Source organism: Actinomadura sp. NPDC048394, assembly GCF_040651755.1.
In the GTDB taxonomy this organism is placed as follows: Bacteria; Actinomycetota; Actinomycetes; order Streptosporangiales; family Streptosporangiaceae; genus Spirillospora; species Spirillospora montaniterrae.
Genome location: NZ_JBEZJL010000031.1, coordinates 57672 through 114193 on the forward strand (window position 1 = coordinate 57672; position 56522 = coordinate 114193).

The window sequence follows — 56522 nt, forward strand, 5'->3', positions numbered from 1 at the left end:
CTGGCCGCGCTCGGCGCTGCGGCAGGCCAGCACGACGGCGGCGCCGTGCCGGGCGAGCTGCAGCGCCGTGTGGTAGCCGATGCCGCTGTTGGCCCCGGTGACGATCGCCCGCCGGCCCTGCAGATCGGGAATGTCGGCCGCCGTCCACCCGCTCATGGCACCTCCACGTCCTAGCCGACCTCAAAAGTTAGACGTGTAATTCAATAGCGACAAGCCGTGTGGTGCGATTCACAATGCCGGAGGGCCGGCCGCGGGGTTCGCGCGCCCGCGTCCGGCGCCCTTCCGGGGGCCTTTTCTCAGGCCGGAAGGTTCTTCTCGATGGCGGCGACGACGTCGGCGGACTCCGGCTCGGCCTGCGGCGCGAACCGGGCGGCGACCGCGCCGTCCGGGGCGATCAGGAACTTCTCGAAGTTCCACCGGATGTCGCCGGTGTGGCCCTCGGCGTCGGGGGTGCCGACGAGGCCCTCGTACAGCGCGTGCCGGCCGTCGCCGTTGACCTCGATCTTCTCGGTCATCGGGAACGTGACCCCGTAGGTCGCCGAGCAGAACTGCGCGATCTCCTCGGCGCTGCCGGGCTCCTGGCCCATGAACTGGTTGCAGGGGACGCCGAGGACGGTGAAGCCGCGCCCGGCGAACCGCTCCTGCAGCCGCTCCAGGCCGGCGTACTGCGGGGTCAGGCCGCACTTGGAGGCGACGTTGACGACGAGCACGGCCTTGCCCCGGTACTGCCCGAGGTCCGCGGGACCGCCCTGCAGACCCTCGATCTCCACGTCATAGAAGGACATGCGGCCGATCCTAGGCGATCACCCCCGGCCCGCACCGCCCGGACCGCATCCGGAGGCGGAGGGTCACGGCGACAGGTCCAGGCTGCTCACGAACGAGGAGACCTGATCACCGGCCCTGCCCAGCTGGGTGAACGCGTTGTTGACGAAGCCGGCCGCGTCCCGGGGTGAGCTCAGCAGGTAGAAGATGACGAAGGCGATGGCCACATAGCGGAGGTTCTTCTTCATCCGTACGCCGTCCCTGTTGTAGCGCAGCGACACATTGACCCGATCCAATGATGCCCAGCCGCGTCTGCTCGCAAAGCGGGATTTTACTGTGACGCGGGGGAGAGCGCTTGCTTGCCGCGCGCGAAAAAGCCCCGCACCCGCGGCGGGTACGGGGCCTGGAAGCGGCGCCTAGCTGGGGATCGCGCTCATGAACTGCGACAACGACTCGGCCGCGGTCCCCAGCCCGCTCAGCGCGTTGTTGACGAGATTCGCCGCTCCCTCGGGCCTGCTGATGACGTACCACGCCACAAACGCGATAGAGGCCAGCTTCAACTGCTTCTTGTTCACTACAACCACCCTCTGCGGTCGGATGCCTACGGAGTGTAGTTCCCAAGGGTGGCCGCACGGAGATCAAGATGGGGCAAAGTCAAGGTCATGTCCGCTTGGCGCGGACGCGGGAGACGCGGGCCTCAGCCGCCGTGCTCGGTGAGGTAGTCGATGTAGAAGGGGCGGAGGGCGTCGGCGACCTCGCCCTCCCCCGCGTGCGTGAACTCGCGCAGCAGCGACAGGCCGTGGAACAGGTCGAACTCGGCGCGGTCGACCTCGCCGGTGGCCGCGGCGGCGGGGGGGATGGCGCGCAGCAGGTCCCACAGGAAGCCCACGTCGTGCCGCTCCCTGGCCAGCTCCATCGCGCGGTCGTGGAGTTCCTTGGACGACAGGGTCGACAGGTCGTCCTGCTTTCCGCCCTCAGGCGTCACATCCGCCATGGCTCGACTCTATGCCAAGCCCGGCCCGGCCCCCGACGGGCCCGGGCCGGGCGCGGCGCCTCACTTCTGGACGAGGTCGGACGGGATCGGCTGCCCCTGCTTCAGCGCGCCGAACAGCTCCGACGCCTTCGTCCTGTCCCAGGTGATGTAGGAGCCGGCGCTCGCCGAGGAGCCGGTCCCGCCGACCGGGACGGTCGTCGTCACGCCGCCGTTGGCGACGCCCCGCATCGCCCACATCATCCGCACCAGGTCGTACAGGTGGTCGCCGTCGTCCACGAGGAAGTTGCTGGTGGAGTGGAGGGCGAGCGGGACGCTGCGGAACGGGTTGAGGAGCGTCGTAGGGCTGGACGCCTTCTTCATCAGCGCGCCGAAGAACTGCCGCTGGTGCTCGACGCGCTCCAGGTCGGCGCGGGCGAAGTGCCGCGACCGGACGTAGCCGAGCGCGTCGCTGCCCTTGAGGTTCTGGCAGCCGGCCTTGAGGTCGATGCCCGCCTTCGGGTCCTTGATGTTCTCCTTGACGCAGATGTTCACGCCGCCGACGGCGTCGACCACGCCCACGAACCCGTTGAACCCGATCTCGGCGTAGTGGTCGATGTGCACGCCGGTCGCCTTCTCCACCGTCTGCGCGAGCAGCTTGGGGCCGCCGAACGCGAACGCCGCGTTCAGCTTGTTGGAGCCGTGCCCGGGGATCGGGACGTAGGAGTCGCGCGGGAGGCTGACGAGGGACGTGCCGCCGGCGCCGTAGTGCAGGAGCATCATCGAGTCGGTGCGCCGCCCGGACGCGTAGCCGGTGTGGAGCTTCTTCTGGGCCGACTTGTCCAGGCCCTTGCGGCTGTCGGAGCCGACGATCAGCCAGTTGGTGCCGGGCGTGTCGGCGACCCGGCCCGGGTAGTCGACCAGGACCGACTCGCGTTCCAGCCGCGAGTCGAGGTAGAAGTAGCCGCCGACGATCAGCAGCACGAGCACGGCGGCGATCACGCCGAGGACCCGGGGCCAGCGGCGCCGCCGGCGCCGGCGCACCGGCGGGCCGCCCGCCGGGCCGTCGGGGTACACCCGGCCTCCGGCGAGCTGGTCGCCCGCGTACGGGTCGTCGTAGGGGTCGCCGTACGCCTCCCGCCCGTAGGCGGCGTGCTGGTGCTCCGCGCGTACGGAGTCGTGCCTCTCGCGGGCCACGCCGTCGTCCTTCCTGCCGTGTCCGGCCACCAGGCCGGCGCCGGTCATGCCGTAGACCCTAGACAAACCCGCGGGGTGCCGCGTCCATCCGGCGCATGATTGTCCACACCTCCAAATCACTACGTTTTGTGACATATGAAGCGGACAGCGTCCCCCTTAAGGCGCAGACTGCCCTTCGGTGGCACAGACGTCCGGAGGGCGGCGCATGGGCGTGAGGCGGCGTATCGCCGGGGGATTTCGGCTGCTCGCACGCCGGTGGCGCCGGCCTGATCCGCCCGGCGCCGCGCCGGACGACCCGTTCGAGTCGCAGCTCCCGGAGCTGTCGGCGCTCGTCTGGCACGCCAAGGACGGCGAGCTCGCCGAGACCGGGATGGGCACCATGGCCCGCCGCCTCCCCGCGGTGATCGCGCAGGCGGCCGGGCTGGCCTGGCGGGCGAGCCGCGCCGACACGGCCGCGACGATCTCCCTCAACCTCGCCGCCGGCCTGTTCACCGCGTTCGGGCTGCTCGCCACGACCGGCGTGCTCACCGCGCTGTTCAGCGCCGGGCCCACGCCCGGCCGGGTCCGCGACGCGCTGCCGTCGCTGGTGCTCGTCGCCGGCTCGGTGGCGCTGCGGTCCGGGCTGCAGGCCGCCGCCGGCTGGACGCAGGCCCGCCTCGAACCGCAGGTCCAGCGGCTGGTCGAGCTGCGGCTGTACGAGGCGACCACGGCCGCGGACCTGACCGCCCTCGACGACTCGACGTTCCTGGACGACCTGCAGCGCGCCCAGACCCGCGGGATGAACGCGGCATCCCAGGTCGTCCAGCACGCCGTGGACGTGCTGACCGGCGCCGTCGGGATGATCGCCGCCGCCGGGACGCTCGGCGTGCTGCACCCGCTGCTGCTCCCGCTGCTGCTGCTCACCGCCGTCCCAGAGGGCTGGGCGTCGGTGCGCAGCGCCCGGATGCGCTACGCGACGATGCTCGCGCTGGTCGGCGTCGCCCGCCGCAAGTGGATCCTGTCCGACCTGATGACCGAGCGGCGGCACGCCGCCGAGGTCCGCGCGTTCACCATGCGGCCGTTCCTGCTCGGCGAGTACGACCGGTTCGCCGCCCACCAGCGCCGCGTCGAGCTCGGCCTGGCCCGCAGGCAGACCTTCGCGAAGCTCACCGGGGACGTCCTGAAGGGCGTCGCGACCGCCGGCGTCTACGTCGCCCTCGGCCTCATGCTCTGGCAGGGCTGGGTGCCGCTGGCCGTCGCCGGCACGGCCGTCCTCGCGATCAGGAGCGGGCAGACGTCCCTGGTGAACCTCGTGTTCGCGGTCAACCAGTGCTACGAGGAGGGCCTGTACTTCGGGGACTACCTGGCGTTCTGCGACGCCGCGGAGGCCCTGATCCCGCACCGCGCCCTGCCGCCCGCCGACGCGGACCCGCGGCCGGCGCTGCCCGCCGAATTCGACCGGATCCAGGTCCGCGACGTCACCTTCACCTATCCCGGCTCCGGCGCCCCGTCGCTCAACGGCGTCTCGCTGGAGCTGCGCCGCGGCGAGGTCGTCGCGCTCGTCGGCGAGAACGGGTCCGGCAAGACCACCCTCTCCCGGATCATGGCCGGGCTCTACGACCCCGACGGCGGCGAGGTCCGCTGGGACGACGTGGCCCTCGCCGACGTCCCGCAGGACGAGGTGTGGAGCCGCGTCGCCGTCATCGCGCAGGAGTACACGCACTGGCCGATGACCGCCCGGCAGAACATCACCATGGGGCGCGGCCCCGAGCACCGCGCCGGCGAACCGGAGGACCCCGCCGTCCTCGCCGCCGCCCGCGCGTCCGGCGCCGAGGAGGTCGTCGCGGACCTGTCCCGCGGCTACGACACCCTCCTCGACCGCCGCTTCCAGGGCGGCGCCGAGCTGTCCGGCGGGCAGTGGCAGCGGCTCGCCGTCGCCCGCGGCTTCTACCGGGACGCGCCGCTGCTGATCTGCGACGAGCCCACCGCCAGCCTCGACGCCCGCGCCGAGCACCTGCTGTTCGACCGGATCCGCGACCACGCCGCCGGACGCACCGTCCTGCTCATCACGCACCGGCTCGCCAGCGTCCGCTACGCCGACCGCATCTACGTGCTGGAGCACGGCAAGGTCATCGAGGAGGGCGACCACGACGCCCTCATGGCCGCCGGCGGCCTCTACGCCGACCTCTACAACCTCCAGGCCTCCGCGTATTCACACAGGGGGGACGACCCCCCTGGAACCCCCCGTCACGGTTGACAGACCGTTTCCCGCTCCGCTGGAGCTCCGCGCGAAACGGCCTGCCAACCGGCGGGCAGGCCCGCTGCGCTCGCTGCACTCGCTGCACTGCCCGTGAGGTGGCTGAGCTTCACCCTGCCGAGGCCGAGCTTCGAACCGTCGGGGGTCGCCCCCCTGGGCTGGCAGGGTCAGATGTAGGGGCCGAAGGAGTTGGCGGCGGTGCCCGGTGGCGTTTCAGGGAGGTCCTCGGGGCGCAGGAGGCGGACCTCGGCGGGGTCGATCGCGGCGGGGTCCGCGTCGTGGGCGGCGGTGATCCGCTGCGCCTGCCGGGACACCGCGGCGTCCAGCAGGTTCCGGACGAGGCGGGCGTTGCCGAACGAGGAGCCGCGCGGGTGCGCGGCGACGAGCCGGCGCAGCGCGGCCGGCACGCCGGGGTCCAGGGTGAGGCCGGCCGTCGCCGCCATCAGCTCGAAGATCGTGACGAGCTCGTCGTCGGAGTAGTCGGGGAAGCGCAGGACCTGCGGGAAGCGCGACTCCAGGCCCGGGTTCGACTTGAGGAAGCGCTCCATCTCCGCGTCGTAGCCCGCGACGATGACCACCAGGTCGGCGCGGTGCTCCTCCATCAGCCGCAGCAGCTCGGCGATCGCCTCGTGCCCGAAGTCGCGCTGGTCGCCGCCGCCCGCCGAGGTCAGCGCGTACGCCTCGTCGATGAACAGCACGCCGCCGAGGGCCCGCTCGACCGCGGTCCGCACCCGCGGCGCGGTCTGCCCGACGAACTCGGCGACGAGGTCGGCGCGGGTCACCTCGACCAGGTGCCCGGACGACAGCAGGCCGAGCCGCGCGTACACGGCGGCGATCAGCCGCGCGATGGTCGTCTTCGCGGTGCCCGGGTTGCCCATGAACACCATGTGCCGGGTCGGGACGGTCAGCGGCACGCCGGCGTCGCGGCGCATCTGCTCGGCGCGGGCCTCGGCGACCAGCGCGTCCACCTGCCGCTTGACCTCCTTGAGGCCGATGAGCCGGCCGATCTCGCCGAGCGGGTCGGACGAGACGTCCCCGCCGGCGCGGGCGAGGGCGTCGGGGACGTCCTCGAGGAGGATCTCGTCGAGCGACTCGGTCTCGTCGACGATCCCGTCGGCGAGCACGCGGCGGCCCTGCATCGCGACGGCCCGGTCCAGCAGGTTGATCATGATGCGGGCGTTGCCGAAGCCGTTGTCGCGCGGCGCGGCCTGGGCGAGCGCGCGCACCTTGTCGAGGACGCCGGGGGCGAGCGCGAACCCGCCGTCGGCGGCCTTGCCCGCGAACACCTGCACCAGCTCGTCGTCGGTGAGGTCGGGGAAGCGGACGGTCCGGGGGAACAGCGCGGCGAGGTCGGGGTGGGACTTCAGCAGCCCGTTCATCTCCGCCTGCGGCCCGGTCAGCACGACCACCAGGTCGTCGGCGTGCGCCTGGACGGTGGTGAGCAGCACGTCGAGGACCTCGCGGCCCCGCACGGCGTCCACGGCGGCGGCGACGAACGCGTGCGCGTCCCGGACGACCAGGACGCCGCCGAGCGCCTGCTCGACGGCGCGGCGCACCCGCAGGACGCTCTCGGTCGCGTACTCGCCGAGCAGGTCGGCGCGCTCGACCTCGACCATGTGCCCGGACGACAGCACGCCGAGCCCGGCGTAGATCCGGCCGAGGATCCGCGCGACCTTGGTCTTGCCGGTGCCGGGGTTGCCGGTGAACACCAGGTGGCGGGGGCGCGCGGCGAGCGCCATCCCCGCCTCGCGGCGCAGCCGGGCCGCCTTGGCCTCGGCGACCAGCGCGTCCACCTCGCGCTTGACGGGCGCGATGCCGGCGCAGGCGGCGAGCTCGGCGAACGGGTCGGTCTCGGCGGGACGGCCCGGGATGAGCCGCTGCGGCAGGTCCGCGGCCGTGACCTCGGGGGCGTCCTGGCCGGTGCGGGCCCGCGCCGCCGCGGCGCACTGCGCCGCGGTGTGCTCGGCGAGCCGGGCGCCGCGCAGGTTCAACAGCGGCGGCGTCCGGCTGAGCAGCACCCCGGCGGTCGCGGCGACCTCGGCGGGCACCGTGGCGCCGCGCGCCCGGACGGCCCGGGTGAACAGCTCGGCGAAGTCGTCCTCGGCGAAGTCGTGCGTGCGGGCCACGTCGAACGCCCGGACGAGCGCCGGGTTGGCCTCGAACAGCCGCCGGTCGCCGCCGGGGCGGCACAGCGCGACGACGTCGAGGCGCGGCGAGCGCGCCATGAGGCGGCGCAGTTCCTCGACCGCCGCCGCGCCGCAGCGCTCGTAGGAGACCAGCCGCTCCAGGTCGTCGACGACGAGCAGCATCCGGCCCTCGACGCAGTCACGGACGCGGGCCTGCAGCCACAGCGCGGCGTCGCTGACGCCCAGCGACGCGAACACCTGGTCGGAGACCCACAGCGCCTCGCGGACGGCGCCGCCCGCGGCCAGCCGCCGCTCCAGCAGCTCGGCGGCGGTGCCCTTGCCGGTGCCCTCGGGCCCGGCGATCAGCAGGCGGACGGGCCGCTCCCCCGCCAGCCGCGCGGCCAGCGCGTCCTGGACGGCGCGCGCCAGCTCCGGCTGCCCGACCAGCTCGTCGCGCGCCCCGCCGTCCTGCGCCGCATCGTCCGGTGCCGCATCGTCCTGCCCGGGCTGCCCTTCCCGGCGGTCCTGAGCCTGCGCGTCCCGGGACAGCAGGCCGGCAAGCGGGTTGACCACGCGGCGCGCCGCGAACAGCCGCCGCAGGTCCGACTGGAACGGCCGCACCGGGACGCGGCAGCGCGGGCTCGTCGCCGCGTCCGGCAGGCCCTGCACCGCGCCGGTGACGCGGACCGCCATGTCCAGCCACGCCCGCGCCGCGTCCGCCTCGCCCGCGACCAGTCCCCTGGCCAGCCATCCGCGCACGTCCTGCTGCCACGCCTCGACGGCGAACCCCGCGCGCACGGCGCGGAACCGCTCCTGCAGGTTCTGGTAGCGGTCGGCCCCGAGCGCGACCGCGAACTCCGCCGGGACGGTCGCCGCGTCCGCCGCCAGCAGCAGCTTGGCCAGCGCCGCGTCCGCGCCGTCGCCGTCCATGACGGCCTCCGACAGCCGCGCGTGCGCCGCGTCGAGCCCGTCGCACGCCCAGCCGAGGTACCCGACGGGGCCGGCGAGCTCGGGCAGGACGTCGAGCTCCTCGTCGGTGAGCCCGGCCGTCCACACCTCCTCCAGCCGGTCCTGCGGGACGGTCAGGTCCAGCTCGCGTAGCTCCGGGTCGGCGGCCCGGCGGTCGAACAGGCCGGCCAGCGCCCGGCGGCGGCGCTCCAGCGGCTCCAGGCCGTCGAAGACGTCCAGCCCGTCCCGCGCCAGGTCCAGCATCACGGTCCGCAGCTCGCGGTCGTCTCCGGCCGGCTCGGGCAGCCACAGGCCCGGCGGGCGCCACCGCCCGCCCTGGGTGAACCACGCGACCGGCTCGCGGACGGCCGGCTCCGGCGTCGCGAGGAAGTCCGACAGCAGCTCGTAGTCGACGTCGCCGCGGGACCCGCCGCGCACCGCCGACGCGCCGAGCAGGAACGTCAGCAGCGACCACTGCTCGGCGCCCGCCGCGCTCGTCCCCTCCCCGTAGAAGTCGCTCAGCCGCCGCGGGAGCAGCTCCGCGCGGGGGTCGGCGTTGTAGGCGACCGCGCGCTCCCGCATCCGCTCGTAGAGCCCGTCGGGCACGCGCCACGGCCCGTGGGCGTACACGTCGAGCACGGGCTCCTCGGTGAGCAGCAGTTCGAGATGGTCCGGCAGCCGGGGGGAACGCACCTGGTCCTTCTCCTATGCGGCGGGGCGGGGGCGTCACGTCTCGCAAGCACCCTACGACCCGGCGCGATCACGCACATCCCGTCGCGCCGGGTTGGCACACGGCCGCTCCTCGGCGATAGTTGTCATACGGAAAATATTCGCCGGGCGCCGCGCCCGGCGGCGCCCGGCCCCCTAGGAGGCGGAACCCCCGTGCCACCGTTGGAAGTGACCGCCCGCTCGCAAGCCGGCCGGGCCGTCGTGCGCCTGCGCGGCGAACTCGACATCGCCGGCTCCGACGAGCTCCGCCGGCACCTGGAGGCCGCCCGCCGCGAGCACGGCGACCACCTCATCCTCGACCTCGCCGACCTGGAGTTCATGGACTCCCAGGGCCTGTCGGTCATCGTCGGCTGCTACAAGGCCGCCACCGCCGCCGGGGGCAGCCTCACCCTGGCCGGCCCCCGCCCCCTCGTCCGCCGCACCCTGGAGATCACCGGCCTGCACCGCCGCATCCCCGTCCAGGCCTCGCTGGAGGCGGCGCTGACCGCGAACCGGACCGCCGCGCCCAACCCGGCGCGCGACACCGCGCGCGGGGACGGCGACCCGCCGGCCCCGTCGGGCGCGCGGCACGAGGCCCCCCGCGGCTAGCGCGCGCCCGGCCGTGGAACGGCTTCCGGGGTCAGCTCGCCGTCTCCGGCGACCGCAGTTCCGTCGGGACGGGCCGCTTCGGTTCGCGGCCGTCGCCGGACGAGCGGCCCGTCGCGCGGCGGCCGATCCACGGCAGCAGGTAGGCGCGCGCCCAATGCAGGTCCTCGCGGCGGGAGGTGAGCCAGTCGACCGGGTCCAGCGGCGGCCACGGCTCGCGCCAGTCGTCCGCCACCGGCACCCCGACGACGCCCGCCACGATCAGGGCCATGCGGCGGTGCCCCTCCGGCGACAGGTGCAGCCGGTCCTCGTACCAGGCGCGCGGGTCGTTGAAGATCCGCAGCGACCACAGGTCGACGACCGAGCAGCCGCGGCGGTCCGCGATCGCGCGCAGGTGCATGTTGTACGTGGCGGCCTTGCCGCGGATCCGGGAGCCGCTGCGCAGCCCGCGGGTGTCGAACCCGGTGAAGATCACCACGCGGGAGCCGGTGGCGCGCAGCCGCCGCACCGCGTCGTCGAACACCACCGCGAGCGCGTCGGGGTCGGCGCCGGGGCGGATCATGTCGTTGCCGCCCGCGCAGAACGTCACGAGGTCGGGCCGCAGCTCGACGGCCCGCGGCACCTGGTCGGCCACGATCTGCCGGACGAGCTTGCCGCGCACCGCGAGGTTCGCGTACCGCAGGCCGGGGCTGTGCACGGCCAGATGCTCGGCGAGCCGGTCGGCCCAGCCGCGGAAGCGGTCGTCCTCGCCCGGGTAGGGGTCGTTCAAGCCTTCGGTGAAGCTGTCGCCGATGGCCACGTACGTACGGATCTTCTCCAGTTCGTCCATCGCGGGCCCTGGCACTGGTTCAAAGTCGGTCACGTCAGACAATCATGCATCGTGCACACAATCTACGCGACCGTAACCACGGGGGGTGTGGGGCACCCGACAGCGGCCCGGCGGAGCGCTCGCGCGGGCGCCGGATCCGGTCCGGGATCCGGCCCTGCGTCAGGTCCAGCTCGGCGACGCCGTGCCCAGCTGCCCGCCGGACGCGGCGGGCGGGGCCTGGGCGGCCGCCGGCGCGCCCGAGGCGTGCACCGACATCGCGTGCTGCACCAGCGTGATCAGCACCTGCTTCGTCGACTCGCGGCTGCGCGCGTCGCACTGCACGATCGGCACGTGGCCGCTGATCGACAGCGCCTCGCGGATGTCCTCGATCGCGTACTGGAACTCGCCGTGGAACCCGTTGACGCCCACCACGAACGGCAGGCCGAGCTCCTCGAAGTAGTCGACCGCCGCGAAGCAGTCCTCCAGCCGCCGGGTGTCGACCAGCACGACGGCGCCGATCGCGCCGCGGACCAGGTCGTCCCACATGAACCAGAAGCGGTGCTGGCCCGGGGTGCCGAACAGGTACAGGATCAGCTCGCTGTCCAGCGACACGCGGCCGAAGTCCATCGCGACCGTGGTGGTCGTCTTGTCCGGGACGGCCGACAGGTCGTCCACGTCGGCGCTGGCCGCCGTCATCACCGCCTCGGTGGTGAGCGGCATGATCTCCGAGACCGACCCGACGAAGGTGGTCTTGCCGACGCCGAACCCGCCGCCGACGACGATCTTTACCGAGGTCAGCTCGGCCTCGGGTCCGTGCGGCCCCGGAGGCGGGACCTGGTCAGAGCTTCCGAAGGCCACTGAGCACCCTTTCTAGCAAGCGGAGGTCCGGCTGGCCGCCGGCGGTGGTGGGGGTCGACTGGTGCAGGCGCAGCAGCCCTTCCATGGCCATGTCCGCGACGAGGACCCGGGCCACGCCGAGCGGCATGCGCAGCAGCGCGGACACCTCGGCCACGGAGCGGGCCGACCGGCACAGGTCCATGATCGCCCGGTACTCCGGGGTCAGCATGGCCACGTCGCGCGGCGGGTACGGCGCCGCCGTCACCAGGGCCTCGATCGCCAGGTCGTACCGCGGCTTGGTGCGCCCGCCGGTCACCGCGTACGGGCGCACCAGCGAGCTGCTGTCCCCCTCGTCCCGCCCTTCCGGCCGGTCCTGCACCGAGCGCGGCTCACCGGGCCAGCGCCCGGGGCCTCCCGGACCGGCTCCGAAGGGACTGCCTCGATCCATGTCGCCGACCTCCGTCAGAGTCAGTCACGGTCAAAAGCGGGCGGGGCCGGCGCCCATCTCGGTCACCGAGGGGCCGCCGTAGGGCTGCTGCTGCTCCTGCGCGCGCAGCGCCGGCGTCAGCACCCGGCCCACCCGCTCCACCAGCAGCGTCATCTCGTAGGCGACGAGCCCGAGATCGCAGTCGGGCGCCGCCAGCACCGCGAAGACCGACCCGTTCGCGATGGACATCACGAACAGCAGCCCGCGGTCCATCTCCACGACCGTCTGGTTCACGCCGCCCGCGTCGAAGATCTTCGCCGCGCCCTGGGTCAGGCTCATCAACCCCGAGGCGATCGCCGACAGCTGGTCCGCACGCTCGGGCGGGAAGCCCGCGGAGTAGGCCATCGGCAATCCGTCGGAGGAGACCACGACGGCGTGCGCGACCTTCGCGACACGGTCCGCGAAGTTCGTCACCAACCAGTTGAGATCCTGCCCGCTCACCGGGTGCCTCCTGTCTCGCCGTCACCCTGTGACGGCACCTCACCTGACACGCCCCCGCCGCGAGTCTCGTTGCGTCCCCGATGGACGCCGCGCTGCAGGCTCGCGAAACGGTTGCGCACGACGTCGGCCGACTGGCCGGACGACTGCTGGTCCTGCACGGGCGCCCCCGGACGCGGCACCGGCTGGGTCCGGCCGGTGGCCGCGGGCGGCGGCGCCGCCTGGGGCTGCTGCCCGCCCCCGGCGGCCGGCCGGTTGCCGACCGCCCCGGGGATGCGGTTCTTGCCGGGGACGCGCTTGGGCAGCCCGACCTGCGTGCGGCTGCCGGCGACGGGCTCGCGGATCGCCTCGGCGGCGCGGAAGCCCTCGTCCGCGGGGGACTCCCAGCCCTTGACCGGATCCTCGCCCACGTCCCCTCCCGTCCGGCGCTGGAACCATTCCGACTGCATCGCATCGAAGATCGGCGAACGCTCGGGCACCCGCGGCGACGGCTTCGCCCCGGCCGGCGCCGGCGGCCGGTGGACGGCGGGAGCGGGCTGATCGTAGCCGTTCCGCTCGTAGGCCGCCGGTTCGGGTGCGCGGGGCTCGGGCGCGGCCTCGTGGGTCCGCGGGTCGGCGGCGCGGCCCCGGGCCGGCGCCCCGTTGCGGGAGCCGTCGCCGTGCGGGCCCTCCCCCGCGACCTGCTCCAGCGGGCCGGTCTCCCAGGGGATCTGCTGGCGCCGGGCGCCGGGCTCGGGCACCACGGGCTGGGCCTCGGGGACGACGGGCTGCGGCCCGGTGTGCCGGCCGCCCGCGTCGCGGAACCCGTTGGGAGCGTCCTGGTAGCCGCCGCCCGCGTCCTGGTAGGTGCTGCCCGGGTCCTGATAGCCGTTGGCGGTGTCCTGGTAGCCGTTGGCGGCGTTCTGCGTCCGCTCGCTGCGCGGCTGGAACACGTTGTCCTGGCGGCCGGAGTCCGCCTGCCGGCCGCGCAGCTGGGCGCCGGGACGGCGGACGGGCAGGTCGCTCGGCGAGCGCGGGGCCGGCGGGTCGCCGTACGGGTCGTTCGGCGGGGCGCCGTCCGCGGAGCGCGGCATGTCCGGCGGGACGACCGGCAGCGGGCCGGTGCCCGGAGCGGCGTGCGCCCCGGTGCCGGCGGCCGGGGTCAGCGGGCCCGTCGTCAGCGGCGACTGCGGTCCGGTGCCCTCGCCTCCGGGGAGCGGGCCGCCCATCATCGGCTGCGGCCCGGTGGCGCCGCGCAGCGGGCGCAGCGGGCCGGTGTGGCCGACCATCGGGTTGCCGCCGGTGCCGGCGCCGAGACCGGCCGCGGGCCCGAAGTCGTCCTGGCGGAACGCGCCCCCGGCGGCGGGCGGCTCGGCGCCGGTCGTGGTGAGCGCGGCGAGCTGGCCGTGGCCCCCGGTGTCGCGGGAGCCGAGGCCGCGGGCGCCGACGCCCGCGGGCTCGCCGGGGGTGACCGCCGCGTCCGGCAGCACGACGAACGCGGTGAGCCCGCCGCCCTGCGCGGCCCGCAGCTCGACGCGGATGCCGTGCCGGACGGCGAGGCGGCCGACCACGAACAGGCCCATGCGGCGCGCCGCGGAGAAGTCGATGACGGGCGGGTTCGCCAGCCGCCAGTTGGCCTGCTCCAGCTCCTCGGGGGACATCCCCACGCCGTTGTCGGTGATCTGCAGCATGGAGCCGCCGCCGCTGAGCAGCTGCCCGGAGACGGTGACCTTGGTGTGCTCGGAGGAGAACACCAGGGCGTTCTCCACCAGCTCGGCGAGCAGGTGGACGAGGTCGTTGACGACGGGACCGGCGACGGTCATGTCGCCCTGGACGCGCAGCGCGACCCGCTCGTACTGCTCGACCTCCGACAGCGAGGCGCGCACGACGTCGATCAGCGGGACCGGCTTGTTCCACCGGCGGGCCTGCTCCTGGCCGCCGAGGACCAGCAGGTTCTCGCAGTTGCGGCGCATGCGGGTGGCGAGGTGGTCCAGCCGGAACAGGCTGCCGAGCTGCTCCTCGTCGCGCTCGCTCTGCTCCAGCTCCTCGATCAGCCGCAGCTGCCGCTCGATCAGCGACTGGCTGCGCCGCGACAGGTTGACGAACATCGCGTTGATGTTGCCGCGCAGCACGGCCTCGTCGGCCGCCAGCCGGACCGCCTCGCGGTGGACCTCGTCGAAGGCGCGCGCGACCTGGCCGATCTCGTCGGTGGAGTCGATCTCGATCGGCGCGACCTCGATGCCGCCGGCGGCGGCCTCGGGGTCGCGGAGCCGGTCGACCAGGCCGGGCAGCCGGCTGCTGGCGACCTCCAGCGCGCCGGACTGCAGCCGGCGCAGCGGCCGCACCAGCGACCGGGCCATCACGATCGTGACCAGCAGGACGATGATCAGCAGCGCGGCGACCAGCGCCGAGTCGAGGATCGTCGAGTTGCGGGCGGCCGTGCCCTGCTCGTCGCTGTGCGCGTGGACGTCGCCGGCGAGCTTCTGCTCGACCTGGCGCATCTGGTCGACCATCGCGGTCATCGCGGTGCGCATCGCGCTCGCCGCGTGGGACGTGCGCAGGGAGGGGGGCAGCAGCCCGTTGTTGGCGCTCGCCGACGACAGCACCCGCTGCCGCACGTCACGGGCCTGGTCGACCTTGGGGCCGACGACCGTGTCCTCGTACAGCTGGATCTGGTCCAGGGAGGCCGAGTCGCGGAAGGCCGCGAGCTCGCTGTCCTCCTGCGCGCGCGCAGCGGTGAGCTCGTTGAGCTCCTGGATGTCGAGCTGCTTGCTCCGCGCGCCGATGAGCAGCAGGGCCCGCTCCCGGGAGACCGCCTCCTTGGCGCGCGCGAGGGCGCCGAGCGCACGGACGGACTCCGCGAGCTTGTCGTCGGCCACGTTCTGGGCGATCCCGTCCAGGACCGACGTCAGCTCCCGGGTCGCCTCGGTGTACTTCTCGAGGACGATGAAGGGCGGGACCTTGGTGCCGACGACGAGGGAGCGCAGCGCCTTCAGCCCGTCCAGGCGGCTCTTCACCGTGGTGGCGTCGCGGACGGCCTCGGAACCGTAGGAGCCGTTGATCTTGTCGGTGTCCTCGAGCACCGGCCTGACCAGCGCGTCGGTCTTGCGCTGCTGCGTCTGCAGGGCCGGCAGGAGCGCGTCGGAGCGGCCGGCCGCGATGTACTCGACGGCCGCGTCGCGTTCGGCGATGAACTCCTGGACGAACCGGGTGATCTCCACGCCCACCTCGGCCATCTGCTCCACGCGGCCGTAGCTCTCCGCCTTGTCCACGGAGGTGGAGATCCGCAGGCCGGCCAGCACGACGGCGGCGACCGTGGGCACCAGGATCAGCACGATCAGGCGCTGGGGCACCCGCCAGTTCCGCAGCCGGAGCCGCCCGCCCGATCGCGGCGGACCGCCTGGCCGTGCCGGATGGTCCGACTGCACCTCGACGTCACCAGGCCGAGCACGGTCGCGACCCTCGTCGCTTGGTTGCATCCGCCGTCAACACCCTCTCCCTCACGATGCCGCACTCTCCGTGGCCTCATCGGCGCGAAGGGTCATGGCAACATCGTCTCGACCTCCGGCGCCCGATATTGCAGCACATCCATGGATATGCCGCAAAGGACCCTAGGGGAGTGGATAAGAACCGACGGGGCGATCGCGAGTTCATGCCCATATGTCCGTTTTCACGGTCACGGGACGTCACGGTGCGCACCCAGACGAAGCGCATTCGATCGATTACAGCCGGTGAACACACCTGCTCTCGCCGTTCCTTCCGCCGATCCGCCGGAACGGCGCGATCGCGACCCGAAAAGCCGATCACCCTCCGTATTCGGTTAGCAATGGATTGTCACAGCACCCGCGAGAAGCCCTTAACGGCAAGGGGAAAGCGGCACCCGCCGCGGCTATTCGACGCGTTATCGAATCGAATCCGCACGCCCATACCGATCGGTAACCATCGGCGGCCCCTCCCCCGCCCCCGGCACCCCCCTCACGACCCTCACCAGGAATGACACCGGGGAAGCGGCGAGGCCGATCGGTCCACTGAAGGACACAAGAGAGTCACGCAATTCAGACCCAAACCCCCTAAGACGCCCAGTCCGCGATACTCTCCCGACGCACGTGATCTTCAGGCACGGCGGGAGAGGTGGCTGCAGTCGTTCCCCTGGCTCATGAGCCCTGGCCTGCCCAAGCCCTGCCGAAGCAACTTCCCCCGTGAGTTAAGGAGTGCCCGATGCGGCAATCCAGACGTCTTCTGGCGCTGGTCAGCGCCCTCGCCCTCGTCACGTCCCTGGCCGCAGGCTGCGGAGGTTCGGACGACTCCGGCGGCGGCAACGGCCTGGAGAAGAAGGACATGAAGGTCGCCTCGCTGCCCCTGGTGGACGGCGCGGCGCTCTACATCGCCCAGAAGCAGGGCCTCTTCAAGGCCGAGGGCCTCAACGTCAAGATCGTCCCGGTGGCGCAGAGCATCAAGGCGCTGCCGGCGCTGAAGAACGGCGAGGTCGACGCGATCGCCGGCGCCAACTACGTCTCCTTCCTGCAGGCCAACGAGCAGGGCGCGATCAAGCTGAGCGTGCTCGCCGAGGCCGCCACGCTGACCTCCAACATGATGAACGTGGTGGTCATGCCCAACTCCAAGATCAAGACCGCGAAGGACCTGGAGGGCAAGAAGGTCGCGGTCAACATCCTGAACAACATCCAGGGCCTCACCCTGGACTCGATCCTCAAGGCCAACAACGTCGACCCGAAGAAGGTCAACTACGTCGCGGTCCCGTTCCCGCAGATGGCCGCCGCGCTGCAGAAGGGGCAGGTCGACGCGATCCACACCGTCGAGCCGTTCCTGTCCGACACCGAGAAGAAGCTCGGCGCCCGCGTCGTCGTCGACGGCGGCAGCGAGCCGGTCACCGGCATGCCGATCAGCGGTTTCGTGAGCACCCAGGAGTTCACGAAGAAGAACCCCAAGACCGCGGCGGCGTTCCAGCGCGCGATCATCAAGGCCCAGAAGATCGCCTCGCAGGACCGCAAGCGCGTCGAGGAGGTGCTGCCCGGCTACGCCAAGATCGACCCGCAGGTCGCCTCGGTCATCACGCTGCCCGGCTACCCCACCTCGCTGAGCACCACCCGGATGCAGCAGATCGTGGACCTGATGACCTCGGCGGGCCTGCTCAAGCAGAAGCCCGACCTGAAGTCCATCCTCTTCCAGCCGACGTCGTGACGGCAGGACGCTGATCCGCTCATGGCACACGAGCCGACGCCGCCCCGCGGCCTCTCCCGCCCAGGAAAGTGGGCGCGGGGGGCCGCCGGGGTGGCGGTCCTGTTCCTGGCGAGCGAGGCCCTCGGCCGAGCCGGGATCGTGGACCGTTCCTATCTGCCCCCCGCATCCAGCGTCACCGCCCGCGCGTTCGAGCTCTTCGGCGACCCCGACTTCCTGTTCAACGTGCGCGTCACCCTCACGGCGTGGGCGCTCGGGATGCTGTTCGCGATCGCGATCGCGGTCCCGCTCGGGCTGCTGCTCGGCAGCGTCCCGGCGGTCAACACCGCGGTCCGCGCCATCGTCGAGTTCCTGCGGCCGATCCCCTCGGTCGCCCTCATCCCGCTCGCGGCGCTGCTCCTCGGCTCCGGCCTGAAGATGGAGGTGCCGCTCATCGTCTACGCCTCCAGCTGGCCCATCCTCTTCAACACCATGTACGGGCTGGACGACGTCGACCCGACGGCGAAGGAGACGCTGCGCAGCTTCGGCTTCGGCCGGATCCAGGTGCTGCTGCGGGTCTCGCTGCCGAGCGCGGCGCCGTTCATCGCCACGGGCGTGCGGCTGGCCGCGTCGATCGCCCTCATCCTCGCCGTCGGCACCGAGATCCTCTCCGGCTTCGGCGACGGCCTCGGCATGTTCATCGCGCAGGCCGGCAACGTCCCCGACGGCACCCGCGACGTCCTCGCCGGGACGGTGTGGGCCGGCTGCATCGGCCTCGTCATCGACACCGTCCTGGTGCAGGCCGAGAACCGCGTGTTCCACTGGCACAAGGCGCAGAGGAGTGGTGCATCGTGACCGCGGCGACGCTCACCGCCGGCACGGCCCGCGGCGCCCGCGGCGGCGCCGCCGCCCGGGTCGTCCGCGGGGTGCTGCACCGGCTGCTGCCCCTCGTCGTCCTCGTGGCGTGCTGGGAGGGGGTCACCCGGGCCTCCGGCAGCGTGTTCTTCCCGCCGCCCTCCAAGATCGTCAAGCGGATGCGGGAGATGTGGCTGTCCGGCCCGCCGAGCCACCTGTACTTCAGCGCCGAGGCGGGCGACTCCATCGCGCCGAGCCTCGGCCGGATGGCGCTGGCGCTCGTGCTGTCGGTGATCGCGGGCGTCGTCCTCGGCATCGCGCTCGGCCGCTCGGAGCGGGTGCTCGCCTACCTGCAGCCGCTGATGCAGTTCGCCCGCGTGATCCCGCCGCCGACCCTGGTGCCGGTGTTCATCGTGCTGTTCAAGCTCGGCACCGAGATGCAGGTCGCCTCGATCGTCTTCAGCGCGATCTGGCCCGTCCTGCTCAACACCGCGGACGGCGCGCGCAGCGTCGACCCGATGCAGATGGCGACCGCCGAGGCGTTCCGGTTCTCCGCGGCGGACCGGATCCGGTACGTCATCATCCCCGCGTCGCTGCCCAAGATCTTCGCCGGGCTGCGGCTCGCCCTGTCCCTGTCCCTGATCCTGATGGTCTTCTCCGAGCTGCTGCCCGGCACGTCCGACGGGCTCGGCTTCGAGCTGACGAACGCGCAGAGCCAGTCCGACCTGCCGACCATCTGGTCGGTGATCGTGCTGCTCGGCGTCCTCGGCTACCTGTTCAACACGATTCTGCTCGCGGTGGAACGGCGTGTCCTCTCCTGGCACCGCGGGGCGCGAAAGGCGGATTCATGACGACCGAGCTCACGGTCCGGGAGGCGTTCTTCGACTTCTGCCGGAGGGTGGGAATGACCACCGTCTACGGCAACCCCGGCTCGACCGAGCTGCGGATGTTCCGCGACTTCCCCGGCGACTTCGAGTACGTGCTGGCGCTGCAGGAGACCGTCGCGGTCGCCGCGGCCGCGGGCCACTCGCTCGGCACCGGCAACGCGACGCTGGTCAGCCTGCACTCGGCCGGCGGCGTGGGCCACTCGCTCGGCGCGGTCTTCAACGCCTACCGCGACCGGGTGCCGGTCGTCATCATCGCCGGCCAGCAGTCGCGCGCGATGCTGCCGGCCCACCCGTTCCTCGGCGCCGACGAGCCGGCGCTGTTCCCCCGCCCCTACGTCAAGTGGAGCCGGCAGCCCGAGCGCGCCGAGGACGTGCCCGCCGCGCTCGCCGAGGCGTACCGGGTCGCGATGACGCCGCCGCGCGGGCCGGTGTTCCTCTCCGTCCCCGAGGACGACTGGGAGCACCTCGCCGAGCCCGTCCCGGACCGCGAGGTCCGCAGCGACTTCACCGCCTCCCCCGCCGCGCTCCGCGAGGTGGCCGAGGCGCTGAACGGGGCCGCGAACCCGGTCATCATCGTCGGCTCCGGCGTCGAGGACGAGGACGCGCTGCCCGGCGTGCTGGCGCTCGCCGAGCGGACCGGCGCGCCCGTCTGGATCAGCCCGCTGTCGGGGCGGTCCGGGTTCCCCGAGGACCACGCGCTGTTCCGCGGCTTCCTGCCGCCCGTCCGGAACCAGCTGTCGGCGCGGATGGAGGGCCACGACGTCATCCTGGCGCTCGGCGCGCCGATCTTCACCTACCACGTGTACAGCGAGGGCCCCGTCATCCCGGCCGGGTCGCGGCTGTTCCACTTCGACTGCGACCCGTCGCAGACCGCGTGGGCGCCGGTCGGCACCAGCGTGCTGACGACGATCGCCGCGGGCGTGTCCGGCCTGCTGGAGCTGGTCGACAAGGCCGACCGGCCGCTCCCCGAGCCGCTCGAGCGGCTCGCGAAGCCCGCCGCGACCGACCCGATCGACGCGGCGCTGGTCGTCGAGACGCTGCGGGAGCGGATGCCCGAGGACGCGGTCATCGTCGAGGAGATCCCGAGCTACCGCGACATGTTCCACGCCCGGCTGCCGATCACCCGGCCCGGCGGCTTCCTCACCACCGGCAGCGGCGCCCTCGGCTGGGGCCTGCCGCTCGCCGTCGGGCGCGCCCTCGCCGGGTCGGGCGAGCGCATCGTCTGCGTCATCGGCGACGGCGCGATCATGTACTCGGTGCAGGGGCTCTGGACCGCCGTGCAGCACAACGCGCCGATGACGGTCGTCGTCCTGAACAACCAGGGCTACGGCGCGGTCAAGGCCCTCGGCCGCCGCATCGACATGGACAGCGTCCCGGGCACCGACCTGCCCGGCATCGAGTTCGTCACGCTCGCGCAGGGGTTCGGCTGCGCGGGCCGGACCGTCACGAGCGCGGCGGACCTGGACGGCGCGCTGGCGGAGGGCCTCGCGCACGACGGGCCGTACGTCATCGACGTCCGCGTCGCGGCCGACAACGCCGCCCTCTACGACGAGCCAGGGACACGGTGAACGCGATGCTGGAGATCTCCGGACTGGGCCACGCGTACGGGACGCACCGCGTCCTGGACGGCATCGACCTGAAGGTCGGCGAGGGCGAGCTGGTCACGATCGTCGGGCCCTCCGGGTGCGGCAAGTCGACGCTGCTGCGCTGCATCGCCGGCCTCGTCCCGCCGACCGAGGGCAAGGTCGTGCTGAAGGGCGCGCCCATCGACGGCGTGCCCGACGACCTCGCCGTGGTGTTCCAGGACTACAGCCGCTCGCTGCTGCCGTGGCTGACCGTCCGCGACAACGTCGCGCTGCCGCTGCGCCGCCGCGGGCTCGGCAAGGCCGACCGGCGCGCGCAGGCCGTCGAGGCGCTCGCGTCCGTCGGCCTGGAGGACGCGGCGGGCAAGTACCCGTGGCAGCTGTCGGGCGGCATGCAGCAGCGGGTGTCGATCGCCCGCGCGCTGGCCTACAAGCCGACGCTGATGCTGATGGACGAGCCGTTCGGGTCGGTCGACGCGCAGACCCGCGAGGACCTGGAGGACCTCGTCCTGCAGGTGCACCGGGCCGAGGGCATGACGATCCTGCTCGTCACGCACGACATCGACGAGAGCGTCTACCTGGGCGACCGGGTCGTGGTGCTGGCCCGCAACCCCGGCCGGGTCCGCGACGAGCTGCCGGTGACGCTGCCGGCCGACCGCGACCAGATCGGCACCCGCGCCGACGCGGAGTTCGTGCGGCTGCGGGCCGAGGTGGGACGGCTCGTCCGCGGCGTCGTCAAGGACTCCGAACCGTCGGGCGCCCCCGACGCCGAGCCCGACGCGAAGGCCGACGCCGACGCGAAGGACGCGGCGGCGAAGGAGGAGCCCGCGAAGGGCGACGCGAAGGCCGAGGACGACGCCTCCGTGGAGGAGCCCGTCAAGAAGTAGCGTGCACGTCCCGCTGGGCCCCGGTCGCGTGGCGACCGGGGCCCGGTGCTTTTCCAGGTTCCGAACCGCGGAACAATCCTGTTCACAATTTTCTCCCCATATCACCACATAGGCCACATTTCTCCCGCGATCAGGCAGGCGATGCGCTACGCTCCCCGCACTCGTTGAAAGATCAGTTTCCGCCGGCTGCCCCTCCCGCAATGGAGCGTCGCCCATGCCCGCCACCCTCCCCCGCGCCGTCCTCGGCGGCGCGCTCGCCGTCGCGGTCGCGGTCTCGGCCACCGCGTGCGGCGGCTCGGACGACAAGAAATCGGCCAACGGGCTCGAGGAGTCCACGATCACCGTCGGCACCATGACGATCGCCGACACCGCGCCGCTGCAGATCGCGATCCAGAAGGGCCTGTTCAAGGCCGAGGGACTGACCGTCAAGACCCGCGTCGTCAGCGGCGGCGCCGAGGCGATCCCGCTGCTGAAGAGCGGCCAGCTCGACATCACCTTCGGCAACTACGTGTCGCTGTTCACCGCGGCGTCCAAGGACCCCGGGTTCAAGCCGAAGGTCGTCGCCGACGGCTTCCAGGGCGCGCCGAAGACCCACACGCTGATGGTCCGCGGCGACTCCCCCTACCGCACGATCAAGGACCTGGCCGGGAAGAAGATCGGCGTCAACACCAAGCGCAACGTCAGCACGCTGCTGGTGCGCGCCGCCGGGCAGGCGCAGGGCGTGACGTTCGACGAGGACAAGAACTTCGTCGAGATCCCGCCGCCGAACATGGAGGCGGCGCTGAAGAACAAGAGCGTCGACGCCGTCCAGGCGATCGAGCCGTTCGGCACGCAGATGCAGCGGTCGATGGGGGCGCGGATGGTCGCCGACCTGTCGAGCGGGCCGACCGCGCAGTTCCCGATCGCCGGGTACGCCGCCATGGCGAAGTTCGCCGACAAGAACCCGAAGACGGTCGCCGCGTTCCAGCGCGCGCTCGTCAAGGGCGAGGGCATGGCCTCCGACCGCAAGCTCGTCGAGCAGATCGTGCCCACCTACGCCAAGGGGATCGACGCGAAGGTCGCCGCGACCATGAGCTACGGCACCTACCCGACGTCGCTCGACGCGACCCGGCTGCAGCGGGTGCCGGACGTCATGCAGCAGTTCGGGTACATCTCGAAGAAGATGGACGTGAAGCCGCTGCTGCTGTCCGCGGCTTCATGACCCCTCGCCGCATCCTCCTCGGCGCGGTCGGGGCGGTCGTGGTGGTCGGCGTGCTCGAGGCGGTCAGCCGTTCCGGCCTCGTGGACGAGACCTCCCTCCCCCCGGCCTCGACCGTGCTGAAGGAGGCCGCCAAGCTGGCCGCCGACCGCGAGTTCCTGGTCGACGTCGGCGCGACGGTGCGCGAGTGGCTGCTCGGGCTGCTGCTCGCGGTGCTGGCCGCGGTGCCGCTGGGCGTGCTGCTCGGCTCGGTGCCGCTGCTCGGCACCGCCTCCCGCGCGCTGGTCGAGCTGTGCCGGCCCGTCCCGTCGGTCGCGCTGATCCCGCTGGCGACCCTGCTGTTCAGCTCGCCCGCGCAGACGAACATGTCGCTGATCTTCTACGCCTGCCTGTGGCCGATCCTCGTCAACACGCTGTACGCGCTGCGCGACGTCGACCCGGTGGCCAAGGACACGCTGCGCGCGTTCGGGTTCTCGACGCCGTCCGTGCTGTGGCGGGTGTCGCTGCCGAGCGCGGCCCCGTTCATCGCCACGGGCGTGCGGATCGCCGCCTCCGTCGCCCTCGTCGTGCTGATCAGCACCGAACTGCTGGTCGGCGGCGACAACGGCATCGGCATCTACCTGACCGAGACGCAGCAGGGCGGCGGGCGCACCGACCTGATGCTGGCCGGCGCCTGCTGGGCCGGGGTGCTCGGGCTGCTCGCCAACACCGCGCTGATCGCGCTGGAGCGGGTCGCGTTCCGCTGGCACGCCGCGCGGGTGGAGGGGATCGCATGAGGATCGGCCGACCGGCCCGCGGGCTCGCCGAGCGGGTGTGGCTCGTCGCGCTCGCCGCGGTCGTCTGGCAGGTCGTCACGTCCGCGATGGACGAGACGTACTTCCCGCCCCCCACGAAGATCGTCGAGGCACTGCACGAGGTGTGGTTCTCCGGGCCCGCCTCGCACGCGTTCCTCACCGGCAACGCGGTGGACGACTTCTCCAGCAGCCTCGCGCACCTGTTCACCGGGTGGGCCGCCGCGGGCGCGGCCGGGGTGGCGATCGGCGCCGCGATCGGCCGGTCCCGGGTGCTGAACGACCTGCTCGACCCGGTGCTGCAGTTCCTGCGCGCCGTCCCGCCGCCGACGCTGGTGCCGTTCTTCATCGTGGTGTTCCAGATCGGCACCACGATGCAGATCGTCACGATCGCGTTCGGGGTGGTGTGGCCGGTGCTGCTGAACACCGCCGACGGCGTCCGCGCGGTGGACCCGCTGCAGCTCGACACCGCGCGCGTGTTCGGCGTCTCCCGGCCGCGCCGGCTGCTGCTGATCATCCTGCCGGCGGCGGCGCCGAAGATCTTCGCGGGGCTGCGCGTCGCGCTGTCGTTCGCGCTGATCCTCATGGTGCTGTCGGAGATCGTCGGCAGCACCACCGGCATCGGCGCCGAGCTGCTGGACGCCCAGCGCGCCTTCGAGCTGCCCACCATGTGGGCCGGGATCGTCATGCTCGGCGTCCTCGGCCTGCTGTTCAACGGAGTCTTCATGCTCCTCGAACGGCGGCTGCTGGCGTGGCACACCGGCGCGCAGCGCCTGACGAACTGAACCCCCACAGAAAAGGCGTCCGCGATGCTCCGGATCACCGGCCTCACGCACACCTACCCCGGCGGGCACACGGCGCTCGACGGGCTCGACCTCACCGTCCCGGACGGGCAGCTGCTCAGCATCGTCGGCCCGTCCGGGTGCGGCAAGTCCACCCTGCTGCGCTGCGTCGCCGGGCTGATCAGGCCGACCGGCGGCACCCTGGAGATGGACGGCGCACCGGTCGACGGTGTGCCCGACGACCTCGCCGTGGTGTTCCAGGACTACAGCCGCTCGCTGTTCCCGTGGCTGACCGTCCGCGACAACGTGGCGATGCCGCTGCGCCGGCGCGGCGGGTCCCGGGCCGAGCGGCGCGCCGCCGCCGACGAGGCGCTGGAGTCGGTCGGCCTGCACGACGCGGCCCGCAAGTACCCGTGGCAGCTGTCGGGCGGCATGCAGCAGCGCGTGTCGATCGCGCGGGCCCTGGCGTACCGGCCGCGGCTGATGCTGATGGACGAGCCGTTCGGGTCGGTCGACGCGCAGACCCGCGAGGACCTCGAGGACCTGGTGCTGGGCGTGCACCGCACCGGGAAGATGACGATCCTGCTGGTCACCCACGACATCGACGAGAGCGTCTACGTCGGCGACCGGGTGGTCGTGCTGAACCGGTCGCCGGCCCGGGTGCACGCCGACATCCCGGTGGGGCTGCCCGCGTCCCGGGACCAGATCGAGACCCGCGGGCTGCCGGAGTTCGTCCGGCTGCGCGCGGAGGTCGGGCGGCTGGTCCGCGGCGGTGCCCGCGTCCCGGGGGCCGCGCCCGCGGACGGTCTCACCGCACCCGCGGACGGTCTCACCGCGCCCGCCGACGACTCCACCGCGCCCGGCGGGCCGGATCCGGACGGCGAACCGGAGACGGGCGCCGGATAAGAGATCATGAGTGCATGCGCGTACTCATCGCCGGGGCCGGGATCGGCGGGCTCACCACCGCGCTGAGCCTGCACGAGGCCGGGATCGAGGCGCTCGTGGTGGACGCGGCGCGGCGGCTGCGGCCGCTCGGCGTCGGCATCAACCTGCTGCCGCACGCGGTCCGCGAGCTCACCGAGCTGGGCCTCGGCGACGACCTCGCCGACATCGGCGTCCCGACCGCGGAGATGGTGCACTTCGACCGGTTCGGCGAGCGGATCTGGGCCGATCCGCGCGGCCGCGCCCTCGGCTACGACTGGCCGCAGTACTCCGTCCACCGGGGCGAGCTGCAGATGGCGCTGCTCGACGCGGTGCTGTCCCGGCTCGGCAAGGACGCCGTCCGCACCGGCACAGTGCTGGAGGGCTTCGAGCAGGACGGCGGGCGGGTCCGGGCGCGGCTGCTGGACCGGGCGTCCGGGACCGCCGGGACGGTGGAGGCGGACGTGCTGGCCGGCGCCGACGGCCTGCACTCCACCGTCCGCGCGCAGCTCTACCCGGACGAGCCGGCGCCGCTGTGGAACGGCATCCGGATGTGGCGCGGCGTCACCGAGTCCGAGCCGTTCCTCACCGGCCGGACCCTGGCCGTCGCGGGCAGCAACGCCCGCTCCAAGATGGTCGTGTACCCGATCTCGATGCGCGCCGAGCGGCGCGGGCGGGCCCTGCTGAACTGGGTGGCGGAGGTCAAGCTCGAAGGGGACCGGCGCGCCGGGGCCGCCGACTGGAACCGCAAGGGGCGGCTGGAGGACGTCCTCCCCCACTTCGCGGACTGGACGTTCGGCTGGCTCGACGTCCCGGCGCTGATCAAGGGCACCGCGGAGATCCTGGAGTACCCGATGGTGGACCGGGAGCCGCTGGACCGCTGGACGTTCGGCCGGGTCACCCTGGTCGGCGACGCGGCGCACCCGATGTATCCGATCGGGTCCAACGGCGGCTCGCAGGCCGTCCTGGACGCGCGGGTGCTGGCGTACGAGCTGGCCCGCGCCGCCGACCCGGGCGACGGCCTGCTGGCCTACGAGCGCGAGCGCCGTGAGACGGCCAACGCGGTCGTGCTGGCCTGCCGCGACATGCCGGCGGAGCGGATCCTGCGGATGGTGAACGAGCGGGCGCCGGACGGCTTCGACGCGATCGAGGACGTCCTGACCGCGGAGGAGCTGGCGAGGCTCACCGGCGCCTACCGCAAGACGTCGTTCATCGACGCGGAGGCGCTCAACGGACGCCCGTCGTACTCGGTCGTCCGCTGAGCGGCCGCCGGGCGCGGGTTCAGTGCCCGGCGGTGGTCACGGCGGCCAGCAGCGAGGCGACGGCGCGGGTCGCGCGGTCGTACAGCGACGGGTCGTCGTGGAGCAGGGCGTGGGCGGCGCCGGTGCGGCAGACGGCGTCCAGCTCGAAGGCGAGCTGCGGGACGTCGGCGGACGCGTCGATCTCGCCGCGGTCCCGCGCCTCGCGCAGGCAGCGTTCGAGGAGGGCGCGCCAGTCGCGCTGGGACGCGGCGATGGCGTCGCGGACGCGGCCGGGCCGGGCGTCGAACTCGGCCATCGTGGAGTGGAAGAAGCAGCCGCCGGGGAAGACCGGCTGCCGCTGGTAGCGCTGCCAGGCCTCGATGAGGGCGCGGACGCGGCCGAGCCCCCCGGGGACGACGAGGGCGGGCTCGACGACGTGCTCGCGGAACACCTCGACGGCCTTGGCGACGGTCGCGAGCTGCAGCTCCTCCTTGGAGCCGAAGTGCGTGAAGACGCCGCTCTTGCTGATCCGCAGCTCGGTGGCGAGCCGGCCGATCGACAGTCCCTCCAGGCCCTCGGCGGAGGCGATGTCGGCGGCGCGGCCGAGGATGACCGCGCGCGTCCGCTCGCCCTTGAGGACGCGTCCGTCGGTGCTCACGCCGACTAATCTGCACGACCGTTCGTACAAAGTCAATCCGGTCCACCCCTTGACGGGACCCGCCTTCACAGAAGAGTGTACGACCGTTCGTTCTTTTTGGAGGCCCCTTCCATGACCGCCACCACGGCACCGCCCCTCGCGGCGGGCGCGCGGCGGGACGTGCCCTGGCTCGCCGCCGGCGCGACCTTCCTGGCCATGCTCGACGCCACCGTCGCCAACCTCGCCGTCCCCGACCTGCACGCCGACTTCCCGGACGCCTCGCTGTCCGGCCTGACCTGGATCGTCACCCTCTACGCGGTGCTGTTCGCGGCGCTGCTCGCCCCCGCCGGGCGCCTCGCCGACCTCGTCGGCCGCCGCTCGCTCTACCTGTGGGGCACCGGCCTGTTCACGCTCGCGTCGCTGGCCTGCGCCGCCGCGCCGAACGTCGCCGTCCTGCTCGCGACCCGCGGCGTGCAGGGCGCCGCCGCGGCCGCGATGATCCCCGCGTCGCTCGCGCTGCTGCTGCACGACACGCCCGCCACGCGGCGCGCGGGCGCCATCGGGCTGTGGAGCGCCGCGGGCGCGTTCGCCGCCGCCGTCGGTCCCGGCCTCGGCGGGCTGCTCGTCGACGGGTTCGGCTGGCGGGCGCTGTTCGTCATCAACGTCCCGTTCGGCCTGGCGATGCTGCTCGGCGGGCTGCGCCTGCCGCGCACCGCCGGCGCCGCCGGGCGGCTGCCCGACCTCGCCGGGACGGTCCTGCTCGGCGCCGGTGTCGGCGGCGTCGCGCTCGGCGTCACCCAGGCCGGCGACTGGTCCTGGACCGACCCCCGCACGCTCGGGCTGCTGCTCGGCGGCGCCGTCCTCGTGGCCCTCGCGCTGTGGCGGTCGGCGCGGCACCCGGTGCCCGCCCTGGAGATCGGGATGTGGCGCGCCCGCGGGTTCGCCCTCGCCAACGCCGCCTCGTTCCTGTACGGGACGGCGCTGTACTCCTGGCTGCTGCTCGGCGTCCTCTACCTGACCGGCGAATGGCACTACTCGATCCTCAAGGCCGGGCTCGCCTCGACGCCCGGCGCGTTCACCGCCACCGCCGCCGCGGTCGCGATGGGCCGCCTCACCGGCCGCATCGGCGTCCGCCCCGCCGTGTCCGGCGGCGCCCTGATCATGGTCGCGGCGGGGATCTGGGCGGTCGCCGGGCTGCCCGCCGAACCGCACTTCCTCACCTTCTGGCTGCCGATCGGGCTGCTGGCCGGGACCGGCATGGGGATGGTCACCACCGGCACCGCGTCGGCCGCCGCGCTGTCGGCCGGCCCGCAGCGGTTCGCGGGCGCGACCGGCCTCAACACCACCGCCCGCCAACTCGGCGGCGCGCTCGGCATCGCCGCGCTCGCCGCGATGCTGCCCGACCGCGCCGTGCACGGCGACTACACCGCGATCTACCTGTTCTGCACCCTCGCCGCCGCGGGCGCCGGCCTCGCGGGTGCGTTCCTGACCGTCCGTCCGAGCACGTCCTGATGGGAGACGCCATGACCGGCACGACATCCGCCGGAACGCTGACCGAAGAGACCGACCCGGCCGTCCTGCCCGCCGCCGAGGCCGCCGCACTGCTGGCCGGCGCCCCCTGGACGAGGGTGGTGACGATCGGCGACAGCGTCGCCGAAGGCGTCCGCGACCCCGTGCCCGGTTACCGCGACCTGTCGTGGACGGACCGCGTCGAGGAGGCGCTGCGCGCGGTGACCGGCGGCTTCGCCGCGCTCAACCTCGCCCGCCGCGACCTCGTCGCCGCCCAGGTCGCAGCCGAGCAGCTCGCGCCCGCGCTGGAGTTCGGGCCCGACCTGGCGTTCGTGGTGGCGGGCGGCAACGACATGCTCCGCCCGCACTTCGACGAGGACGAGGTGCGCCGGGAGCTGGCCGCGATGGTCGCCGCGTTCCGGTCCGCCGGCGCGGACGTCGTCACGATCGGGCTGCTGGACATCACCGCCGCCGGGCTCGGCCCCGCCCGCTTCCGGGAGGTGCTGTCGGCGCGGACGCGGCGGCTGAACGCGCTGACCGCCGAGGTCGCCGCCGAGCACGGCGCCTGCCACGTCGACAACCCGCCCGGCCACCCCGTGGCGGCCGACCCCGGCATCTACAGCGCCGACCAGCTGCACCTCAACGCCCGGGGCCACGCGTTCGCCGCCGCGAACACCGTCCGCGCGCTCGCCGCTCACTTGGCGTCGGCGTAGCGGTCCACCACCGCGATCTCCATCGGGAAGGCGACGGGCGTCGCGCCGAACAGCAGTCGGCGCGCCTCCTCGGCGGACGCGCGGACGGCCTCTCTCACGGCCTCCGCGAGCTCCGCCGGGGCGTGCACGATGACCTCGTCGTGCTGGAAGAAGACCAGGCGCGGCGGCCCGAGCGCGGTGAGGCGGCGGCGCAGCGAGCCGAGCAGCGCGAGGGCCCAGTCGGCCGCCGTCGCCTGCACGACGAAGTTGCGGGTGAAGCGGCCCCGGCTGCGCAGCGCCTGCGCGGCCGTCGCCGGACGGCGCGCCCCGTCCGGCGGCGCGCCCGCCGCCTGGGCTGGGTCGCGCTCGTCGTCGCCGGCCAGGGTCAGCTCGCGCCAACCCGCCGACGGCGGCGGGCACGTCCGGCCGAGCAGCGACCGGACGAGCCTGCCGCGCTCCCCCGCGCGCGCGGCGGCCTCGACGTACTCGAACGCGTCGGGGAACCGGCTCTTCAGCACGCCGAGCAGCTGCACCGCCTCGCCCGTCCCGCCGCCGTACATCGCCGACAGCAGCGCCAGCTTCGCCTTCGCGCGCGCGGACAGCCCGCCCGTCGCCTCGTCCGAGCGGAACGCGTCGGACAGCGCCTCGTAGAGGTCGCCGTGGGCGGCGGCGTCGGCGAACGCGCGGTCGCCCGCGAGAGCCGCGAGGACGCGCGGCTCCAGCTGCGCCGCGTCCGCCACCACCAGGCACCACCCGGGATCGGCGACGACGGCCCTGCGCAGCACGCGCGGGATCTGCAGCGCGCCGCCGCCGTTGGTCGCCCACCGCCCGGACACCACGCCGCCCACCACGTACTCGGGCCGGAACCGCCCGTCGCGCACCCACGTGTCGAGCCACGCCCAGCCGTGCGCGGCGTGCAGCCGCGCCAGCTCCTTGTACTCCAGCAGCAGCGGCACCGCCGGATGGTCGACGCGCTTCAGCACGTGCGCGCGGGTGGACGGGATCGGCAGGCCCGCCGCCGCGAACGCCTTGAGGATCTGCGCCGGCGAGTCGGGGTTGACGTGCGTGCGGGGGCCGAACGCGGCGCCGATCCGGTCGGCGAGCTCCTGCAGCCGGCGCGGCCGCAGCCCGCCGGACGGGCGCGGGCCGAGCAGCTCGGTGAGCAGCGCGTCGTGCTCGGCGGCCGACCAGGGCAGCCCGTCGTGGCCCAGCTCGGCGGCCACCAATGACCCGGCGGACTCGGCGGCGGCGAGCAGCGCGAACCCGTCCAGCCCGGCGATGGCGCGCTGCTGCGCGGCGTGCACCTCGACGATCCGCCCGAGGTCGTCGGACGGCGCCGCGCGCTCGCCGGCGTCGTCGTCGCCGAACAGCGGCGCCTGCGCGGACGCCTCCCCGTGCGGCGGCGGCGGGTCGGGCGGGACGGGCCGCCCGTGCAGCCGCGCCCACGCCGCCGCGACCGAGCGCGGCTCCCCGTAGCGGCCCGCGTGCCCCAGCAGCAGGTTCTCGACGAGTTCGAGGTCGTGGCAGCGCGCGACCCGCACGCCGGCGCGCAGCAGCCGCGGGTACAGCCGGGCGCCGGACGCCCACACCCAGCGCGGCGCCGCCTCGCGCTCGCGCGCGGCGATCTCGCCGGCCAGGTCGGCGACGGCGTACGCGGGCCCGGCGGGCGTGCCGTCCTCCGCCAGCGGCCGCAGCTCGCCCCCGTCCCCCGCCCCGGCGGCCACCGCGATCCTCACCCGCCCATTCTCGCGCGCACCTATGACAGAACCCCCTCCGCGGGAGGCGGAGGGGGTTCGGAGCCGTTCCAGGAGGCCAGGGCCGCGGCCCCCTTGCGGGGTTGGAGCGGGTCAGGCCACGCGGCGGTCAGGCCGCGCGACCCTCGGGTCACGCGACGGTCAGGTCACGCGACCAGGGAGACCTGCTGGCCCGCCGGGGTGTCGCCGTAGCGGTCGACGACCTTGTTGATCTGGATCTGGTAGTACAGCACGCCGAAGCCGAGGATGCCGAGCAGGAAGCCCATGCCCCCGCTGCAGGTGGCGGGCAGGCCCGCGGCGCGCTGTGCCTGGGCGATGCGCCCGCCGAGCTTGCACCACACCACCAGCGGCCAGATGCCGAGGGTGACGAAGCCGAAGATCATCGACAGCAGCGCGCCGGTGGCGGCGTCGTCGATGCGGCGGTCGTACTGGTGCAGCTCGTTGTGGACCTTGAACATCCACACGAGCCCGTACACGCCGAGCGTGATCATCGGCAGCCCGAGCCAGGCGCCGACGGGGTTGCGGCGCTTCATGTTGGCGCCCGCGCCGCGGGCGACGGCCTGCTGCTGTTGCTGTGCCGGGGCGGGCGAGTAGCCGCCCTGGTAGGCCTGCTGCTGTTGCTGCTGCTGGTAAGGCTGGCCCTGACCCTGCTGGGGGTAACTCATCGAGTCGCTCTCCTGTGGACGCGGTCGTTCTCCGGCCGACCGTCCGTTACCGGTCACCTGTTCGGTGAGCTGAGACTGTAACGGCATTACGGCACGTCGCGCGGCAAATCGACGCATTTTGTCGACATTTCTGGCGGATTCTCCAATCCGCCCGCCACTCCCGCCTCACCGGAGCGGGATCGTCACCTCGTCCTCGACCGGCGGCGCCGCCTCGTGGTCGCCGCAGCCGGTCGCCGCGAAGCAGCGGACCCGGAGCGCCGACGCGGTCACGTCCAGCCGGAGGAAGCTCTTGAAGAACGGCGGGCTGTCCCAGTCCGCCATCTCCGAACGGAACCGCTGCGGCATCTTGCGGACCGGCAGCCGCAGGAAGCGCGGACGGCGCCGGCCGCCCCGCGGCACGCCCAGCACGAACGCGACGAACCGGGCCCGCCGGGACGGCTGGAGCCCGTCGTAGGCGCGTCCCGGCACGATCCCCACCCGCGACCGGATGACGGCCGTGGCCTCCTCCGGGGTGAGGTCGAACAGCCCCGGCATCCGGGTCCAGCGCCCGTACAGCTGGCTGTAGCGCGACAGCGAGTCGCCCCGCAGCGGGTAGCAGCGGAAGTCCTTCTCCTCGACCACGTCCGCGCGAGGGATCGTGTGCGTCGCGTGCATGAACGCCCCGCCGCCGCCCGACACGAGGTACTGGATGACGCGTCCCGTCGCGTCGACCTTCACCGGGTAGCGCTGGTAGTTGTGGATGTCGCCGCCGACCGCGAGCACGTAGTTGTGCGCCGGGTCCCGGACGATCTCGTCGACCGTCCCGCCGCCCTCGATCGGCCCCGGGTGGTGCTCGTCGTCCACGTACAGCGGCTTGCCGGTGACCAGCATCTTGGGCTTGGGCCCCGCGGACACCTCGCGCAGCCATTCGCCCTGTTCGCGGTCTATGCCGCCGAGGATGCCGGTGTCGATGCCGATGATGCGCAGCGAGGGCGTGTCGATCGCCCAGTACGGCCCGGGCTGGACGGCCTGCTGCCCGGGCGCGCCCCGGTACAGCGAGCGGGCCTCCGCGAGCGCGCGCCGGTCGACCTTCCCGGAGTGCCGCCAGAACAGGCGCGGGATGAACGAGAGCGGCCCGCGCCAGTGCGGCGAGCAGTCCGCGTCCAGGCCGCAGAAGATGTGCAGGAAGCCGCGTAGTCCGTCGTACCAGTCGTGGTTGCCCGGGACGGCGTAGATGGGCGCGGGGTAGTCCCGGTAGGGCCGGTAGAACTTCTCGGGGTAGTCGCCCGCGTCACCGGTCGGATAGATGACGTCGCTGGCGACGACCATGAAGTCGGTGCCGGCGGTGGCGTGCAGCAGCGGCGGCACGACGGCGTACTGCGACCGGTCGCCCTCCCCCGTGTCGCCCAGGAGGGCGAAGGAGAACTCCTCCTCCGAGCGGTGGACGGTGAACGCGGCGGGCGTCCCGCGTTCCCGCAGCGCGGCGACGGCCCGGCGGCGGATCGCGTTGGACGGGTCGCCGAACAGCCGCGCGACCACGTCGTTGCGGGACCGCCACAGCACCTTCGGGCGGCGCCAGGAGAAGTCGGGGACGTGCTCGGGCAGCAGGTCCCGGAACGTGCCCGGCTTGCCGCACACCCATCCGGCGCCCGCCTCGGACGCGCGGGAGTTCTCGGGGGCGGCGGCTTGCTCGGCGCACAAGGGGGGCCTCCGGCAGGGGGTGAGGGGGTGCCTCCAGCCTGTCCGCAGGCGATCTCGGGCGTCAAGCAACACGCCCCGCCGGAAGGGGCGTGTCGCTTATTCCGGGACGCTCATGTGCCGGGGCGCTTACGCGGCGCCGAAGGAGCGCGGGTCGCCGGACGGGACGATCTCGCGGCCGAGGGGCAGCAGCGAGATCGGGATCAGCTTGAAGTTGGCGATGCCGAACGGGATGCCGATGATCGTGACGCAGAGCGCGATCCCGGTGAACAGGTGCCCGAGGGCGAGCCACCAGCCCGCGACGATCAGCCAGATGACGTTCCCGATCGCCGAGCCCGCGCCGGCGTCGCGCCGGCGCGCCACCGTGTAGCCGAACGGCCAGAGCGTGTACATCGCGATCCGGAACGCGGCGATGCCGAACGGGATCGTGATGATGAGCACGCAGCAGATGAGGCCGGCGATCGCGTACCCGATCGCCAGCCAGAGGCCCGAGAACACGAGCCAGATCACGTTGAGGAGGGTGCGCACGCGCCTCAGCCTAGGCGCGGGCCGTCCGCCCGGGAATGGGGCGCGCCGGGGTGGGGGCGGCCGGAGCGGTGAGGCTCCGGATCGGCACGGGGCGGGCCGGACCGAGCCGGAACCGGACCGTGGTGGGCGCCGGCGCCACCCCCAGAGACGCCGGCGCCACCACGCGGAGGGCGCCTGCGGCCATCATGAGTCCCCCCAGAACGGCGAGCGATCGCCTTCTCATGATGCCTCCACAGACGACCCCAAGGTCCCGAAAGCGGGACGTAATTGACGCTATACGGAGGGCCGTAATGGGTGTGTAAACCACCCCAAACGAGGGTCCAAAAACCGTGGATCTTGCGTCTGCGCAGGTCAGAACGGCTATCTCCGCAGCCCGGATCGCCGGGTCACGGGGCCAGGACGCGGAGCGCCCCGGGCATCACCTTCGCGGTCACCGGCAGCACGCCCGGCAGCTCCCCGTCCGCGCCGTAGGGCAGCGTCCGGCCGGGCGGCCCGGCCAGCTCGATCCGCACCTCCCGGCCGCGCAGCACCTCCACCTGGGGCCGCCGGACGTGCGTGCCGGCCTCCAGTTCCCGCATCACCGCGAAGAACAGCATCCGGGAGGCGTTGCGGACCAGCACCACGTCGAGCAGGCCGTCGTCCACCCGGGCGTCCGGCGCGATGTGCTTGCCGAACCCGTAGTAGCCGGAGTTCGCGGCGACGACGGTGTAGCCCTCGCGGCGGTGCTCCTCGCCGTCCACGATCACCCGGTAGTCGGCCGCGCGCCAGGACACGATCGCGCGCAGCGCCCCGACGTAGTAGGCCGCCGACCCGCGCAGCAGCCGGGTCTTGTTGGCGTTGGCGTTGGCGACGGCGTCCACCCCGGCGTAGACGCTGCCGAGCACGGGCGTGCCGTTGGCCTCGATCGCGTCGACCGCGCGGGGCTCCCCGTCGAGCAGCAGCGGGGCGAGCAGCTCCGGGTCGGACGGGACGCCGAGCTGGCGGGCGAAGTCGTTGCCGCGCCCGGCGGGCACGATGCCGAACACGGCGTCCGTGCCGGCGAGCGCGCCGCCGACGCAGCCGATCATGCCGTCGCCGCCGACGCCGAGCACGACCCGGCCGGCCGCGGCGGCGTCGCGCGCGACGGTGTGCGCGTGGTCCAGGCCGCGGCTGTACTCGACGGCGACCTCGGCGCCGGCCTCGCGCAGCAGCCGGGCGAGCGGGATCAGCGAGGACGCGGACGCCGACCCGCCGGCGGCCGGGTTGACGATCGCGGTGAACGCGCGCGAGGTGGTCATGGCGGCTACTCCCCGGCGGCCGGCGGGACGAGGACGCCGGGGTTGAGGATCCCGGCGGGGTCGAGGCGGTCCTTGACGGCCCGCAGGATCCCGGCGCCGAGCGGGCCGATCTCCCGGGCGTACCAGTCGCGGTGGTCGGTGCCCACGCCGTGATGATGGCTGATCGTGCCGCCCGCGTCGATGATCGCGTCGGACGCGGCCCGCTTCGCGCCGTCCCAGTGCGCCACGGGGTCGTCGCCCTGCGCGGACACGACGGTGAAGTACAGGGACGCGCCCGCCGGGTAGACGTGCGAGATGTGGCACATGACCAGCGGCGGCGTGCCCGCCCCGGACAGCGTGCCGATCAGCGCGCACCGGACGGCCTCGTACAGCGCCGGAATGTCGCTCCAGAACGCCGCGGTCTCCAGCGTCTCGGCGAACGCGCCGACGTCGAGCAGCGCGTCGCGCAGGTAGGGGGCGCTGAAGCGGCCGTGCCGCCACTTCTCCCCCGGCGCGTCGCCGAGCGGTTCGCCGCCCGCCTCCCGCAGCACCGCGGCCGTCTTGGCGCGGCGTTCGGCGATCTCCTCGGCGGTGCCCTCGTAGCCGAGGACGGCGAGGCATCCGGCGGCCGAGGAGCCGCCGCCGATGGCCGCGGGGTCGGCGAGGCCGATCATGGTCTCGGTCTCGTCGGACAGCCGCAGCACCACGGGGAGCGGGCCGTCCTGGGCGAGGCGGCGCAGCGCGGCGGCGCCGTCGGCGAACGAGGCGAACCGCCAGCCCTCGTACGCCCGCTCCGCCGGGACGGGCCGGATCCGCACGGTCACCGAGGTGATCACGCCGAACGCGCCCTCGGAGCCGAGGACGAGCTGGCGCAGGTCGGGGCCCGCCGCCGACTTCGGCGCCCGGCCGAGCTCCAGGGTGCCCTCCGGGGTGGCGACGGTGAGGCCGGTGACCATGTCGTCGAACCGGCCGTACCCGGCGGACGCCTGCCCGCTGGAGCGGGCGGCGGCGAACCCGCCGATCGACGCCCACTCGAACGACTGCGGGAAGTGCCCGAGCGTGTAGCCGCGCTCGCCGAGCAGCTCCTCGGCGCGCGGCGCGAGCATGCCGGGCTGCAGGACGGCCGTCCGGGACACCTCGTCGAGGGAGACCAGGGCGTCCATCCGGCGCAGGTCGAGCGCGACGAACGCGTCCACCCCCTCGGGCGCCAGCCCGCCGACGACCGAGGTGCCGCCGCCGAACGGGACGACCGCGACGCGATGCGCCGCGCAGGCCCGCAGCACCGCGAGGACCTCGTCGTGGTCGCCGGGCAGCACGACGGCGTCGGGCGCGTCGGAGGTCTCGCCGGCGCGGAGGCGCACGAGGTCGGGGGTCGACTTGCCGCGGGTGTGCCGGACGCGGGTCTCGGCGTCGGTGCGGACGTGCTCCGCGCCGACCGCCGCGGCGAGCGCGGCGAGGGCGTCCTCGGTGAGCCGCGGGGCCGCGACCTCGATCGCGGCGAGGGCGACGGGGGCCGCGTCGCCGGTCTTCACGCCGAGCAGGTCGCGCAGGAGCCCGACCATCGCTTCCGGCAGCGGCGCGGCCTTGGCGGGGTCGCCCCAGCCGCTCCACAGCATGTCCCGCGTCCGCCCCGTGCTGGTGGTCAAGGCGCCTCCCCTCCGACGGGCCGCTCCCGGCACCGCGTTCCCGTCCACCTCTCCCGGTGGGCTTACACTGTGACACATGACGTCGAATCGTCACAACAGGTCGGCGGCCCGGACCGCCGACGACGCCGTGCTGGACGCCGCCCGCGACTGCGTGCTGGCCGTCGGGGTGCGCCGCACCACGCTCACCGACATCGCGCGCCGCGCCGGGGTCTCCCGCATGACGCTGTACCGCCGCTGGCCGGACGTCCGCACGATCGTGGCCGACCTGATGACCCGCGAGTGGACCGCGATCGGCACCGCCATGCACCCCGCCGACGACGGCCGCCCGGTCCGGTCCCGGCTGGTGGACGGGCTGGTCGCCGGCGTGCGCACGTTCCGCGACCACCCGCTGCTCCGCAAGATCGTCGAGGTCGACCCGGAGGCGCTGCTGCCCTACCTGCTGGACCGCTGCGGCGCCAGCCAGCAGGCCTTCCTCGAGCTCTTCGAGGAGGCGCTCACCGCCGGGCACGCCGACGGGACGATCCGCGTGGACCACCCCGGCCGCCAGGCGCGCGCGCTGCTGCTGGTCGTGCAGTCGTTCGGGCTGTCCGCGCAGATCGTGATCGACGAGACCGACCCCGAGCTCCGCTCCGACGCCTTCGACGCCGAACTCCGGCACATTCTGGAGAGGATGCTCTCGCCGTGACCCCTGCCGCCGTCCCGCCGCCCTCGTCGCTGAACGCCGCCCGCCGCGAACGCGACCTCGCCGCCCTACCCGACCAGGTCGTGGACGTCCTCGTCGTCGGCCTCGGCGCGACCGGCGCCGGCGCCGCGCTGGACGCCGCGTCCCGGGGCCTGTCGGTCGCCGCGGTCGACGCGCACGACCTGGCCTTCGGCACGTCCCGGTGGAGCTCCAAGCTGATCCACGGCGGGCTGCGCTACCTGGCGTCCGGGCAGGTGGACGTGGCGCACGAGAGCGCCGTCGAGCGCGGCGTGCTGATGTGCCGGACCGCCCCGCACCTGGTGCGCGCCCTGCCGTTCGTGCTGCCGCTGACGCCGCTGGTGTCGCGGTCGCAGGCGGCGGTGTCGCGGGCGGGCCTGCTGGCCGGGGACGCGCTGCGGCTGGCCGCCCGCACCCCGCGCTCGGTGCTGCCCGGCCCGCGCCGGCTGTCGCCGGTGGAGACGCTGCGGCTCGCGCCCGCGCTGCGCCCGTACGGGCTGCGCGGCGGCCTGCTGTCCTGGGACGGGCAGCTCGCCGACGACGCGCGCCTGGTCACCGCGATCGCCCGGACCGCCGCCGCGCACGGCGCCCGGATCCTGACCCGCTGCCGGGCCGTCGAGCTGACGGGCGAGGGCGCGCTCGTCCGCGACGAGCTGACCGGCCGGGAGATCACCGTCCGGGCCCGCGCGGTGGTGAACGCCGCGGGCGTCTGGGCGGGCGGGCTGGTGGACGGGGTGCGGCTGCGCCCGTCGCGCGGCACCCATCTGGTGCTGGGCGCGGAGTCGCTGCGCGGGCTGACCGCCGGGATGCACGTCCCGATCCCCGGCGCGAGCAGCCGGTTCATGCTGGTGATCCCGCAGGGCGACGGCCGCGTCTACGTGGGGCTGACCGACGAGCCGGCGGACGGCCCGATCCCCGACGTGCCGGAGCCGACGCCCGGCGAGATCGGCTTCCTGCTGGACATCCTGGGCTCCGCGCTGGACGTGCCGGTGCGGCGCTCGGAGGTGCTCGGCGCGTTCGCCGGGCTCCGCCCGCTGCTGGACGGCGGCGAGGGCGCCACCGCCGACCTGTCGCGCCGGCATGCGGTGCTGACCTCGCGGGACGGCGTCGTCACGATCGTCGGCGGCAAGCTCACCACGTACCGGCGGATGGCGCAGGACGCCGTGGACGCCGCGGTCGCGGGCCGCGGCCTGCCCGCGGGCCCGAGCCGCACCGCGTCGCTGCCGCTGGTCGGCGCCGCGCCGCGGGACCGGCTGGACGCCCTCGACGCGCCGCGCCGCCTCGTCCAGCGCTACGGGACGGAGGCGCCGCTGCTGGCCGCCATGGGCAGGGACGATCCGGCGCTGCTGGAGCCGGTCGTGCCCGGGCTGCCGGTGCTGGGCGTGGAGCTGGCGTGGGGGGCGCTGCACGAGGGCGCCCTGGACGCCGGTGACCTGCTGGACCGGCGCACCCGGATCGGCCTGGTGGCCGCGGACCGCGCCGCGGCGGTGCCGGCGGCGGAGGCCCTCCTCCCGCGCCCCGCGGTGCACTGACGTCGCACTGGGTACAGACACCCCTAAAGGCCCCGATATCCCCCCGCCTAAGCCGACATCCCGGGGACCCCGCTGGTGAGCCCGGAGGGGCTTAGGTTACCCTTACCTAATCATCGACGATCGGACCGTCCGGCCGGGGGGACTCATTTGACGCGCGGGAAGGGCTGCGGGCACTGCCCGGGAAGCCACACCGGCGAGCGGCCGTGCCTGGCGAGCGCGACCGTCAAGGCGCGCTCCTGGCTGCTGATCGAGCACCCCGGCCCCTGGCCCGAGCGGGTGGCCGACCTGGACGGGCCCGCCCCGGTCGCCGAGGCCGTGCGGGCCGCGCAGGCGGCCGGCGTGCGGCCGCAGCTCATCCGGCGGCCCGGGCGGCGCCGCGCGACCCCGCCGATCCAGGTCTACGCCGGGTTCTCGCAGGGTCGCGAGGCCTGGATCGAGGGCCGGGAGCTGGCCGATCCGGAGGAGCTGTCCGGGCTGGACCTGCCCGCGCTCGCCGCGGGCCGGTCGCCGGGCCTCGGCGAGCGGCAGGCCGATCCGGTCCTGCTGGTCTGCGCGCACGGCCGGCACAACGCCTGCTGCGCGCGGACGGGCGCCCCGCTGGCCCGATCCCTCACTGGACGTTTTGACCGTCTTGTCTGGGAAACCACCCACGTCGGTGGTGACCGATTCGCAGCGAACCTTGTATGTCTTCCTCACGGGATCTATTACGGCGACCTCGGCGAGACCCAGGCCGTGGCCGCGATCGACGCCTATCTGCGCGGCGAGGTCGTGCTCGACCGGCTGCGCGGGCGGGCCGGACGTCCCGAGCCCGCGCAGGCCGCGGAGCACTTCGTCCGCGCGCACACAGGGCGCCTCGAACTGGACACCGTGACCGTGGAGTCGATCACAGGGACATCTCGCTACGAAGCGATCGTCGCCGTCCAGGAGAGCCGTTACCGGGTCATCCTGGACGCCGTCGAGCAGGCCGCGTGCGGTCCGGGGTGCGCCGAGAACCTGAGAACCTACGCTGTTACGGAACTCACCCTTCTCAACGAGGCCGCCCTCGTGTAATCTCTCGAAGGCCCCATTCGAGGGTCTCCCTGTCGCACGGCCCCAGGTTTCCGGAGTAACCGGACGGGGAACAGAGCGGCAACTCCAGACGTTGGAACTTTCGGCGCTTCTGACTCATGTCACCCGAAGCACGTCGATGCGTCCATGTCCCGAAATTGTTCGAAACCAATCAAGGTGGGTGTTCCATGGCTCAGGTACGTCGGCAGGCAAACCTCCCTCGTCCCAGCTGGGGCTGGCAGGACGCCGCGGCGTGCCGGGGGGAAGACCTCGTGCTCTTCTTCGGCCCCGACGGCGAGCGCCAGCCCGAGCGTGAGATCCGCGAGCGCAAGGCCAAGCAGATCTGCATGGGCTGCCCGGTCCGCACGGAATGCCTGGACTACGCCGTGTCCCGGCCCGAGAAGTACGGCACGTGGGGCGGTCTGAACGAGGACGAGCGCGCCTCCGAGCGCCGCCGTCGCATGCGCCGCGCCAACGCGGCCTGACCGTCGCACGGCACGCCAGAACCGCTCCCAGCGCGCACCCCGGCACGCCACCGAAAAACGACTCGGCCCCGCCCCGCGGGGCCGTTTGCGTTGCTCAGGGCCCGGCCGTCACGGCCGGGCCCTGCCGCGTTCGTCACATGTGCGTCACATCTGTGTTGCGGCCCGCCCCGATTTCCCGGCCGCTTTTACCGCAGCGGACGCTTCCGCGTGGCTTTTTCACAGAAATTCGCCGCGGCCATTTCCCGGCGCGCGGCCGGCCGGTCCGTCACGCCGCGCGTCAGGTCGCGTGCCGGTCGCGGCGCCGGTCGCGCATCAGGTCGCGGCGCCGGTCGCGCGTCAGGTAGCGCGTCAGGTCGCGGTCCCGGCGCGCTCCAGCCATCCGGTCACGTCACGGTCGGTGAGCTGGTCGAAGTCGCGGTACCACTGCCCGACCGCGCGGAAGTCCCAGGGCGCCGCGGGCACCACCAGGTCGTCCACCTCGGCCGCCAGCGACCGCACGGTGTCCTCGGCGCCCACCGGCACCGCCAGCGCCAGCCGGGACGGCCCGCGCCCGCGCATGGCCCGCACGGCCGCGCGGGCGGTCCCGCCGGTGGCGAGGCCGTCGTCGACGACCACCACGGCGCGTCCGGCCACGTCCGGCAGGCTCCGGCCGCCGCGGTAGGCCGCCACGCGCCGGTCCAGCTCGGCGCGCTCGGCCCGCACCGTCGCGGCCATGTCGTCCTCGGTCAGCCCGAGCCGGTCCAGCAGCCCGCGGTCGAACACCGGCCCGCCGCCCTCGGCGATCGCGCCCACGCCGAGCTCCGGCTGCGGCGGGAAGCCGATCTTGCGGGTCACCAGCACGTCCAGCGGGGACCGCAGGCGCCGCGCGACCTCGAACCCGACCGGGACGCCGCCGCGCGGCAGCGCGAGCACCACGGCGCCGTCCAGGCCCATCGGCGCGAGCCGGTCGGCGAGCACCCGGCCCGCCTCCCCGCGGTCGGCGTAGGGCAGCGGGACGGTCTCGTCCTGCGTCGGCGCCCGCTTCGCCGTCCTGTTCCAAGACATCGGCGCACCCCCTCCCGGGGTCGCGGAAGAGCTCTCGCTCCAGCCCTACCCGCCGGGGGCGCCGGGATTCAGCCCGCGGTGAGCCAGCGCAGCGGGTTCGCCCGCAGGATCGTGTCGAGGGTCGCGTCGTCGGCGCCGGCGGCGCGCAGCGCGGGCAGGAAGGTGCCGAACAGGTAGCCGTAGCCGGCGCCCCCGTACCGGACGATCTGCTCCATCCGCGAGACACCGGTGCTCAACAGCACCCGCTCGGCGTGCCCGGCCTCCAGCAGGTCCATCACCGCGCGCACACGGGCGCCGATCGCGGCGTGGTCCTCGCCCGCCAGGCCGAGCGTGCCGAACGACACGTACCCGCCCGACTCGGCGATCTTGCGGTGCTGGCCGGGGTCGTCCACCCGGTCCTGCTGGCCGACGGCGACGCGGTCGGCGGGCAGCCCGGCGGCGGTGAGGATCTCCAGCTGGGCCACGCCGGCGCGGCCGTAGGTCGCCACCGACAGGCCCGAGTAGCGGGCGGCGCGGGCGGCGGCCCGCAGGCACAGCTCCTCGGCCTCCGTCGGCGCCTCGCCCCACGTGCCGATCTCGCCGATCACGCCGGGCAGCGCGTTGGTGCCGTCCATGCCGAAGCCGATCTCGGCGAGCAGCCGCTCGGCGAGCCGGTCCACGCCGGACTGGCCCTCCGGGCCGGCGCCGGCGGCGAGGGCCTCGCGGACGAACGCGGGGTGGAACGGCTCGGTGAACACGCCCGTCCCGGCGACCACCGCGACCCGGGAGCCGGCGCTGATGCGGGCCAGCGCGGCGGCGTTGCGCCCCATGCCGGAGCAGGTCAGGTCGACGACGAGGCCGAGCCCGTGCTCCTTGCGCAGCTCGTTCAGCTCGCGCTGGACGCCCTTCTCCTCGTCCAGCCAGCGCGCCGGGTCGGACCCCACCTGCTGCGGCCGGGCCGGCCAGCGCAGGTCCATCTGCAGGTGCTCGTGGGAGAGCACCGGGCCGGTGATGTCGGACGTCGCGATCGTGCCGGTCACGGTCCGGAGCCGGCCGGTGTCCTCTCGGGGGGTCATGGGAAGCGAGGCTACGACATGTTTGGCCTTTTCAGAGCCTTATTCGGTGCAGTTTTTACCATTCGTCCCGGCGTTGCCAGGGCCCTCCGGCGTGTCGTCGGCACCATCGGCCGCGTCATCGGCGTCGCCCGCCGCGTCATCGGCGTCGTCCGCCGCGGAGGCGGCGGTGGCTCCGGGCTCCCGCGCGGCGTCCGCCTGCTGCTGGGCGCGCGTCTGCGCGACGGCCCGCGCCCGGGCGGTGCCCGCGCTGGGCCACAGCCGGTCGATCTCGGCGTTCAGCGTCGCGCCGATCAGCACCGCGAGCGCCGCCACGTACAGCCACGCCAGCACGGCGATCGCGGCGGCCAGCGAGCCGTACACCGACACCCCGCTCAGCGACCCGCTCAGGTAGATCCGCAGGACCAGGCTGCCGACCACCCAGATCACCAGCGCCAGCACCGCGCCGGGCACCTCGCGCCACCAGGCCGTCCGCACCGGGACGCTCATGTGGTACAGGAACGCCAGGAACACGATCGAAAGCGTCACCAGCACCGGCCAGTACAGCACCTGGACGATCGTGGCGCTCTCCGGCACCGCCTGCCGCGCCAGCGTCGGCCCGGCCACCAGCAGCGGGGCGACCACCAGCCCCACCAGCAGGCCGACGACGTACAGGATGAACGCGCGCGTGCGGGTGCGGATGACGCCGCGGATGCCCGACAGCCCGTACGCGATCGTGATCGTGTCGATGCAGACGTTGACCGCCCGCGAGCCCGCCCACAGCGACAGCACGAAGCTGATCGACACGATGTCGGGGCTGCCGCCGTGGATCACGTCGTCCAGCAGCGGCCTGACGACCGTGTTCACCGCGTTGGGGGTCAGCACGGTCTGGGCGTGCTCGATGGCCCGGTTGCGGATGTCCTCGACGGTCTCCTTGCTGATCACGCTGTGGAAGTGGCCCATGGTGCCGATCAGCCCGAGGGCCAGCGGCGGCAGCGACAGCAGCGCGAAGAACGCGATCTCGGCGGCGAGCCCGGTCACCCGGTAGCGGAACGCCCCGACCGCCGTCCCCCGGACCAGCCGCCAGCCCACCGGGCCGCCGGAGCGCGCCAGGACGCCCAGCGCGGCGCAGAAGGCCGTGCGGACGCGCCCGGCGGCGGCCCGGACGCGCGCCGCGGCGGTGCGGGCGCGCGCGGCGGGGCCCGCGGCGCGGCGCGGGGCGTGGTCGGAGCGCACGAGAGCGGTATGCCCGTGATCGGAAGCCCCATGATCGGAGGTCATGTGCGCCCGCGCGCGCTTGGACGACCCACCCGGCGATCCCTTCCGCGCGGCGGGCACGCGGCCCTGGCGCGCTGCTGCGGCGGGCCGGGCCGCGCCGTCCTTGCCGGCCGGATCGGCGGGGCCGTCGGAGCCGGCGCCGTCCCCATCGGCGGACGCGGCGCCGTCCCCGTCAACGGGCGCGGCGCCGTCGCTCTTGGCCGGGGAGTCGCCCGCGGCGTCCGAGACGGTGGTCACACCGCCCAACCGTAGGGCGTGGGCCGCTCGCGCGCACGGGTAGCGCGCCAGGTGTGCGCGTGCGCGAGCATCGATGCGCATCGGTGACAATGGAGGGGTGATATGCCAGTCCTGCCGCGAACGCCACCACGGGGAGTGCCGTGGCGGTTCGTGGTGCGACTGCCAGCACAAGGCCGCGCCCGCGACGCCGTCGGAGCCGTCCGGGCCCGCCCGGGGAACGCCGGCGCCGTCCGGGGAGCGGACGCAGGGCGCCGAACCCCCGGTGAACTGGAAGCGTCAAGGATGACTCTTCTCACTCGCCCACATTCCGGACGTCACTGGACAGCCCGCGAGACGGCGTGTCAGAGTTTGAGCATGACTGCTGCGGACCCGCTGCTGGCCAAGCGCCGGCACGTCGACTTCCTGCGCGTCCGCAGCGCGATCTGTCGCTGACGCCCCAGACCACGCCCCCTTGCTCAGCCGGGCGCGTGGTGCATCGGCGTCACCTTTGACTTCATCCTGCTCAGCGTCGAGCCGGCTGCCTCAGAGCGCCGGTGCGCTACGCGTCCCTCACCACCACAGATGAGGACGCGCGCCGTGCCACCCGCGATCAAGCGCAAGAAGGGCGAGGGCCAGTGGGCCCTCGGCTACCGGGAACCGCTCAACAAGAACGAGGAGAACAAGAAGAACGACGACGGGCTGAACGTCCGCCGCCGGATCATCGACGTCTACTCCAAGACCGGTTTCGACTCGATCGACCCCGCCGACCTGCGCGGCCGGTTCCGCTGGATGGGGCTGTACACGCAGCGCAAGCCCGGCATCGACGGCGGGAAGACGGGCGCCCTCGAGGACGAGGAGCTCGAGGACAAGTACTTCATGATGCGGGTGCGCATCGACGGCGGCCAGCTCAGCGGCCCGCAGCTGCGCACCATCGCCGACATCTCCACCCGGTACGCGCGCGGCACCGCCGACCTCACCGACCGGCAGAACGTCCAGCTGCACTGGGTGCGGATCGAGGACGTCCCGGCGATCTGGGAGGCCCTGGAGGCGGTCGGGCTGCACACGATGGAGGCCTGCGGCGACGTGCCGCGCACCATCATCGGCTGCCCGCTGGCCGGCATCGCCGCCGACGAGGTCATCGACGCGACCCGCGACCTGCGCGAGATCCACGACAAGTACATCGGCTCCCCGGAGTTCTCCAACCTGCCGCGCAAGTACAAGACGGCGCTGTCGGGCTGCACCTCGCACTGCACCGTCCACGAGATCAACGACATCGCGTTCGTCGGCGTGGTGAACGAGGCGGGCGAGACCGGCTACCAGCTGTACGTCGGCGGCGGCCTCTCCACGAACCCGATGTTCGCGCAGAGCCTCGGCGTGTTCGTGAAGCCGGAGCAGACCAGCGAGGTCTGGCACGGCGTCACCTCGATCTTCCGCGACTACGGCTACCGGCGGCTGCGCAGCCGCGCCCGGCTGAAGTTCCTGATGAAGGACTGGGGCGCGGAGAGGTTCCGCGAGGTGCTGGAGAAGGAGTACCTCGGGTACGCGCTGCCGGACGGCCCCGAGCCGGCCGCGCCGCAGACCCACCGCGACCACGTCGGCATCCACCCGCAGAAGGACGGCAAGTTCTACGTCGGGTTCGCGCCGCGCGTGGGCCGGGTGAACGGCGAGCTGCTCGGCGCCATCGGCGAGCTGGCCGACCGGTACGGCTCGGGCCGGGTCCGCACGACCATCGAGCAGAAGATGGTCATCCTCGACGTCCCGGAGGAGAACACCGAGGCGCTCGCCGAGGCGCTGGCCGAACACGACCTGCAGGTCCGGCCGTCCACGTTCCGGCGGCAGACGATGGCGTGCACCGGCATCGAGTACTGCAAGCTCGCGATCGTCGAGACCAAGCAGCGCGCGATGGACCTGATGGACGAGCTGGAGAAGCGGCTGCCCGACTTCGACCAGCCGCTGACGATCAACGTCAACGGCTGCCCGAACGCCTGCGCCCGCATCCAGGTCGCCGACATCGGGCTCAAGGGCCAGCTGGTCGTGGACGAGAACGGCGACCAGGTCGAGGGCTTCCAGATCCACCTCGGCGGCCAGCTGGGCGCCTCGTTCGGCAAGAAGGTCCGCGGCCTGAAGACCTCGTCGGCCGGGCTGACCGACTACGTGGAGCGGGTCGTCCGGAAGTTCGACGAGCAGCGCACCGAGGGCGAGACGTTCGCCCAGTGGGCGCAGCGCGCCGACGAGGCCGACCTCAAGTAACGGGCAGACCGGAATGAGCGAACGTGCCGCGCCGTTCTACTGCCCGTACTGCGGCGAAGAAGATCTCGAACCCCTCGAGGAGCATGGGGCGTGGTTCTGCAACGACTGCCTCCGCTCCTTCCAGCTGAAGTTCCTGGGTGTCCGAGCCGCCCAACAGACCAAGGAGTCCCGGTGACGCTGCTGGAGACCGACAGGCCGACGCTCGACCTCGAGGACATCGTCGAATCCGCCGCCGAGGCGCTGGAGGGCGCGCCCACCCTGGAGGTCATCCGGTGGGCCGTCGCCACCTTCGGCGACCGCATCTGCCTCACCTCGTCCATGTCGGACGCCGCGCTGATCCACCTCGTGTCGAAGGTGAAGCCGGGCATCGACGTGCTGTTCGTCGACACCGGCTACCACTTCGCCGAGACGATCGGCACCCGCGACGCGGTCGAGGCCGTCTACCCGGTGAACGTCATCAACGTGACGCCGTCGCGCACCGTCGAGGAGCAGGAGGCCGCGCTCGGCCCCCGCCTCTACGGCCGCAACCCCGACCTGTGCTGCCACCTGCGCAAGGTGGAGCCGCTCGGCCGCGCGCTGGAGGGCTACATGGCCTGGTTCAGCGGGATCCGCCGGGACGAGACCGCGAGCCGCCGCAACCGCCGCGTCGTCGAGTGGGACCGCAAGCGCGGCATGGTCAAGGTGAACCCCATCCTCGACTGGTCGCAGGAGGAGATGGACAACTACATCGAGGACAACGGGGTCATCATCAACCCGCTGCACTACGACGACTACCCGTCGATCGGCTGCGAGCCGTGCACCCGTCCCGTCGCCCCCGGCGAGGACCCGCGCAGCGGCCGCTGGGCCGGCATGGGCAAGACCGAGTGCGGCATCCACCTGTGAGCGCCGTCCCGATGGTCGCGGTGGCGCACGGGAGCAGGGACCCCCGCGCCGCCGCGACCGTCACCGAGCTGGCCGCCGCCGTCCGGGCGCTGCGTCCCGGCGTGCCCGTGCAGGCCTCGTTCCTCGACCACGCGACGCCCGCCCCCGACCGGGCGCTGGACGCGCTGGCCGGGGACGGCGCCGCGGAGGCCGTCGTGCTGCCGCTGCTGCTGACCGCCGCGTACCACAGCAAGACCGACATCCCGGGCGTGCTGAACCGGGTGCGGGCACGGTGGCCCCGGCTGGAGCTGCGGACCGCGCGGACGCTCGGCCCGCATCCGCTGCTGACGGACGCGCTGGAGCGCCGGCTGTCCGAGGCGGGCGTGGAGCCGGGCGATCCGGACACCGCGGTCGTCCTGGTCGCGGCCGGGTCGTCCGACGCGTCCGCGAACGCGACGATCTGGCGGCTGGCTCGGGAGTGGCGCGCGCGCGGGTGGCGCGGCGTCGTCCCGGCGTTCGCGTCGGCGTCGCGGCCGACGCCCGCCGAGGCGGTCGCGGCGCTCCGCGACGCGGGCGCGCCCCGCGTCGCGGTGGCCTCCTACTTCCTCGCGCCCGGCTACTTCGCGGACAAGGTGCGCGCCGAGTCGCTGGAGGCGGGCGCCTACGCGGTCTCCCCCGTCCTCGGCGCGGCGCCGGAGATCGCCGAGCTGGTCGTCCGCCGCTACGACGAGGCGCTGGACACCGCCCGCGCGGCCACCGCCGTCTGATACCTCACGTTCCGCCCGTCCCGCTCGGGGTATGCGGCCCGGCATGGACGAGCGCGAGGACCCCGGACACGAGCCCGAGACGACCCACGACCGCGACTTCGCGCCGGTGAACCAGGGCTCGGACGCCCGCGGCCGGACGGTGCCGGGCGCGCCCGTCCCGGCGCACGTGCCGGGCGAGGAGCCGGCGGACCGGGACGGCCCCGAGGAGGACGTCAGCGGCACCGGCACGCCCGGCGTCCACCGCCGCCACCCCGACGCGCTGCCGCCCGACGAGGCGGGCGTGAGCGAGGCGGAGCGCACCGACGACTCCCGCTGACCTGCGGCGGCGTCGTTCTGTCGGAGGGGGCCGCTAGGGTCCCGCCGTGCTCTTTCTCTCCAGGCGGGACGTCGAGGAACTGCTCGACGTCGACGCGCTCATCGACGCGCTCGCCCCCGCGATGGCCGACCTCAGCGCCGGCCGCGCGCACGTGCCCGAGCGGACCGCCGCGGCCGTCCCCGATCGGGACGCGCTCCTGCTCGACATGCCGGGCCACGCGCCGTCGGCGGACGCGCTGATGAGCAAGCTCGTGTCGGTGTTCCCCGGGAACGCCGAGGCGGGGCGGCCCGTGCGGCAGGCGGTGATCGTCGCGTTCGACCCCGGCACCGGGGAGCCCGCCGCGCTGCTCGACGGCACCTACATCACCGCGATCCGGACCGCCGCCTGCGCGGCGCTGTCCGCGCGGCTACTGGCCCGCGACGACGCCTCGGTCGTCGCGGTGCTCGGCACCGGCGTGCAGGCGCGCGCGCACGCGATCGCGGTCCCGCGCGTCCGCGACGTCCGGGAGGTCCGCATCGCCGGGCGCGACCACGCCAAGGCGGTGAAGCTCGCGGAGGAGCTGTCGGACGCCGTGGACGCCGACGTGCGCGCCGTCGCGGGCTACGAGGAGGCCATGGCGGGCGCCGGCATCGTCAGCGCGGCCACCTACGCGGTGGAGCCGGTCGTCCGGCGCGAGTGGCTGGCGCCGGGGACGCACGTCACCTCGATCGGCTACAACCCGCGCGGCCGGGAGGTCGACGACGCGACGATCGCGGACGCCGCGCTGTTCGTGGAGTCCCGCGCGGCGGCCCTGGCGGCCGTCCCGCCGAACCTCGACCTGGCCGAGCCGCTGGAGCGCGGCGTCATCACGCCCGCGCACGTCCGCGCGGAGCTGGGCGAGGTGATCGAGGGCACCCGCCCCGGCCGTGCGTCGGAAGAGGAGATCACGCTGTACAAGTCGGTCGGCGTCGTCGTCCAGGACCTCGCCGCGACGGCGCTGGTGCTGCGCGAGGCGCGGCGGCGGGGCGCCGGGACGGAGGTGAGCCTCTGAGCCTTTGAGCGCGGCGCCGGTCAGGAGTCGGAGCGGCGGTCCCGCCACCAGGACGCGACGGCCCGGCGGACCGGCGCGTGGTGCTCGTCGTCCACGATCTTCACGTCGCCCATGAAGGCGTTCGCGGTGACCCGGACGACGGGGATGCGCTCGCCCGGGCAGGGCTCGCGCACCTGGACGCGGCGGTCGCCGAGGAAGGCGTGGCCCATCAGCTCGACCGCCACCCCGTCCGGCACGATGATCTTCACGTCGCCCATCACGGCGGTGGCCGCGATGTGCACCTCGCCGGTCGGGACCTGCGCGCCGCGCAGGTCCAGCTCGACGTCGCCCATCACCGACACCGCCTCCAGCGGGCCGTCGATGCGGCCGACGATGCGCTCCTTGCAGTCCCCCATGACGGCGCTGAACCGCCGCTTCACCTGCAGCGGAGCCGGGTTCGCGCCGGGCGCGCCCATGCCGGGCAGGTCCGCGGTGATGTGCTCGAGGTCACCGCGGGTGACCGCCGCGTAGGCGGCCTCCGTCCGCACGGTCAGCTCCTCGAACGTCAGCCGCCCCTCCACCGAGGCGACCCGCAGCCGCTCGACCACGGCCTCGCGCTCGGCGTCGGAGGCCCGGACCGCGCCCGGGACGGGGACCGTCCCGGCCGGATCGGCGCCGGGCCGCGCGGGGTGCAGGTCCTCCCGCCGCTGCCGCGGGCGGCTCGGGCACGGCGGCCGCCCCTGCTGCGGACTGGACTGACTCATGGTTTCGAAGTTATGCCCCCGCGCCGCATGGACAATCCGCCGCGCGGACGAGATCGCCCCACCACTTCAGGAGGATGCCCCAGGCGGCGGGGCGGAGGCATGATCGTCCGACGGCCCGAACGCGGTTCTGTATCCTGCGACGGGGAGGTCCCCCCGTCCTCGGCAGCACAGGAGCAGCGCAGTGACCCACGAGGTGTTCAACCAGGTCCCCCCGCTCGCCGGCCACGACCTGGCCGACGACCCCGCCCTGCTGGACGGGCTGGAGCGCGAGGGCGCCGGCTGGGCCGCCGCGGAGGTGCACGAGCTGGGCCGCCTCGCGGGCACCGAGCGCGCGCAGGAGTGGGGGCGGCTCGCCAACGAGCACCCGCCCGTCCTGCGCACCCACGACCGCTACGGGCACCGCATCGACGAGGTGGAGTTCCACCCGGCGTGGCACGAGCTGATGACCGTCGCGGTGACGCACGGCCTGCACGGCTCGGCCTGGGCCGACCCCCGCGAGGGCGCGCACGTCGCCCGCGCCGCCAAGTTCTACTCCTGGCGCGTGGACGCCGGGCACGGCTGCCCGATCTCGATGACGTACGCCGCCGTCCCCGCCCTCCGGCAGGCTCCCGAGCTGGCCGCGCAGTACGAGCCGCTGCTCGCCAAGCCCGATTACGACTTCGGCCTCCGCGCCCCGCTCACCAAGGACGCGCTGCTCGCGGGCATGTCGATGACGGAGAAGCAGGGCGGCTCCGACGTCCGCGCCAACACCACGCAGGCGACCCCGCAGCCCGACGGGACGTACCGGCTCGTCGGCCACAAGTGGTTCACCAGCGCCCCGATGTGCGACGTGTTCCTCACCCTGGCGCAGGCGCCGGAGGGGCTGACCTGCTTCCTCGTCCCCCGCGTCCTGCCTGACGGCGCGCTCAACCCGCTGCGGCTGATGCGGCTGAAGGACAAGCTCGGCAACAAGTCCAACGCGTCGTCCGAGGTCGAGTACGAGAACGCGGTCGCGTGGCGGGTCGGCGACGAGGGCCGCGGCGTCCGCACCATCATCGAGATGGTCAACATGACCCGGCTGGACTGCGTCATCGGCGCCGCCGCCGGGATGCGGCAGGGCGTCACGACCGCGGTGCACCACGCCGCGCACCGCAAGGCGTTCGGCGCGTACCTCATCGACCAGCCGCTGATGCGCAACGTCCTTGCCGACCTCGCGGTCGAGTCGGAGGCCGCCACCGTCCTGATGACGCGGCTCGCCGGCGCCACGGACCGCTCGGTGCGCGGCGACGCGTCCGAGGCGGCGTTCAAGCGGCTCGGCCTGGCGGTCAGCAAGTACTGGGTCTGCAAGCGGTGGCCGGCGCACGCCGCCGAGTCCCTCGAATGCCTCGGCGGCAACGGCTACGTCGAGGAGTCCGGCATGCCGCGCCTCTTCCGCGAGTCGCCCCTGAACTCCATCTGGGAGGGCTCCGGCAACGTGGCGGCGCTGGACGTGCTGCGGGCGATGGCCAAGGAGCCGCAGACCGTCGAGGCGTTCTTCGCCGAGGTCGGCCGGGCCGCCGGGGCGGACCCGCGCCTGGACGCCGCCGTCGCCGAGGTCGAGGCGTCCCTGCGGGACCTCGAGACGGTCCAGGTCCGCGCGCGCCGCATCGTCGAGCGGATGGCGCTCGTCCTGCAGGGTTCGCTGCTGGTCAGGCACGGGCACCCGGCCGTCGCCGACGCCTTCTGCGCCACCCGCCTCGCCGGCGACTGGGGATCCGCCTTCGGCACCCTCCCGCCGGGCCTCGACCTCGCCCCGATCATCGACCGCGCCACCCCGAAGATCGGCTGAGCCCGCACTCAAATCGACGTCTGACGCGCCACGCCGGCCCGCCCACCGACGCCCCAAAACAAGATCATCCACTAGCGTGCCGGCTAGTAGCAGTTTCCGTGCCATTCTGTGGCACCTCTTGCGGACCCATACCAGCGAATGCCAGCTAGACCTCCATAATCCCCCAGTCTGTGCTCACCAGAACCGATATGGATCGCTCGGACCATCAACGCGCGCCACACCCCCGCGAGCGACCTCCACTGCCGCAAACGAGTACCCCAGCACCGCCAGCAGCTCCACCAAGCCGCCACCGGCCGCAGGTTGTTGAGCTAACGCAGCGAGGACCGTGTCGAGAACCGGTGACCGTCGCCTTCTCCGGCGCAAGAGCACCCCAACACGATTCTCAACAGACTCAAGGGGCAATCCAGCCCAGTGCCAGCCTTGGCGACCTACGTGTCAGAATCCATCGTTTAGAACGGATGCGAGGCCGTAGCAAACGGGAGCCCCGCAGGCCGCTGTCCGCTCGCGGACTCGAAGTCGACCGTGCCGCCCTCGAACCGGGCGAACCCGAAGTCGACCCTGCCGCCCACGAGCCGGGCTCCTTGGAAGGAGATGGTCGCGTCGTCGGTGAAGACGGCCTCGTGGAAGTGCACCGCCGTCAAAGACGGCGCCGGTGAAGACCTCGCGGGCCGCCGTGTAGGCCGCACGCGCTGCGACGTGCTCGGCCGGGTCCTGGCCCTCCTCCGGCTCTTTCCCGGGATCGGGCGTGTACGGCAGGCGCAGCGCGGCGCATAGCACGTCGATGCACGTCTGGCGGCCCCGGGCCCAGTCGTCAGCAAGGCCGGCCATGGCGTAGGCCCCCGCCAGCCGTACCGCGGGTTCGTCGTGGCCGAGCTGGGCGGAGGCAGCCCCGAACCGTCCGTTGAACACCCGGGTGAGGTCGTCTCGGGTCCGCTGCTGTTCGAGTGCGGCACGACCGCGATCGCGGATCTCGGCGACTTCAGCCAGCTTCTGCCGTCGGTAGGCCATCACCGGAGCAAAGGCCCGCTCCTAGGAGGCGGTCGTCGACGCCGATGGCATCATCGAGGGGGCCTGCTACGAGCTGTGTGTGATCGTGTCGCTGATTAAGATCAGGTCATGCCTCTGACGGTGCAGGATGTCGACCGCTTCGAGATGGCGCGGCCCCGTCTGGAGGCCATCGCCTACCGCCTCCTCGGCTCCGCCTACGAGGCGCAGGACGTCGTCCAGGAGACGTTTCTGCGCTGGCAGGCCGCCGACGTCGACCGGGTCGAGGTCCCTGAGGCCTGGTTGACGAAGGTGCTCACCAACCTGTGCCTCAACCAGCTCGCCTCCGCTCGGGCGCGCCGCGAGACCTATGTCGGCCGGTGGCTCCCCGAGCCGCTGCTCGCGGGGGACCCTCTGCTCGGCCCGGCCGACACCGTCGAGCAGCGCGAATCGGTGTCGTACGCGGTCCTCACCCTCATGGAGCGCCTGTCTCCGAGTGAACGGGCCGTCTATGTGCTGCGGGAGGCGTTCGACTACCCGCACCGGGAGATCGCCGAGATCCTCGACATCACCGAGGCCGCCAGCCAGCAGATCTTTCACCGCGCCAAGAAGCACCTCGCGCACGGCAAGGCCCGCCAGGAGATCGACGAGGCCGCCGCCTTCCGGGTCGTCGAGGAGTTCCTCGCCGCCGCCACCAGCGGCCGGACCGGTGAGCTCGTACGCCTGCTCACCAAGGACGCCGTCTCGGTCGGCGATGGCGGAGGGAAGGTCCCGGCCCGCACCAGGGCGTTCGAGGGGGCCGCCGCGGTCGCGCAATTCATGCGGGGGCTGTTCAAGCCCGCCGAGGCCAAGCGCGCCATCGTCGGCGGCTCATCCGAGATCTACGCCTGGTCCGCCAACGGCGAACCCGCCGTGGTGGCCGTCGTGGAGGGCCGGGTCGTCGCCATCATGTGCCTGGAGGTCACCGCCGAGGGCATCACCGCCTGCAGGACCCAGGCGAACCCCGACAAGCTCGAACGCGCGACCGAGCAGTGGGCGGCGGCCGACCATGGCCGGCCCCTGCTGCTGGTGTGACGTGGTTCACAGCTGATTCCTGTCAGCAATCGGCGGGCCATCCGGTTCAAGTGGCGAACCCGAACCGGAGACCGAAGGAGCCGATGATGAGAGTGCTGGTGGCAGGGGCGACCGGAGCGATGGGCAAGGAGCTGCTGCCGCGTCTGGTCGACGCGGGGCACGAGGTGTTCGCCATGGTCCGCAGCGAATCCGGCAAGGCCGCGGTCACGCGGATGGACGCGGTGCCGGTCATCGCCGACGCGCTCGACAGCGCCCAGGTCGGGAAGGCCGTCCGGGAGGCGAACCCGGAGGTGATCGTCAACCAGCTGACCGCCATCGGGCACATCGACACCCGCCACTTCGAACGCAGCTTCGCCGCCACCGACCGGCTGCGGATCGAGGGCACCGACAACCTGCTCGCCGCCGCGCGCGACACCGGAGTACGACGGTTCATCGCCCAGAGCAACGGCGCGTTCACCTACGCCCGGACCGGCGGCCCGGTCAAGACCGAAGAGGACCCCCTGGACCGCTCACCGGTCGCCCAGATGGCGTCGATGATCGCCGCGGTCGAGTACATGGAGAAGGCCGTGCTGGGCGCCGACGGGATCGAAGGGATCGTGCTGCGCTACGGCGCGTTCTACGGACCCGGCACGTCCATGGCGCCGGGCTCGGAGCAGCTGGAGATGATCCGCAAGCGCAAGTTCCCGGTCGTCGGTGACGGCGGCGGGGTGTGGTCGTTCGTCCACATCGCCGACGCCGCCGACGCCACGGTGGCGGCGGTGGAGAACGGCGGCCGCGGTGTTTACAACGTCGTCGATGACGACCCCGCCCCGGTCGCCCAGTGGCTCCCGGAATTGGCCGCGATGCTCGGCGCCAAGAAGCCGATGCGCGTGCCCCGGTTCATCGGACGGCTGGCCGCCGGACCCGCCGGTGTCGTGCTCATGACCGAACTGCGCGGCGCGTCCAACGCCAAGGCCAAGCGCGAACTGAGCTGGGCTCCGTCCCACCCCAGCTGGCGCCAAGGACTTCGGGCGGGGATGTGACCTGCAGAGCGCCATCGCCGACCGGGCAGGAGCGTCGCTGCGCCAACTGCGGCGGGCAGTTGCGAGCCGGACAAAGGTGGGCGTGCGGCCGAGCGGAACGAACACAGGTGGGTGGGCCCCAGCCACCGCTCAGGCGGACGGTTCGGGTTCAGACATCGATCTGCCTAGCCGTCAAGCAGGGGCCCTGAGCCGGAACCCGAAAGCTGCCGCCTCGTCATAGGTCTGTCGGGTTTGGAGGCAGTGGTGAGGGCAGCCGATCATGCGTTCGAAGGTGTGGCGAAGCGTGCTGGAATGCCGGTCCCCGATCTCTCGTCGATGGTCGACTTCGGCGTCACCTTCGGCCTTCTCGCCGACGGTAACAAGCTCATCATCGCAGACAAGATCGATATCACCCTGGACGTCCAAGCATCCCCGACCTCCTGAGACACCGATCGGCAACGTTCCGCAAGTATCGGTGACGGGAGGGTCGGTGCGGTCGGTTTCCTTGAGCACTCGGCGCAAGCTGGTGCGGGCGGCGGCCAGGCCAGGTCCTCTCGAGTTCGTCGACCTGGGCCTGGAGTTTCCGGTTGGCGGTGCTGGCCTGGTGGTGCTGGCCTGGTGGTGGTGAGTTCGTCGATCCGCTCGACGAGCGGTCTTGCTGGAGATCTGGCCGGGCTGCTCGCCGAGCCGGTCTCGGATGTGATCGCGAAGTTTGTCGCGTTCGGCACGGAGCAGTTCGATCTGCTCGCGGGCGAGTTGCAGGTCGGTGGCCAGACTGCCCGAGCCGGCTGTCAGCCCGGCTCGCCCGTCGCAGGCAGGCTGGGCGACCTGACATTGGATCGCGGCGTCGACGTGCTCACGGACACCGTCGGCGTAGGCGAGCCAGGTCGACACCTTTGCTCGGTCTGGTTCTGAACTGCATCACCCTGTGGCGGCAGTTCCGGTCGGTTGGTCGTAGCCCACGGCTTGCTGGATTCGCGCTATGAGGTGGGGCCTCAGGTGACGACGAAGTACCGGCCCGGCGCGGCTGGTGGAAGTCGCCAAGCCCGGGGCGTCGCCAGTGGCGGGGTGTTCGGATTGCGGGGGCGAAGTCCCCTTACCGAGGTGGCACCCTCAACCCGGACGTGGCTCATATACCCGACGAATCCACTATGTCCCGTCCTGGAACACCCGAAGCACCGATAAGCAGCACAAGACCGCACTCTACGGGGAGACGACCAACCTGCGCCGCATCCGCTGCCTAGCTGGTAATACGCCTCAGGCGGCGGCTGGTGAGAGCTCCTTTCCAACAGGTCGACTCCGCCCAGCCTGTTGACGCGACTTTTCGTTCCGATGCTGCTCTGACCCCGTATCACCGCGGCGGGTCGCTGGTACCCGTCGCGGATGGAGCCTCAGGACTTACAGGAAAGGATGTCAGGGAGTTGGAACGTGGAGAGCTCGACGACCTGGGCATCCAGCCCCTTCACGACCCGACGTATCCACCATCGGCCGATGAGCGAGGTGCCCTGGTCAGCTTGAACAGATTCTTCTGCCAGCTCGCAAAGCCTCTTACACGATTCTAGATATCCCT

The 56522-nt window shown here is 73.3% G+C and carries 54 protein-coding genes (2 of these 54 cut by a window edge); 29 read left to right on the top strand and 25 right to left on the bottom strand.

What is annotated here, in order from left to right; all coding sequences use genetic code 11:
• The 6 genes from AB0C78_RS23360 to AB0C78_RS23385 all read right to left on the bottom strand — a co-directional run.
• Positions 1–156 carry the 5' end (the start) of an oxidoreductase gene (locus AB0C78_RS23360; RefSeq protein WP_360751195.1) on the bottom strand. 759 nt of this gene lie to the left of the window's left edge, so only the first 156 of its 915 coding nucleotides appear in the window; it begins with the start codon at positions 154–156; its stop codon lies beyond the left edge, outside the window.
• 140 nt (positions 157–296) lie between these two features.
• A complete protein-coding gene (locus AB0C78_RS23365; RefSeq protein WP_151544484.1) occupies positions 297–785 on the bottom strand; it encodes a glutathione peroxidase in 489 nt (162 codons plus the stop codon).
• Positions 786–848: 63 nt separating this feature from the next.
• Positions 849–1010 (bottom strand): hypothetical protein, encoded by a 162-nt coding sequence (locus tag AB0C78_RS23370; RefSeq protein ID WP_190865319.1) that lies wholly within the window; start codon positions 1008–1010, stop codon positions 849–851.
• Between the two features lie 168 nt (positions 1011–1178).
• Positions 1179–1337, bottom strand: coding sequence for a hypothetical protein (locus tag AB0C78_RS23375; RefSeq protein ID WP_192809141.1), 159 nt, complete (start codon positions 1335–1337; stop codon positions 1179–1181).
• Positions 1338–1459: 122 nt separating this feature from the next.
• Positions 1460–1756: a hypothetical protein gene (locus tag AB0C78_RS23380; RefSeq protein WP_360751199.1), complete on the bottom strand. Its 297-nt coding sequence runs from the start codon at positions 1754–1756 to the stop codon at positions 1460–1462.
• Between the two features lie 60 nt (positions 1757–1816).
• Positions 1817–2977: an LCP family protein gene (locus AB0C78_RS23385; protein WP_360751202.1), complete on the bottom strand. Its 1161-nt coding sequence runs from the start codon at positions 2975–2977 to the stop codon at positions 1817–1819.
• Positions 2978–3134: 157 nt separating this feature from the next.
• Here AB0C78_RS23385 and AB0C78_RS23390 point away from each other — a divergent pair, with 157 nt between their 5' ends.
• Positions 3135–5165: an ABC transporter ATP-binding protein gene (locus tag AB0C78_RS23390; protein WP_360751204.1), complete on the top strand. Its 2031-nt coding sequence runs from the start codon at positions 3135–3137 to the stop codon at positions 5163–5165.
• A 167-nt stretch (positions 5166–5332) separates the two neighbouring features.
• Here AB0C78_RS23390 and AB0C78_RS23395 read toward each other — a convergent pair whose 3' ends face one another.
• Complete coding sequence (locus AB0C78_RS23395) at positions 5333–8932, bottom strand: AAA family ATPase (protein WP_360751207.1); 3600 nt, start codon at positions 8930–8932, stop codon at positions 5333–5335.
• A gap of 189 nt (positions 8933–9121) precedes the next feature.
• Here AB0C78_RS23395 and AB0C78_RS23400 point away from each other — a divergent pair, with 189 nt between their 5' ends.
• The gene (locus AB0C78_RS23400) at positions 9122–9556 is read left to right on the top strand and encodes an STAS domain-containing protein (protein ID WP_360751210.1); all 435 of its coding nucleotides are present in this window, start codon (positions 9122–9124) and stop codon (positions 9554–9556) included.
• Between the two features lie 31 nt (positions 9557–9587).
• Here the strand turns inward: AB0C78_RS23400 and AB0C78_RS23405 are convergent, their stop codons facing one another.
• From AB0C78_RS23405 to AB0C78_RS23425, 5 genes are all read right to left on the bottom strand, one after another.
• The gene (locus tag AB0C78_RS23405; protein ID WP_360751212.1) at positions 9588–10382 is read right to left on the bottom strand and encodes an SGNH/GDSL hydrolase family protein; all 795 of its coding nucleotides are present in this window, start codon (positions 10380–10382) and stop codon (positions 9588–9590) included.
• A 159-nt stretch (positions 10383–10541) separates the two neighbouring features.
• Positions 10542–11159, bottom strand: a complete 618-nt coding sequence (locus AB0C78_RS23410; protein WP_151544493.1) for an ATP/GTP-binding protein — start codon at positions 11157–11159, stop codon at positions 10542–10544.
• A gap of 40 nt (positions 11160–11199) precedes the next feature.
• Positions 11200–11646: a DUF742 domain-containing protein gene (locus AB0C78_RS23415; protein ID WP_151544490.1), complete on the bottom strand. Its 447-nt coding sequence runs from the start codon at positions 11644–11646 to the stop codon at positions 11200–11202.
• A gap of 30 nt (positions 11647–11676) precedes the next feature.
• On the bottom strand, positions 11677–12126 hold the full coding sequence (locus tag AB0C78_RS23420) for a roadblock/LC7 domain-containing protein (RefSeq protein WP_151595997.1): 450 nt from the start codon (positions 12124–12126) through the stop codon (positions 11677–11679).
• Positions 12123–15455 carry a nitrate- and nitrite sensing domain-containing protein gene (locus AB0C78_RS23425; protein WP_360751215.1) on the bottom strand — a complete coding sequence of 1111 codons (3333 nt, stop codon included), beginning with the start codon at positions 15453–15455 and terminating at the stop codon, positions 12123–12125. Before AB0C78_RS23425 ends, AB0C78_RS23420 begins: the two co-directional genes overlap by 4 nt.
• An 865-nt stretch (positions 15456–16320) precedes the next feature.
• On the opposite strand from AB0C78_RS23425, the gene AB0C78_RS23430 reads away from it, so the two are divergent.
• From AB0C78_RS23430 to AB0C78_RS23475, 10 genes are all read left to right on the top strand, one after another.
• A complete protein-coding gene (locus AB0C78_RS23430; RefSeq protein ID WP_151543675.1) occupies positions 16321–17301 on the top strand; it encodes an ABC transporter substrate-binding protein in 981 nt (326 codons plus the stop codon).
• Positions 17302–17322: 21 nt separating this feature from the next.
• Entirely contained in the window at positions 17323–18132 is an 810-nt protein-coding gene (locus AB0C78_RS23435; RefSeq protein WP_360751218.1) for an ABC transporter permease subunit, read from the top strand.
• Positions 18129–18983, top strand: a complete 855-nt coding sequence (locus AB0C78_RS23440) for an ABC transporter permease (RefSeq protein WP_360751221.1) — start codon at positions 18129–18131, stop codon at positions 18981–18983. The genes AB0C78_RS23435 and AB0C78_RS23440 overlap by 4 nt, the downstream gene beginning before the upstream one ends.
• Positions 18980–20587, top strand: coding sequence for a benzoylformate decarboxylase (mdlC, locus tag AB0C78_RS23445; protein WP_360751223.1), 1608 nt, complete (start codon positions 18980–18982; stop codon positions 20585–20587). The genes AB0C78_RS23440 and mdlC overlap by 4 nt, the downstream gene beginning before the upstream one ends.
• Before the next feature lie 5 nt (positions 20588–20592).
• Positions 20593–21489: an ABC transporter ATP-binding protein gene (locus AB0C78_RS23450; RefSeq protein ID WP_360751226.1), complete on the top strand. Its 897-nt coding sequence runs from the start codon at positions 20593–20595 to the stop codon at positions 21487–21489.
• A 214-nt stretch (positions 21490–21703) separates the two neighbouring features.
• Positions 21704–22690 carry an ABC transporter substrate-binding protein gene (locus AB0C78_RS23455; RefSeq protein WP_360751229.1) on the top strand — a complete coding sequence of 329 codons (987 nt, stop codon included), beginning with the start codon at positions 21704–21706 and terminating at the stop codon, positions 22688–22690.
• Positions 22687–23463 carry an ABC transporter permease subunit gene (locus tag AB0C78_RS23460; RefSeq protein ID WP_360751231.1) on the top strand — a complete coding sequence of 259 codons (777 nt, stop codon included), beginning with the start codon at positions 22687–22689 and terminating at the stop codon, positions 23461–23463. The genes AB0C78_RS23455 and AB0C78_RS23460 overlap by 4 nt, the downstream gene beginning before the upstream one ends.
• On the top strand, positions 23460–24263 hold the full coding sequence (locus tag AB0C78_RS23465) for an ABC transporter permease (protein ID WP_360751233.1): 804 nt from the start codon (positions 23460–23462) through the stop codon (positions 24261–24263). Before AB0C78_RS23460 ends, AB0C78_RS23465 begins: the two co-directional genes overlap by 4 nt.
• Positions 24264–24287: 24 nt before the next feature.
• Positions 24288–25166: an ABC transporter ATP-binding protein gene (locus AB0C78_RS23470; RefSeq protein WP_360751236.1), complete on the top strand. Its 879-nt coding sequence runs from the start codon at positions 24288–24290 to the stop codon at positions 25164–25166.
• Positions 25167–25180: 14 nt separating this feature from the next.
• The gene (locus AB0C78_RS23475; protein WP_360751238.1) at positions 25181–26443 is read left to right on the top strand and encodes a flavin-dependent oxidoreductase; all 1263 of its coding nucleotides are present in this window, start codon (positions 25181–25183) and stop codon (positions 26441–26443) included.
• A gap of 19 nt (positions 26444–26462) precedes the next feature.
• On the opposite strand, the gene AB0C78_RS23480 is transcribed toward AB0C78_RS23475, so the two are convergent.
• The gene (locus AB0C78_RS23480) at positions 26463–27080 is read right to left on the bottom strand and encodes a TetR/AcrR family transcriptional regulator (RefSeq protein ID WP_360751241.1); all 618 of its coding nucleotides are present in this window, start codon (positions 27078–27080) and stop codon (positions 26463–26465) included.
• 111 nt (positions 27081–27191) lie between these two features.
• Between AB0C78_RS23480 and AB0C78_RS23485 the strand changes: the two genes are divergently transcribed.
• Together AB0C78_RS23485 and AB0C78_RS23490 are read left to right on the top strand one after the other, a co-directional pair.
• Positions 27192–28571 (top strand): MFS transporter, encoded by a 1380-nt coding sequence (locus AB0C78_RS23485; protein ID WP_360751244.1) that lies wholly within the window; start codon positions 27192–27194, stop codon positions 28569–28571.
• A gap of 11 nt (positions 28572–28582) precedes the next feature.
• A complete protein-coding gene (locus AB0C78_RS23490; RefSeq protein WP_360751248.1) occupies positions 28583–29281 on the top strand; it encodes an SGNH/GDSL hydrolase family protein in 699 nt (232 codons plus the stop codon).
• On the opposite strand, the gene AB0C78_RS23495 is transcribed toward AB0C78_RS23490, so the two are convergent.
• The 6 genes from AB0C78_RS23495 to AB0C78_RS23520 form a co-directional block, all read right to left on the bottom strand.
• Complete coding sequence (locus tag AB0C78_RS23495) at positions 29263–30996, bottom strand: bifunctional 3'-5' exonuclease/DNA polymerase (protein WP_360751251.1); 1734 nt, start codon at positions 30994–30996, stop codon at positions 29263–29265. The two genes, AB0C78_RS23490 and AB0C78_RS23495, sit on opposite strands and share 19 nt — an antisense overlap.
• A 164-nt stretch (positions 30997–31160) precedes the next feature.
• Positions 31161–31679 (bottom strand): DUF4234 domain-containing protein, encoded by a 519-nt coding sequence (locus AB0C78_RS23500; protein WP_360751254.1) that lies wholly within the window; start codon positions 31677–31679, stop codon positions 31161–31163.
• A gap of 165 nt (positions 31680–31844) precedes the next feature.
• Positions 31845–33359: a metallophosphoesterase gene (locus tag AB0C78_RS23505; RefSeq protein WP_360751257.1), complete on the bottom strand. Its 1515-nt coding sequence runs from the start codon at positions 33357–33359 to the stop codon at positions 31845–31847.
• Positions 33360–33485: 126 nt separating this feature from the next.
• A complete protein-coding gene (locus AB0C78_RS23510; RefSeq protein ID WP_360751321.1) occupies positions 33486–33893 on the bottom strand; it encodes a YccF domain-containing protein in 408 nt (135 codons plus the stop codon).
• 377 nt (positions 33894–34270) lie between these two features.
• On the bottom strand, positions 34271–35161 hold the full coding sequence (locus tag AB0C78_RS23515) for a diacylglycerol kinase family protein (RefSeq protein WP_360751259.1): 891 nt from the start codon (positions 35159–35161) through the stop codon (positions 34271–34273).
• A gap of 5 nt (positions 35162–35166) precedes the next feature.
• Positions 35167–36756 carry an FAD-binding oxidoreductase gene (locus tag AB0C78_RS23520; protein WP_360751324.1) on the bottom strand — a complete coding sequence of 530 codons (1590 nt, stop codon included), beginning with the start codon at positions 36754–36756 and terminating at the stop codon, positions 35167–35169.
• A gap of 106 nt (positions 36757–36862) precedes the next feature.
• On the opposite strand from AB0C78_RS23520, the gene AB0C78_RS23525 reads away from it, so the two are divergent.
• The 4 genes from AB0C78_RS23525 (at position 36863) to AB0C78_RS23540 (ending at position 40550) form a co-directional block, all read left to right on the top strand.
• Positions 36863–37471 carry a TetR/AcrR family transcriptional regulator gene (locus tag AB0C78_RS23525; protein WP_360751262.1) on the top strand — a complete coding sequence of 203 codons (609 nt, stop codon included), beginning with the start codon at positions 36863–36865 and terminating at the stop codon, positions 37469–37471.
• Entirely contained in the window at positions 37468–39018 is a 1551-nt protein-coding gene (locus AB0C78_RS23530) for a glycerol-3-phosphate dehydrogenase/oxidase (protein WP_360751264.1), read from the top strand. The genes AB0C78_RS23525 and AB0C78_RS23530 overlap by 4 nt, the downstream gene beginning before the upstream one ends.
• Before the next feature lie 147 nt (positions 39019–39165).
• Entirely contained in the window at positions 39166–40068 is a 903-nt protein-coding gene (locus tag AB0C78_RS23535; RefSeq protein WP_360751268.1) for a sucrase ferredoxin, read from the top strand.
• A gap of 185 nt (positions 40069–40253) precedes the next feature.
• Complete coding sequence (locus AB0C78_RS23540) at positions 40254–40550, top strand: WhiB family transcriptional regulator (protein WP_021600082.1); 297 nt, start codon at positions 40254–40256, stop codon at positions 40548–40550.
• A gap of 348 nt (positions 40551–40898) precedes the next feature.
• Here the strand turns inward: AB0C78_RS23540 and AB0C78_RS23545 are convergent, their stop codons facing one another.
• The 3 genes from AB0C78_RS23545 to AB0C78_RS23555 all read right to left on the bottom strand — a co-directional run bounded on the left by AB0C78_RS23545 (position 40899) and on the right by AB0C78_RS23555 (position 44140).
• Positions 40899–41594, bottom strand: a complete 696-nt coding sequence (locus AB0C78_RS23545; RefSeq protein ID WP_360751271.1) for a phosphoribosyltransferase family protein — start codon at positions 41592–41594, stop codon at positions 40899–40901.
• A gap of 68 nt (positions 41595–41662) precedes the next feature.
• Positions 41663–42649, bottom strand: coding sequence for an aryldialkylphosphatase (locus AB0C78_RS23550; protein ID WP_151543697.1), 987 nt, complete (start codon positions 42647–42649; stop codon positions 41663–41665).
• Between the two features lie 39 nt (positions 42650–42688).
• Positions 42689–44140: a YihY/virulence factor BrkB family protein gene (locus tag AB0C78_RS23555; protein WP_360751274.1), complete on the bottom strand. Its 1452-nt coding sequence runs from the start codon at positions 44138–44140 to the stop codon at positions 42689–42691.
• Between the two features lie 576 nt (positions 44141–44716).
• On the opposite strand from AB0C78_RS23555, the gene AB0C78_RS23560 reads away from it, so the two are divergent.
• The 6 genes from AB0C78_RS23560 to AB0C78_RS23585 are packed head-to-tail and all read left to right on the top strand — an operon-like array spanning position 44717 to position 49343.
• Positions 44717–46369 carry a nitrite/sulfite reductase gene (locus AB0C78_RS23560; protein WP_360751276.1) on the top strand — a complete coding sequence of 551 codons (1653 nt, stop codon included), beginning with the start codon at positions 44717–44719 and terminating at the stop codon, positions 46367–46369.
• 13 nt (positions 46370–46382) lie between these two features.
• Positions 46383–46544: an Insertion element protein gene (locus AB0C78_RS23565; protein ID WP_360751278.1), complete on the top strand. Its 162-nt coding sequence runs from the start codon at positions 46383–46385 to the stop codon at positions 46542–46544.
• Positions 46541–47251 carry a phosphoadenylyl-sulfate reductase gene (locus AB0C78_RS23570; protein ID WP_151539594.1) on the top strand — a complete coding sequence of 237 codons (711 nt, stop codon included), beginning with the start codon at positions 46541–46543 and terminating at the stop codon, positions 47249–47251. Before AB0C78_RS23565 ends, AB0C78_RS23570 begins: the two co-directional genes overlap by 4 nt.
• Before the next feature lie 11 nt (positions 47252–47262).
• A complete protein-coding gene (locus AB0C78_RS23575; RefSeq protein ID WP_360751327.1) occupies positions 47263–47997 on the top strand; it encodes a sirohydrochlorin chelatase in 735 nt (244 codons plus the stop codon).
• 43 nt (positions 47998–48040) lie between these two features.
• A complete protein-coding gene (locus tag AB0C78_RS23580) occupies positions 48041–48313 on the top strand; it encodes a hypothetical protein (RefSeq protein WP_151539595.1) in 273 nt (90 codons plus the stop codon).
• Between the two features lie 46 nt (positions 48314–48359).
• Positions 48360–49343, top strand: a complete 984-nt coding sequence (locus AB0C78_RS23585; protein WP_360751282.1) for an ornithine cyclodeaminase family protein — start codon at positions 48360–48362, stop codon at positions 49341–49343.
• 20 nt (positions 49344–49363) lie between these two features.
• Here AB0C78_RS23585 and AB0C78_RS23590 read toward each other — a convergent pair whose 3' ends face one another.
• The gene (locus tag AB0C78_RS23590) at positions 49364–50086 is read right to left on the bottom strand and encodes a DUF1707 domain-containing protein (protein WP_360751285.1); all 723 of its coding nucleotides are present in this window, start codon (positions 50084–50086) and stop codon (positions 49364–49366) included.
• A gap of 181 nt (positions 50087–50267) precedes the next feature.
• Between AB0C78_RS23590 and AB0C78_RS23595 the strand changes: the two genes are divergently transcribed.
• Positions 50268–51893 (top strand): acyl-CoA dehydrogenase family protein, encoded by a 1626-nt coding sequence (locus AB0C78_RS23595; protein WP_360751288.1) that lies wholly within the window; start codon positions 50268–50270, stop codon positions 51891–51893.
• A 449-nt stretch (positions 51894–52342) separates the two neighbouring features.
• On the opposite strand, the gene AB0C78_RS23600 is transcribed toward AB0C78_RS23595, so the two are convergent.
• Entirely contained in the window at positions 52343–52525 is a 183-nt protein-coding gene (locus AB0C78_RS23600; RefSeq protein ID WP_360751291.1) for a pentapeptide repeat-containing protein, read from the bottom strand.
• A 484-nt stretch (positions 52526–53009) separates the two neighbouring features.
• On the opposite strand from AB0C78_RS23600, the gene sigJ reads away from it, so the two are divergent.
• From sigJ to AB0C78_RS23620, 4 genes are all read left to right on the top strand, one after another.
• A complete protein-coding gene (gene sigJ / locus AB0C78_RS23605) occupies positions 53010–53951 on the top strand; it encodes an RNA polymerase sigma factor SigJ (protein ID WP_360751293.1) in 942 nt (313 codons plus the stop codon).
• 86 nt (positions 53952–54037) lie between these two features.
• Positions 54038–54973, top strand: coding sequence for an NAD(P)-dependent oxidoreductase (locus AB0C78_RS23610; RefSeq protein WP_360751296.1), 936 nt, complete (start codon positions 54038–54040; stop codon positions 54971–54973).
• Between the two features lie 243 nt (positions 54974–55216).
• Positions 55217–55396: a hypothetical protein gene (locus AB0C78_RS23615; protein WP_360751299.1), complete on the top strand. Its 180-nt coding sequence runs from the start codon at positions 55217–55219 to the stop codon at positions 55394–55396.
• Between the two features lie 180 nt (positions 55397–55576).
• On the top strand, positions 55577–55867 hold the full coding sequence (locus AB0C78_RS23620; RefSeq protein WP_360751301.1) for a hypothetical protein: 291 nt from the start codon (positions 55577–55579) through the stop codon (positions 55865–55867).
• 476 nt (positions 55868–56343) lie between these two features.
• On the opposite strand, the gene AB0C78_RS23625 is transcribed toward AB0C78_RS23620, so the two are convergent.
• Positions 56344–56522, bottom strand: partial view of a hypothetical protein gene (locus AB0C78_RS23625; RefSeq protein ID WP_360751304.1) — the 3' portion only. 154 nt of this gene lie beyond the right edge of the window; 179 of the gene's 333 nt are visible here — the last part of the coding sequence; its start codon lies off the right edge, out of view — the gene reads right to left on this strand; the stop codon is at positions 56344–56346.

Bases quoted from the DNA above. Each gene is read 5' to 3' on its own strand.
- AB0C78_RS23575 (WP_360751327.1), top strand. From the start codon at position 47,263: ATGGTCGCGGTGGCGCACGGGAGCAGGGACCCCCGCGCCGCCGCGACC.
- AB0C78_RS23430 (WP_151543675.1), top strand. From the start codon at position 16,321: ATGCGGCAATCCAGACGTCTTCTGGCGCTGGTCAGCGCCCTCGCCCTC.
- AB0C78_RS23490 (WP_360751248.1), top strand. From the start codon at position 28,583: ATGACCGGCACGACATCCGCCGGAACGCTGACCGAAGAGACCGACCCG.
- AB0C78_RS23460 (WP_360751231.1), top strand. From the start codon at position 22,687: ATGACCCCTCGCCGCATCCTCCTCGGCGCGGTCGGGGCGGTCGTGGTG.
- AB0C78_RS23465 (WP_360751233.1), top strand. From the start codon at position 23,460: ATGAGGATCGGCCGACCGGCCCGCGGGCTCGCCGAGCGGGTGTGGCTC.
- AB0C78_RS23390 (WP_360751204.1), top strand. From the start codon at position 3,135: ATGGGCGTGAGGCGGCGTATCGCCGGGGGATTTCGGCTGCTCGCACGC.
- AB0C78_RS23405 (WP_360751212.1), bottom strand. From the start codon at position 10,382: ATGGACGAACTGGAGAAGATCCGTACGTACGTGGCCATCGGCGACAGC.
- AB0C78_RS23415 (WP_151544490.1), bottom strand. From the start codon at position 11,646: ATGGATCGAGGCAGTCCCTTCGGAGCCGGTCCGGGAGGCCCCGGGCGC.
- AB0C78_RS23540 (WP_021600082.1), top strand. From the start codon at position 40,254: ATGGCTCAGGTACGTCGGCAGGCAAACCTCCCTCGTCCCAGCTGGGGC.
- AB0C78_RS23435 (WP_360751218.1), top strand. From the start codon at position 17,323: ATGGCACACGAGCCGACGCCGCCCCGCGGCCTCTCCCGCCCAGGAAAG.
- AB0C78_RS23485 (WP_360751244.1), top strand. From the start codon at position 27,192: ATGACCGCCACCACGGCACCGCCCCTCGCGGCGGGCGCGCGGCGGGAC.
- AB0C78_RS23380 (WP_360751199.1), bottom strand. From the start codon at position 1,756: ATGGCGGATGTGACGCCTGAGGGCGGAAAGCAGGACGACCTGTCGACC.
- AB0C78_RS23565 (WP_360751278.1), top strand. From the start codon at position 46,383: ATGAGCGAACGTGCCGCGCCGTTCTACTGCCCGTACTGCGGCGAAGAA.
- AB0C78_RS23590 (WP_360751285.1), bottom strand. From the start codon at position 50,086: ATGAGTCAGTCCAGTCCGCAGCAGGGGCGGCCGCCGTGCCCGAGCCGC.
- AB0C78_RS23385 (WP_360751202.1), bottom strand. From the start codon at position 2,977: ATGACCGGCGCCGGCCTGGTGGCCGGACACGGCAGGAAGGACGACGGC.
- sigJ (WP_360751293.1), top strand. From the start codon at position 53,010: ATGCCTCTGACGGTGCAGGATGTCGACCGCTTCGAGATGGCGCGGCCC.
- AB0C78_RS23475 (WP_360751238.1), top strand. From the start codon at position 25,181: ATGCGCGTACTCATCGCCGGGGCCGGGATCGGCGGGCTCACCACCGCG.
- AB0C78_RS23515 (WP_360751259.1), bottom strand. From the start codon at position 35,161: ATGACCACCTCGCGCGCGTTCACCGCGATCGTCAACCCGGCCGCCGGC.
- AB0C78_RS23520 (WP_360751324.1), bottom strand. From the start codon at position 36,756: ATGCTGTGGAGCGGCTGGGGCGACCCCGCCAAGGCCGCGCCGCTGCCG.
- AB0C78_RS23370 (WP_190865319.1), bottom strand. From the start codon at position 1,010: ATGAAGAAGAACCTCCGCTATGTGGCCATCGCCTTCGTCATCTTCTAC.
- AB0C78_RS23610 (WP_360751296.1), top strand. From the start codon at position 54,038: ATGAGAGTGCTGGTGGCAGGGGCGACCGGAGCGATGGGCAAGGAGCTG.
- AB0C78_RS23450 (WP_360751226.1), top strand. From the start codon at position 20,593: ATGCTGGAGATCTCCGGACTGGGCCACGCGTACGGGACGCACCGCGTC.
- AB0C78_RS23470 (WP_360751236.1), top strand. From the start codon at position 24,288: ATGCTCCGGATCACCGGCCTCACGCACACCTACCCCGGCGGGCACACG.
- AB0C78_RS23545 (WP_360751271.1), bottom strand. From the start codon at position 41,594: ATGTCTTGGAACAGGACGGCGAAGCGGGCGCCGACGCAGGACGAGACC.
- AB0C78_RS23580 (WP_151539595.1), top strand. From the start codon at position 48,041: ATGGACGAGCGCGAGGACCCCGGACACGAGCCCGAGACGACCCACGAC.
- AB0C78_RS23365 (WP_151544484.1), bottom strand. From the start codon at position 785: ATGTCCTTCTATGACGTGGAGATCGAGGGTCTGCAGGGCGGTCCCGCG.
- mdlC (WP_360751223.1), top strand. From the start codon at position 18,980: ATGACGACCGAGCTCACGGTCCGGGAGGCGTTCTTCGACTTCTGCCGG.
- AB0C78_RS23455 (WP_360751229.1), top strand. From the start codon at position 21,704: ATGCCCGCCACCCTCCCCCGCGCCGTCCTCGGCGGCGCGCTCGCCGTC.
- AB0C78_RS23525 (WP_360751262.1), top strand. From the start codon at position 36,863: ATGACGTCGAATCGTCACAACAGGTCGGCGGCCCGGACCGCCGACGAC.
- AB0C78_RS23550 (WP_151543697.1), bottom strand. From the start codon at position 42,649: ATGACCCCCCGAGAGGACACCGGCCGGCTCCGGACCGTGACCGGCACG.
- AB0C78_RS23500 (WP_360751254.1), bottom strand. From the start codon at position 31,679: ATGAGTTACCCCCAGCAGGGTCAGGGCCAGCCTTACCAGCAGCAGCAA.